Source organism: Duganella sp. GW821-FHT01E12 (assembly GCF_059422325.1).
The window spans coordinates 56,067-112,810 of record NZ_JBWKWR010000006.1 but is presented as its reverse complement, the minus strand read 5'-3'; the positions used below and the strand labels follow the sequence as shown (position 1 = coordinate 112,810).

51 protein-coding genes and 2 riboswitches (2 of these 53 cut by a window edge) are annotated in these 56,744 nt (G+C 65.2%); of the genes, 35 read left to right on the top strand and 16 right to left on the bottom strand.

Features of this window, described 5'->3' with window-relative positions; all coding sequences use genetic code 11:
- The 5 genes from pheT to AC07WS_RS18125 form a co-directional block, all read left to right on the top strand.
- Positions 1-750 carry the 3' portion of a phenylalanine--tRNA ligase subunit beta gene (gene pheT, locus AC07WS_RS18145; RefSeq protein ID WP_494730433.1) on the top strand. The gene continues 1,677 nt to the left of window position 1, outside the view, so 750 of the gene's 2,427 nt are visible here — the last part of the coding sequence; its start codon lies off the left edge, out of view; it ends in the stop codon at positions 748-750.
- Positions 751-925: 175 nt separating this feature from the next.
- On the top strand, positions 926-1,273 hold the full coding sequence (locus AC07WS_RS18140) for an integration host factor subunit alpha (RefSeq protein ID WP_019919772.1): 348 nt from the start codon (positions 926-928) through the stop codon (positions 1,271-1,273).
- Positions 1,274-1,290: 17 nt separating this feature from the next.
- The gene (locus AC07WS_RS18135; RefSeq protein WP_494730432.1) at positions 1,291-1,707 is read left to right on the top strand and encodes a MerR family transcriptional regulator; all 417 of its coding nucleotides are present in this window, start codon (positions 1,291-1,293) and stop codon (positions 1,705-1,707) included.
- A 143-nt stretch (positions 1,708-1,850) separates the two neighbouring features.
- A complete protein-coding gene (locus AC07WS_RS18130) occupies positions 1,851-2,483 on the top strand; it encodes a response regulator (protein ID WP_494730431.1) in 633 nt (210 codons plus the stop codon).
- A 173-nt stretch (positions 2,484-2,656) separates the two neighbouring features.
- Positions 2,657-4,207, top strand: coding sequence for a CHASE3 domain-containing protein (locus tag AC07WS_RS18125; protein WP_494730430.1), 1,551 nt, complete (start codon positions 2,657-2,659; stop codon positions 4,205-4,207).
- Here the strand turns inward: AC07WS_RS18125 and AC07WS_RS18120 are convergent.
- The gene (locus AC07WS_RS18120; RefSeq protein WP_494730429.1) at positions 4,104-4,910 is read right to left on the bottom strand and encodes a Crp/Fnr family transcriptional regulator; all 807 of its coding nucleotides are present in this window, start codon (positions 4,908-4,910) and stop codon (positions 4,104-4,106) included. The two genes, AC07WS_RS18125 and AC07WS_RS18120, sit on opposite strands and share 104 nt — an antisense overlap.
- Before the next feature lie 217 nt (positions 4,911-5,127).
- On the opposite strand from AC07WS_RS18120, the gene AC07WS_RS18115 reads away from it, so the two are divergent.
- From AC07WS_RS18115 to AC07WS_RS18060, 12 genes are all read left to right on the top strand, one after another.
- Positions 5,128-5,811 (top strand): response regulator transcription factor, encoded by a 684-nt coding sequence (locus AC07WS_RS18115; RefSeq protein WP_494730428.1) that lies wholly within the window; start codon positions 5,128-5,130, stop codon positions 5,809-5,811.
- Positions 5,808-7,178: a sensor histidine kinase gene (locus tag AC07WS_RS18110; RefSeq protein ID WP_494730427.1), complete on the top strand. Its 1,371-nt coding sequence runs from the start codon at positions 5,808-5,810 to the stop codon at positions 7,176-7,178. The genes AC07WS_RS18115 and AC07WS_RS18110 overlap by 4 nt, the downstream gene beginning before the upstream one ends.
- A 98-nt stretch (positions 7,179-7,276) precedes the next feature.
- Positions 7,277-7,702 carry a type IV pilin protein gene (locus AC07WS_RS18105; protein WP_494730426.1) on the top strand — a complete coding sequence of 142 codons (426 nt, stop codon included), beginning with the start codon at positions 7,277-7,279 and terminating at the stop codon, positions 7,700-7,702.
- Positions 7,690-8,331, top strand: a complete 642-nt coding sequence (locus AC07WS_RS18100) for a prepilin-type N-terminal cleavage/methylation domain-containing protein (protein ID WP_494730425.1) — start codon at positions 7,690-7,692, stop codon at positions 8,329-8,331. Before AC07WS_RS18105 ends, AC07WS_RS18100 begins: the two co-directional genes overlap by 13 nt.
- A gap of 8 nt (positions 8,332-8,339) precedes the next feature.
- On the top strand, positions 8,340-8,756 hold the full coding sequence (locus AC07WS_RS18095) for a type IV pilus modification PilV family protein (RefSeq protein ID WP_494730424.1): 417 nt from the start codon (positions 8,340-8,342) through the stop codon (positions 8,754-8,756).
- A gap of 3 nt (positions 8,757-8,759) precedes the next feature.
- The gene (locus AC07WS_RS18090; protein ID WP_494730423.1) at positions 8,760-9,947 is read left to right on the top strand and encodes a PilW family protein; all 1,188 of its coding nucleotides are present in this window, start codon (positions 8,760-8,762) and stop codon (positions 9,945-9,947) included.
- Complete coding sequence (locus AC07WS_RS18085; RefSeq protein ID WP_494730422.1) at positions 9,947-10,525, top strand: pilus assembly PilX family protein; 579 nt, start codon at positions 9,947-9,949, stop codon at positions 10,523-10,525. Before AC07WS_RS18090 ends, AC07WS_RS18085 begins: the two co-directional genes overlap by 1 nt.
- A gap of 28 nt (positions 10,526-10,553) precedes the next feature.
- A complete protein-coding gene (locus AC07WS_RS18080) occupies positions 10,554-15,224 on the top strand; it encodes a PilC/PilY family type IV pilus protein (protein ID WP_494730421.1) in 4,671 nt (1,556 codons plus the stop codon).
- A gap of 81 nt (positions 15,225-15,305) precedes the next feature.
- Complete coding sequence (locus AC07WS_RS18075) at positions 15,306-16,973, top strand: peptide chain release factor 3 (protein ID WP_494730420.1); 1,668 nt, start codon at positions 15,306-15,308, stop codon at positions 16,971-16,973.
- A gap of 117 nt (positions 16,974-17,090) precedes the next feature.
- Positions 17,091-17,489: a GntR family transcriptional regulator gene (locus tag AC07WS_RS18070; protein WP_494730419.1), complete on the top strand. Its 399-nt coding sequence runs from the start codon at positions 17,091-17,093 to the stop codon at positions 17,487-17,489.
- Entirely contained in the window at positions 17,486-18,361 is an 876-nt protein-coding gene (locus AC07WS_RS18065) for an ABC transporter ATP-binding protein (protein ID WP_494730418.1), read from the top strand. Before AC07WS_RS18070 ends, AC07WS_RS18065 begins: the two co-directional genes overlap by 4 nt.
- Positions 18,358-19,779, top strand: coding sequence for a hypothetical protein (locus tag AC07WS_RS18060; protein WP_494730417.1), 1,422 nt, complete (start codon positions 18,358-18,360; stop codon positions 19,777-19,779). Before AC07WS_RS18065 ends, AC07WS_RS18060 begins: the two co-directional genes overlap by 4 nt.
- A gap of 15 nt (positions 19,780-19,794) precedes the next feature.
- Here AC07WS_RS18060 and AC07WS_RS18055 read toward each other — a convergent pair whose 3' ends face one another.
- Complete coding sequence (locus AC07WS_RS18055) at positions 19,795-20,205, bottom strand: cupin domain-containing protein (RefSeq protein ID WP_494730416.1); 411 nt, start codon at positions 20,203-20,205, stop codon at positions 19,795-19,797.
- 81 nt (positions 20,206-20,286) lie between these two features.
- Positions 20,287-20,616, bottom strand: a complete 330-nt coding sequence (locus AC07WS_RS18050) for a hypothetical protein (RefSeq protein ID WP_494730415.1) — start codon at positions 20,614-20,616, stop codon at positions 20,287-20,289.
- Between the two features lie 88 nt (positions 20,617-20,704).
- On the opposite strand from AC07WS_RS18050, the gene AC07WS_RS18045 reads away from it, so the two are divergent.
- The gene (locus AC07WS_RS18045) at positions 20,705-21,142 is read left to right on the top strand and encodes a cache domain-containing protein (RefSeq protein ID WP_494730414.1); all 438 of its coding nucleotides are present in this window, start codon (positions 20,705-20,707) and stop codon (positions 21,140-21,142) included.
- 9 nt (positions 21,143-21,151) lie between these two features.
- On the top strand, positions 21,152-22,783 hold the full coding sequence (locus tag AC07WS_RS18040) for a methyl-accepting chemotaxis protein (protein WP_494730413.1): 1,632 nt from the start codon (positions 21,152-21,154) through the stop codon (positions 22,781-22,783).
- 5 nt (positions 22,784-22,788) lie between these two features.
- Here AC07WS_RS18040 and AC07WS_RS18035 read toward each other — a convergent pair whose 3' ends face one another.
- The 6 genes from AC07WS_RS18035 to gcvT all read right to left on the bottom strand — a co-directional run bounded on the left by AC07WS_RS18035 (position 22,789) and on the right by gcvT (position 28,531).
- Positions 22,789-23,178, bottom strand: coding sequence for a hypothetical protein (locus tag AC07WS_RS18035; RefSeq protein ID WP_494730412.1), 390 nt, complete (start codon positions 23,176-23,178; stop codon positions 22,789-22,791).
- 73 nt (positions 23,179-23,251) lie between these two features.
- Positions 23,252-23,509: a hypothetical protein gene (locus AC07WS_RS18030; RefSeq protein ID WP_494730411.1), complete on the bottom strand. Its 258-nt coding sequence runs from the start codon at positions 23,507-23,509 to the stop codon at positions 23,252-23,254.
- A gap of 8 nt (positions 23,510-23,517) precedes the next feature.
- A complete protein-coding gene (locus tag AC07WS_RS18025) occupies positions 23,518-23,805 on the bottom strand; it encodes an ArsR/SmtB family transcription factor (protein WP_494730660.1) in 288 nt (95 codons plus the stop codon).
- Positions 23,806-23,997: 192 nt separating this feature from the next.
- Entirely contained in the window at positions 23,998-26,892 is a 2,895-nt protein-coding gene (gene gcvP, locus AC07WS_RS18020; protein ID WP_494730410.1) for an aminomethyl-transferring glycine dehydrogenase, read from the bottom strand.
- Positions 26,893-26,993: 101 nt separating this feature from the next.
- Complete coding sequence (gcvH, locus tag AC07WS_RS18015; protein WP_494730409.1) at positions 26,994-27,374, bottom strand: glycine cleavage system protein GcvH; 381 nt, start codon at positions 27,372-27,374, stop codon at positions 26,994-26,996.
- A gap of 35 nt (positions 27,375-27,409) precedes the next feature.
- On the bottom strand, positions 27,410-28,531 hold the full coding sequence (gene gcvT, locus AC07WS_RS18010; protein ID WP_494730408.1) for a glycine cleavage system aminomethyltransferase GcvT: 1,122 nt from the start codon (positions 28,529-28,531) through the stop codon (positions 27,410-27,412).
- A gap of 79 nt (positions 28,532-28,610) precedes the next feature.
- Positions 28,611-28,728, bottom strand: a riboswitch (glycine riboswitch).
- A 41-nt stretch (positions 28,729-28,769) separates the two neighbouring features.
- Positions 28,770-28,856, bottom strand: a riboswitch (glycine riboswitch).
- Between the two features lie 131 nt (positions 28,857-28,987).
- Here gcvT and AC07WS_RS18005 point away from each other — a divergent pair.
- Positions 28,988-29,548, top strand: coding sequence for an ATP-dependent Clp protease proteolytic subunit (locus tag AC07WS_RS18005; protein WP_494730407.1), 561 nt, complete (start codon positions 28,988-28,990; stop codon positions 29,546-29,548).
- 49 nt (positions 29,549-29,597) lie between these two features.
- Here AC07WS_RS18005 and AC07WS_RS18000 read toward each other — a convergent pair whose 3' ends face one another.
- Complete coding sequence (locus tag AC07WS_RS18000; protein ID WP_494730406.1) at positions 29,598-29,792, bottom strand: hypothetical protein; 195 nt, start codon at positions 29,790-29,792, stop codon at positions 29,598-29,600.
- Between the two features lie 157 nt (positions 29,793-29,949).
- The gene (locus AC07WS_RS17995; RefSeq protein ID WP_494730405.1) at positions 29,950-31,710 is read right to left on the bottom strand and encodes a methyl-accepting chemotaxis protein; all 1,761 of its coding nucleotides are present in this window, start codon (positions 31,708-31,710) and stop codon (positions 29,950-29,952) included.
- Between the two features lie 217 nt (positions 31,711-31,927).
- Between AC07WS_RS17995 and AC07WS_RS17990 the strand changes: the two genes are divergently transcribed.
- Together AC07WS_RS17990 and AC07WS_RS17985 are read left to right on the top strand one after the other, a co-directional pair.
- The gene (locus AC07WS_RS17990) at positions 31,928-34,585 is read left to right on the top strand and encodes a DUF1631 family protein (protein ID WP_494730404.1); all 2,658 of its coding nucleotides are present in this window, start codon (positions 31,928-31,930) and stop codon (positions 34,583-34,585) included.
- Between the two features lie 550 nt (positions 34,586-35,135).
- Positions 35,136-36,110 carry a hypothetical protein gene (locus AC07WS_RS17985; RefSeq protein WP_494730403.1) on the top strand — a complete coding sequence of 325 codons (975 nt, stop codon included), beginning with the start codon at positions 35,136-35,138 and terminating at the stop codon, positions 36,108-36,110.
- Between the two features lie 12 nt (positions 36,111-36,122).
- On the opposite strand, the gene AC07WS_RS17980 is transcribed toward AC07WS_RS17985, so the two are convergent.
- Positions 36,123-36,770, bottom strand: coding sequence for a LysE family translocator (locus tag AC07WS_RS17980; RefSeq protein ID WP_494730402.1), 648 nt, complete (start codon positions 36,768-36,770; stop codon positions 36,123-36,125).
- 25 nt (positions 36,771-36,795) lie between these two features.
- Positions 36,796-37,419 carry a glutathione S-transferase family protein gene (locus AC07WS_RS17975; RefSeq protein WP_494730401.1) on the bottom strand — a complete coding sequence of 208 codons (624 nt, stop codon included), beginning with the start codon at positions 37,417-37,419 and terminating at the stop codon, positions 36,796-36,798.
- Between the two features lie 172 nt (positions 37,420-37,591).
- On the opposite strand from AC07WS_RS17975, the gene AC07WS_RS17970 reads away from it, so the two are divergent.
- The 7 genes from AC07WS_RS17970 (at position 37,592) to AC07WS_RS17940 (ending at position 47,729) form a co-directional block, all read left to right on the top strand.
- Positions 37,592-38,194 (top strand): phosphatase PAP2 family protein, encoded by a 603-nt coding sequence (locus tag AC07WS_RS17970; protein WP_494730400.1) that lies wholly within the window; start codon positions 37,592-37,594, stop codon positions 38,192-38,194.
- A 93-nt stretch (positions 38,195-38,287) separates the two neighbouring features.
- A complete protein-coding gene (gene smc, locus AC07WS_RS17965; protein WP_494730399.1) occupies positions 38,288-41,815 on the top strand; it encodes a chromosome segregation protein SMC in 3,528 nt (1,175 codons plus the stop codon).
- Positions 41,812-42,954 carry a cell division protein ZipA C-terminal FtsZ-binding domain-containing protein gene (locus AC07WS_RS17960; protein ID WP_494730398.1) on the top strand — a complete coding sequence of 381 codons (1,143 nt, stop codon included), beginning with the start codon at positions 41,812-41,814 and terminating at the stop codon, positions 42,952-42,954. The genes smc and AC07WS_RS17960 overlap by 4 nt, the downstream gene beginning before the upstream one ends.
- Before the next feature lie 12 nt (positions 42,955-42,966).
- Entirely contained in the window at positions 42,967-45,303 is a 2,337-nt protein-coding gene (gene ligA, locus AC07WS_RS17955) for an NAD-dependent DNA ligase LigA (RefSeq protein ID WP_494730397.1), read from the top strand.
- Between the two features lie 15 nt (positions 45,304-45,318).
- A complete protein-coding gene (gene galU, locus AC07WS_RS17950; RefSeq protein ID WP_494730396.1) occupies positions 45,319-46,218 on the top strand; it encodes a UTP--glucose-1-phosphate uridylyltransferase GalU in 900 nt (299 codons plus the stop codon).
- On the top strand, positions 46,215-46,751 hold the full coding sequence (def, locus tag AC07WS_RS17945; protein ID WP_494730395.1) for a peptide deformylase: 537 nt from the start codon (positions 46,215-46,217) through the stop codon (positions 46,749-46,751). The genes galU and def overlap by 4 nt, the downstream gene beginning before the upstream one ends.
- Before the next feature lie 12 nt (positions 46,752-46,763).
- Positions 46,764-47,729 carry an ion channel gene (locus tag AC07WS_RS17940; protein ID WP_494730394.1) on the top strand — a complete coding sequence of 322 codons (966 nt, stop codon included), beginning with the start codon at positions 46,764-46,766 and terminating at the stop codon, positions 47,727-47,729.
- On the opposite strand, the gene AC07WS_RS17935 is transcribed toward AC07WS_RS17940, so the two are convergent.
- Complete coding sequence (locus tag AC07WS_RS17935) at positions 47,726-48,148, bottom strand: hypothetical protein (protein ID WP_161096581.1); 423 nt, start codon at positions 48,146-48,148, stop codon at positions 47,726-47,728. The genes AC07WS_RS17940 and AC07WS_RS17935 overlap by 4 nt on opposite strands.
- Positions 48,149-48,265: 117 nt before the next feature.
- Between AC07WS_RS17935 and AC07WS_RS17930 the strand changes: the two genes are divergently transcribed.
- The gene (locus AC07WS_RS17930) at positions 48,266-49,291 is read left to right on the top strand and encodes a hypothetical protein (RefSeq protein WP_494730393.1); all 1,026 of its coding nucleotides are present in this window, start codon (positions 48,266-48,268) and stop codon (positions 49,289-49,291) included.
- Here AC07WS_RS17930 and AC07WS_RS17925 read toward each other — a convergent pair.
- Positions 49,268-50,374 carry a DNA topoisomerase IB gene (locus AC07WS_RS17925; protein ID WP_494730392.1) on the bottom strand — a complete coding sequence of 369 codons (1,107 nt, stop codon included), beginning with the start codon at positions 50,372-50,374 and terminating at the stop codon, positions 49,268-49,270. The two genes, AC07WS_RS17930 and AC07WS_RS17925, sit on opposite strands and share 24 nt — an antisense overlap.
- A 74-nt stretch (positions 50,375-50,448) precedes the next feature.
- Positions 50,449-50,676 carry a hypothetical protein gene (locus AC07WS_RS17920; RefSeq protein ID WP_494730391.1) on the bottom strand — a complete coding sequence of 76 codons (228 nt, stop codon included), beginning with the start codon at positions 50,674-50,676 and terminating at the stop codon, positions 50,449-50,451.
- 164 nt (positions 50,677-50,840) lie between these two features.
- Between AC07WS_RS17920 and AC07WS_RS17915 the strand changes: the two genes are divergently transcribed.
- From AC07WS_RS17915 to urtD, 5 genes are all read left to right on the top strand, one after another.
- Entirely contained in the window at positions 50,841-51,947 is a 1,107-nt protein-coding gene (locus AC07WS_RS17915; RefSeq protein ID WP_494730390.1) for a porin, read from the top strand.
- Between the two features lie 79 nt (positions 51,948-52,026).
- Positions 52,027-53,226, top strand: a complete 1,200-nt coding sequence (gene urtA, locus AC07WS_RS17910) for an urea ABC transporter substrate-binding protein (protein ID WP_494730659.1) — start codon at positions 52,027-52,029, stop codon at positions 53,224-53,226.
- Positions 53,227-53,311: 85 nt separating this feature from the next.
- Positions 53,312-54,886, top strand: a complete 1,575-nt coding sequence (gene urtB / locus AC07WS_RS17905) for an urea ABC transporter permease subunit UrtB (protein WP_494730389.1) — start codon at positions 53,312-53,314, stop codon at positions 54,884-54,886.
- Complete coding sequence (urtC, locus tag AC07WS_RS17900; RefSeq protein WP_494730388.1) at positions 54,883-55,965, top strand: urea ABC transporter permease subunit UrtC; 1,083 nt, start codon at positions 54,883-54,885, stop codon at positions 55,963-55,965. Before urtB ends, urtC begins: the two co-directional genes overlap by 4 nt.
- Positions 55,962-56,744, top strand: partial view of an urea ABC transporter ATP-binding protein UrtD gene (gene urtD / locus AC07WS_RS17895; RefSeq protein WP_494730387.1) — the 5' portion only. Its footprint extends 27 nt past the window's final position; 783 of the gene's 810 nt are visible here — the first part of the coding sequence; the start codon lies at positions 55,962-55,964; the stop codon falls past the right edge of the window. The genes urtC and urtD overlap by 4 nt, the downstream gene beginning before the upstream one ends.

Genomic DNA, 56,744 nt, shown 5'->3' with positions numbered 1-56,744 from the left:
GCCAACGTGCGCTACAACCTGAACCGCAAGACCAGCCGCGTGCGCCTGTTCGAGATCGGCGCGGTCTACCTGCGCGACGACAGCGTGGCCGACGGCCCGCTGACCGTGGCCGGCTACCACCAGCCCAAGCGCGTGGCCGCCATGGCCTACGGTAACGTGGCCGACGAGCAGTGGGGCCAGGACAACCGCGCGGTCGACTTCTTCGACCTCAAGGCCGACCTGGAGCATTTGTTCGCGCCGCTGCCGCTGCGCTTCGTTAAGGCCGAACATCCGGCGCTGCATCCGGGCCGCTCGGCGCACGTGCTGCTCGACGGCAAAGTGGTCGGCTTCATCGGCGAACTGCATCCGCGCTGGCTGCAAAAGTACGAACTGCCGCACGCGCCGGTGGTGTTCGAGGTCGATGCTGTTGCCTTGCAGCAACGCACTGTGCCAGAATACGCCGAGATTTCCAAGTTCCCGGGCGCCACGCGCGACCTGGCCGTGGTGGTCAAGCAGCATGTTCCAGCGCAAGATCTGCTGGATGCGTTTAATGCAGCAGTGCAATTAAGTCCGCAGGGCAAGATCGTGCAAGCCATTGTTTTGTTTGATGAATATCGTGGCAAAGGACTGGAGGCGGACGAAAAATCGCTTGCTTTCCGCTTTAGCTTGCAAGATACTCAAAATACGCTGCAGGACGATGTGGTGGAAGCGGTGATGAGCGCGGCCGGCGTGGCCGCCACGCAAAAACACGGCGCCCGTCTGCGCACGTAAAGAGCTTGGGCGTCGTTTCCGCGCCAGCGGGAACGGCGTGGTTGATCGATCATCTGGGAGTCCGGCCTGTGCCGGACTCATTCGTTCTTAGATAAGGCAGGGCAGGAAAATTAATAACAACGACGTAGATTCCGCCGTACTCCAATCCGCATTGGCTGCCGATTTGCATCGGGCCATGCAGGTGGCCAAGGTACGCCAGGATGCGGAAAAAGATTTGCCTACGCTGACCAAGGCGGAGCTGGCCGAGCTGTTGTTCGAACAGGTCGGCCTGAACAAGCGCGAGGCCAAGGACATGGTGGAAACCTTCTTCGACGAGATCCGCAACGCGCTCGAGCGCGGCGAGGCCGTCAAGCTGTCCGGTTTCGGCAACTTCCAGCTGCGCGACAAGCCGCAGCGTCCGGGCCGCAACCCGAAGACCGGCGAAGAAATTCCGATCACGGCGCGGCGCGTGGTGACCTTCCATGCCAGCCAAAAACTCAAGGGCATGGTCGAAGAGAGCAATCCGATGGCGCGCGCCGCCTGAGTTGGGACTGAGCCGTGATGAATGACCGCCTCGCCAAATCCGAACTGGTTGTGCTGCCGCCCATCCCGGCCAAGCGCTATTTCACGATCGGTGAAGTGAGCGAGCTGTGCGGCGTGAAGCCGCATGTGCTGCGCTACTGGGAGCAGGAGTTCACGCAGCTCAAGCCGGTCAAACGGCGCGGCAACCGCCGCTACTACCAGCACCACGAGGTGCTGTTGATACGCCGCATCCGTGAACTGCTGTACGAGCAGGGCTTCACCATCAGCGGCGCCCGCAATAAGCTCGACAGCCGCGCGTACGACGCCGCGGCGGCGGAGTATGATGGCAGCTTGGCTGTCAACGGCTTGCCGGCGGCGGACGTTCCTGCTCCGCTGGACCGCGAAATGATACGCGGCGAACTGCTGGCGATACTGACTTTGCTCAAGCAGTCCTAGGGCGCACTACTGCCGTGAAATGCGGCTAGCGGAGTGATTGCTGCTATAATTTCAACATTATTCACATCAGCTACGCTGATAGACGGTGGCGTGAAGTCCGTTGGGGCCCATGGCGCAACAGCCGGACAAAACGAGGGGAAACAATGATACGCGTTGCCATTTGTGACGACCATCAGATAGTAAGAGCGGGATTCAAACAGATTTTTTCGTCGGCGGACGATTTCGACGTGGTGGCGGAAGCCGGTACCGGGCGTGAGGCGCTGGAAATCGCGCGGCGCGAGATTTGCGACGTGCTGTTGCTCGACATCGCCATGCCCGACCAGAGCGGCATCGACACCCTGCGCACCATCCGCCAGGGCCAGCCGGATCTGCCTGTGCTGATCCTGTCCGGTTATCCGGCCCAGCAGTACGCGCTGAACCTGTTCAAGATGGGCGCCAACGGCTACCTGAACAAGGAGTGCGAGGCGGACGAGCTGATCTCCGCCGTGCGCACCGTGTTCCAGGGCCGGCGCTACGTCAGCTCCACCGTCGGCGAACTGCTGGCGCAAAGCTTCGACCGCGATCCGAACACGGCGCTGCATACCGAGTTGTCGGATCGCGAGTTCCAGGTCTTCCTGCGGCTGGCGCGCGGCGCCACCGTGTCCGACATCGGCGTGGCGCTGTCGCTGAGCATCAAGACCGTCAGCACCTACCGCACCCGCATCATGGAAAAAATGGGCATGCAGTCGAATTCCGACCTGACCTACTACGCGATGAAGAACAATCTCCTCGATTAGCAAGTTGCGCCAAAGCGCCCGCAGCTTCGTTGCGGGCGCTTTGGAGCAGCTTGCCAGGGGGCGCGCACTGTTGCCGCAGCCCCAATCGGCATTCCTTTCCCCATCGGTCTATAATCCGGCTAGTGTGGCGTATGTCCGCCCCGGATTAACCCTTGTGAAGGAAACTCATCAGGATGTATTTCACTGTCGAAACAGCGCCGCATCACCGCCTGCCGCTGTACAAGACCGTCTTGTGCGTGACCTGTGCGCTACTGCTGATCGTCAACGGATTCAGCCTGTTCCACAATTTGCAAGCGTTGCGCGGCGCGCAGGTCCAGCTGGGCCAGACCGCGCGGGTGGCGGATCGCCTGCAATACCTCAACGTGCTGGTGCTCGACGCCGAGAGCAGCATGCGCGGCTATTTCCTGTCCGGGCGCGACGCCTACCTGGGGCCGACCAAGACCGCGCTGGCCGAGACCGAAATCGAATTCAAGGAACTGGAAAAGCTGCTGGCGGACAGCCCGTCGCAGCTGAAGAACCTGGCGCAGCTGCACACGCTGGTGCGCCGCCGCCTCTCCATCATGAGCCAGGCCATCGACGTCTACCGCGAGGGCGGGCTGGACGAGATCGTCAAGATCGCCAAGCTCAGCGACGGCCGCGCCAGCATGGACGAGATCCGTCTGCAGGTGGTCATCATGGAGCAGGAGCAGAACGAGACCTTGGTCACGCGCAGCGCCACGTTCTACCAGGAATACCAGAAAGCCGTGTTGCTGGGCATGGGCATCAACGCGCTGGCCATCTTCGTGCTGGTCATGTTCTACCAGCTGGTGCGGCGCAGTTTCGCCAACCGCGCCCAGGTCGAGCATGCGCTGCAGAGCGCCAATGAAAACCTGGAGTCGCAGGTCGAGCAGCGTACCGAGCAGTTGTCGGTGCTGTCGCGCCACCTGATCAGCATCAGCGAGGAAGAGAAGGTACGGCTGTCGCGCGAGCTGCACGACGAGATGGGCGCCAACCTGACCTCGATCAGCATGGATATCGCCGCCGTCACCCAGCAATTGCAGAAGACCGATCCCGAACTGGCGGCGCAACTCAAGCGCGCCCGCGCCACGCTGGTGGAAACGGTGGAGATGAAGCGCCGCATCGTCGAGAACCTGCGCCCCAGCCTGCTCGACAACCTGGGCTTGTGCGCCGCCATCGAAAGCTATTGCAGCGAATTCAGCCGTCTGGCCCAGGTGCGCTGCGATTGCGACGTCGCCGCTGAAATCGAAAGCGCGGCCCGCCAGTCGGGCGACCTGTCGATCGCCTTGTTCCGCATCGTGCAGGAATCGTTGACCAATATCCGCAAGTACGCCAAGGCCAGCCGTGTGACCGTGACCCTGGGCCGCAACCAGGGCGGGCTGGTGCTGCGCATCATCGACGACGGGATAGGCATCGCCTCCAACACCATCGTCAAGCCCATGTCGCACGGACTGCTGGGCATGCGCGAACGGGCCTTGCTGTTGGGCGGCACGCTGACCATCCGCCGCGGCCGCAACGACGCCGGCACCTGTATCGAAGTTTCCATTCCCTTGCGCAATCGCGCACCGGTTGAAGAGCGCCGGGCCGACGCGACAACGCTGCCGCCGGCCATCAGCGACGTGCTTAGCAGCGTGCTACATCCACCAGCAGACGCTCGTACTCAGACTTCGCCACCTTGTAGCACTCACCCGCATACGCCTCCAAGCCTGACCGATCAAGCACAGTGATGTTGCCGCGGCGGTAGGCGATCAAGCCTTCGTCCTGCAGCTTGCCGGCGGCGGCGGTGATGCTTTCGCGGCGCACGCCCAGCATGATGGAAATCATTTCCTGCGTGACCTTCAGCTCGTTCGACGGCGAGCGGTCCAGGCGGTCCAGCAGCCAGCGGCACAGCTTTTGTTCGATCGAGCTGTGGCGGCCGCCGACGGCGTTCTGCGCCATCTGCGCGAACAGCGCGGTGTTGTAGCGCATCAGCAGCGCGGGCAGGGCGCCGCCCTGGTTGAAGGCGTCGCGCAGATGCTGGGCCTTCATGCGGTAGCCGTAGCCGGCCGCCTGCACCACGGCACTGCACATGGCGCGCTCGCCTTCGAACAGCGACACGCCGACCACGCCCTCGTGGCCGACCACGGCGATCTCGGTGGTGGCGCCGTCTTCCATCACGTACAGCAGCGAGACGATGGCGGTGGTCGGGAAGTGCACGTAATCCATCGCGCCGCCGAACTCAAACAATTCTTTGCCGAACGGCAGGGTGACCAATTCCAGATGATCAAACAGCGATTCCAGCACTTCGCGCGGGAGCGCGGCCAGCAACTCGTTCTGCTGGGCGCCGCTGTAGCTGACAACAGGCCGTGACGCAACGTTGAATTCTTTCGAGTTCACCGTCATGCGTGGCGCTGCGGTTTTGTCGGTTGCGTTAAGTTGGGTGTTGTTCATTTTGTTCCTCACAATCTGGCTGTACAAGAGCACCAAAGGCATGCTTCAGTGTTGCCATAATTTTGAAGTCTTTGTTAGATTGCGAACATAAGAGGAGGGGACGCACCCGTGTAGGCTTGCAACATGGCACTTTGTAGTCCTAGTCCTACACGAGCTCTGTTTTTCTCGGCAGGGCGCGTGCATAATGCACAAATTCAAATCACGTGGCGCACAAATCATGCATGTACTTGTGGTGGAGGACGACGCGGTGCTGGCCGATGGCCTGAGCCGCGTGCTGAGCGGCCACGGCATGGCGGTCGAGGTGGTCGGCAACGGCACCCAGGCCGACGCGCTGCTGCAGCGCGCCGAGCACACCGAGGTGGTGGTGCTCGACATCGGCCTGCCCGGCATCGACGGCTTCGAGGTGGTGCGGCGCCTGCGCGCGCGCGGCAGCCAGGTGCCGGTGCTGCTGTTGACGGCGCGCGACGCCATCGAGGACCGGGTGCGCGGCCTGGAGCTGGGCGCCGACGACTACCTGGTCAAGCCCTTCGCCACCGCCGAGCTGGTGGCGCGGCTGCGGGCGCTGGCGCGGCGCAACACGCCCAAGCCGGCCGTGCTGGCGCTGGGCGACCTGACGCTGGACCTGTCGGCCAAGCGCGCCCGCGTGCGCGACAAGACCATCGAGCTGTCGGTGCGCGAGTGGGCGGTGCTGGAATACCTGTTGCAGCATGGCGCGCGCGTGGTGTCCAAGCAGCAGATCATCGACGCCATCTTGCCCTGGGGCGACGACCTGACGCTGAACGCGGTGGAGGTCTACATCTCGCGCCTGCGCCTGAAGATCGCCGACGCCGGCGTCTCGATCCGCACCATCCGCGGCTTCGGCTACATGCTGGAGCAGGCCCCGGCCTCGCACGCAGAATGAACAGCATCCGGCTGCGGCTGCTGAAATGGCTGATCGGCCCCATCCTGCTGATCAACCTGGCCGGCGGCGCGCTGACCTATATGCTGGCCTGGCTGCCGGCCCAGCAGGCGTTCGACCAGGCCCTGTCCGACGCCGCCGCCGCGCTGGGCGCGCGCCTGGGCGCCGACGGCGGCCGGCTGCGCATCGACCTGCCGCGCCAGGCCGAGCAGGTGCTGCGCACCGACGACGCCGACGCCGTTTATTTCGTGGTGCGCGACGCGGCCGGCCACGCCATCGCCGGCGACGCCGATTTTCCGCCGCTGCCGGGCGCCGCGCCGCAGCACGCCGCCGGGCGGGCCGTGCCCTTCGACGCCAGCCTGCGCGGGGAGGCGGTGCGCGGCGTGGCACTGCGCCTGAGCTTGCCCTCCGCCGCCGGCGCGCCGCTGCAGGCCGACATCGGCGTGGCCAAGACGCTGCGCAAGCGCACCCAGATCCGCCAGGCCGTGGCGCGCGCGCTGGTGCTGCTGGAATCGCTGTTCGCGCTGGCCTGCGTCGGCCTGATCTGGTTTTCGGTCAGCAACGGCCTGCTGCCGCTGAACCGCCTGCGCGCCGGCCTCAACGCCCGCGACGGCGACGACTTCGAACCGATCGCGGCCACCCAGGTGCCGTACGAGCTGGAGCCGGTGGTGTCGGCCTTCAACGGCTTGCTGGACAAGGTCAGCGAGGGCGCGCGGGCGCGGCAGGAATTCCTGGCCAACGTGGCGCACCAGCTGCGCACGCCGCTGGCCGGCCTCAAGACCCAGCTCGAATGGCTGGGCGCGCGCCACGCCGAGCCGGAGACCGCGCAATCGGTGCGACTGATGCTGTCGGCCACCGAGCGCATGATACGGCAGACCAACCAGCTGCTGGCGCTGGCCCGCGCCGAACCCGGCCAATTTGAAAAGACCCGGCTCGAACCGGTGGCGCTGAACGCGCTGGTGGAGGAGGCGATCCAGTCCTTCGTCGACCGCGCCACGCGCAAGTCCATCGACCTCGGCTTCGACCTGCGGCCGCTGACCGTCATGGGCGACCGCTTCCTGCTGCGCGACCTGATCGACAACCTGATCGACAACGCCATCCGCTACACGCCGGCCCACGGCACGGTGACGGTGGCCTGCCGGCCGGACGGCGAGGGCGGCTGGCTGACCGTCGAGGACAACGGCCCCGGCATCCCGCCGGCCAAGCGCGAGCAGGTGTTCAGCCGCTACGTGCGGCTGGACGACCAGACCACCGGCAGCGGCCTGGGCCTGGCCATCGTGCGCGACATCGCCACCGTGCACGGCGCCACGCTGGCCATCGGCGAGGGCGCCGGCGGCCGCGGCGCGCTGTTTTCCGTCCATTTTCCCTGAATATTTGCCGCTGTCAGGAATTTGTCAGCATTTCCTCAGGGTAATGCAAGCTAGGCCCGCTACACTCCAGCCATGTGAACAGTCAGCGGGAGCGGGCCATGAAGCGTGTCCAACAGGGCTTTACCTTGATCGAGATTATGGTCTCGGTGGCCATCGTCGGCATTTTGATGGCGGTGGCGATCCCGGCCTACAGCGACTACGTGACCCGCGGCCGCCTCAGCGAAGCGTTCACCGCGCTGGGCGGCGCCCAGCCGGCGGCCGAGCAGTTCTGGTCCAACAACCGCACCTACGTCGGCTTTGACGCCGTCAGCACCTTTCCGGCCGCCACCGCCAATTTCCGCTACGCGCTCAGCGTGGCCACCGCCTCCAGCTACACGCTGACGGCCACCGGCATCGGCAAGATGAACGGCTTCGTCTACACCATCGACCAGAACGGCACCCACGCCACCACCGGCAGCCCGGCCGGCTGGGGCGTGAACGCTTCGTGCTGGGTGGACCACAAGGGTGGCGCATGTTCCAACTGACGCCGCCGGCCCGGCGCCGCCAGCGTGGCCTCACGCTGCTGGAGCTGCTGCTGACGCTGACCATCTTCGCCTTCATGCTGGCGATTGGCATCCCGAACGCCAGCAACTGGCTGCTGAGCAACCGCGCGCGCAGCGCCAGCGAGTTCTACGCCGACGGCTTCAGCCTGGCGCGCCGCCAGGCCGTCATGCACAACAGCTTCAGCCGGATCTCGCTCACGCCCAACGTCAACAGCGGGCAGATGGACTGGCAGGTCGACATCTGCTTCGTCTCGCCGGCCACCCAGTGCGGCGCGGCCGAAGCCGGCTGGTCGACCGTCAACGCGCCGGCCGCCAACGACCCCGAGGGCGCGGCCGGCTACAAGTCGGTGCAGCGCCTGGCCGACTCGCTGCCGAACTCGGAGGTGCTGCTGCCCACCACCCAGCCGGAAGGCAGCTCGCAGGTCTACTACACGCCGGTCGGCTGGGTCGACACCCGCTTCGCCCAGCGCCTGACCAGCTTGCGCCTGGACCCGGCCGCCAGATACGCCGGCGAGGTGCCGGCGGTGGCGCTGGTGGTCACGCTGGCCGGCATGGCCAGCAAATGCGATCCGCGCGTCGCCGCCAACGATACCAGGGCCTGTCCACCATGAAACCGTCCATGCACCCCCGTCCATTGCGCCGCCAGGGCGGCATCGCGCTGCTGGAGGCGATGCTGGCCATCGTCATCCTCGGCATCGGCCTGATCGGCACCATCGGCCTGCAGGCGCGCGCCTACTCGGCGCTGTCGGACGCCAGCCTGCGCGCCGAGGCCACGCTGGCCGGCGAGAAACTGCTGGGTGTGATGAACGCCGACAGCAACAACCTGCTGAACTACGGCGTCGTCGAGGGCGGGGCGGCCACCGCCGCCGCCCAGCCCTGGGTGGACGAAACCGCGGCCGCGATTCCGGGCGCCATCATCGGCGTGACGGTCACGCCGCAGCAGCTGCGGGTCCAGGTGGACATTTCCATCAAGTGGAAGCGCAAGGCCGGCGACGCCCTCAACCAGCATCTGGTCACCTCCTATATTGCGATCTGAGCCATGAACGCTTTCTTGCCACGCCGCCGCGGCGGCTTCTCGCTGGTGGAACTGATGGTCAGCGTGGTGATCGGCCTGCTGGCGCTGCTGTTCGCCACCCGCCTGATCATCAGCGGCGAGCAAAACAAGGATGCCGCCGTCGGCGGCTCCGACAGCATGCAGAACGGCATGCTGGCGCTGTTCTCGCTCAGCAGCGACGCCACCGAGGCGGGCTGGGGCCTGAACGATCCGATGCTGGCCGGCTGCGACACCGCGTTCTCGGACGCCAACGGCTATGTGCTGCCGGTGATGCAGCGCGGCGGCGCCAACTTCACGCCGCTGGCGGCTGCGGTGATCCAGTCCAACGGCGCCGACCCGGACGTGATCTCCTTCAACAGCGGCACCTCGCAGGCGGGCGCCGGCTCGGTCAAGCTGTTCGCCGACTACACGACCGGCAACACGATTACCATCGACAACCGCAACCCCTACGCCTTCAACGACGGCGACGTGCTGGTGGTGGCGCCGTTGACGCCGGGCAGCGGCCGCTGCACCTTGTTCCAGCTGTCCGGCTTTGGCGCCGCGCCCAACAGCACCATCCTGGTCAGCAGCGGCGGCCGCTACCGCTTCAATCCGATCGACGGCCTGGCCACGCCGTACAAGCAAAACCTGGCCTACATCTACAACCTGGGCGCGCCGACGCTGCTGCACTTCCACACCTGGACGGTGGCCAACGGCGTGCTGCTGTTGCGCGCCGCCGAGCTGGCCGGCGCCGAGCAGGCCGGCGTGTCGGTGACCGACAACGTGGTCAGCATCAAGGCCCAGTACGGCTTTGACGCGCGCCCGCCCGGCCCCAATCCCTACGACCCCAGCCCCGGCGCGGACGGCATGCAGGTCACCCGGTGGAGCGCCACCATGGTGGACGCCGACAGCGACGGCGTGGTCGGCAGCCCCGGCGACTACCAGCGGATCGCGGCGGTGCGCATCGCCGTGGTGGCGCGCAGCAAGAACACCGAGAAGCCGAACTCGGCGGGGCAGTGCAGCGCCACCACCGTGCGCCCGACCGTGTTCGCCAGCGGCGTGCCGGCCGGCGTGGCGGCGGTGCCGGTGCAGGTCAACGTGGCGGTGGCCGGCGACCCGGTCGCGTGGCAATGCTATCGCTACCGCGTGTTCGAGACCATCGTGCAGATCCGTAATTCCCAATGGAGGCCGTGATGCGCCTGCCTTCCCGACAACGCGGCATCGCGCTGCCCATCATGCTGATCATGCTGACGGTGATGCTGGTGAGCAGCATCTACCTGCTCAAGTCCAGCACCTCGACCACCCTGACCACCGCCAACCTGGCGTATGACGCCTCGCTGAGCAAGTCGGCCGACCTCGGCATCCACACGGCGTTCGCCTATCTGCGCTCGATGCCGTCCGCCTCGCTGCTGGAGAACAGCCAGCCGGCCGCCGGCTACGTCGCCACGCTCACGCCCACCTGGACCGCCAGCACGCCGGCCTTCTGGCAGGGCTCGGTCACCCTGCCGGCCGACGCGGCCGGCAACCGGGTCGAGTACGTGATCCACCGGCTGTGCGACTTCGCCGGCGCCTTCAACGCGCCCGGCAACCGCTGCCTGCTGACCTCGGCGCGGCCGAATTCCAAGTCGCCCACGCCGTTCGGCAAGAGCGGCCGCTCCGACAGCCCCAACTACCTGGACCAGCCGCAGCTGCACTACGTGGTCACGGCGCGCATCGTCGGCGCGCGCGGCGGCAATGTGATCACGCAGGCGGTCGTCATGAAAGGGCCGTGAGGCCGCAGTCTTTTCGAATGGAACCATCATGAACAAGCCTACTTCCACGCTGGCCGGCCTGATCCTCGGCGCGGCCCTGTGCACGCCGCTGCTGGCCGCGGCCGGGACCACCCAGATCGCCCAGGTGCCGCTGCTCAACATCACCGGCACCGGCACCGTCAAGCCCAATCTGATGCTGCTGTTCGATAACTCCGGCTCGATGGACCAGACCTACACGCCGGACTACGTCAACGACAACCTGTGCCGCAGCGCCGCCACCCTGCAGGCCGGCATCACCGCCTGCGCGGTCGGCCATCCGCCGTTCATGAGCCCGGATTTCAACAAGCAGTACTACAACCCCAAGATCCGCTACCTGGTGCCGATCAAGTCCGACGGCAGCTACTATCCCGAGCAAAACGCCGCCAACACCAGCAACTGGACCTCGGTCAGCGGCGACGGCTTCGGCGCCCACAAGGCCGACCTGTTCGGCAACACGGTGTCGTCCAACATCAACCTGGTGACCGGCTTCCCCGACCTGAAGTGGTGCAACGGCAGCGGCACCTGCCAGTTCAACACCGCCAGCTACACCTACCCGGACGCCACCTACCAGACCGCCACCGCCATCACCACCGGGCCGTACTACTACACCATCGGCGTCGGCCAGTACTGCACCGACGAGACCATGAAGACCTGCGTCTCGACCGCCGTCGGCGCGTCGGCCCCGGCCGGCTATCCGGTGCCGGTCAAGGTGCGCTGGTGCAGCGACAGGCTGCTCACCCAATGCCAGGGCAAACGGGTGGGGGTCTACATCTATCCGGCCTATTCGATGCCGGCCGGCGCCACCGCGTCCTACGGCACCATCGCCATCGGCGCCTCGGCCACCGCCAATGCGCTCAGCATCAGCAGCGTGGTGGTCAACGGCAGCACCACCATCACCAACGCGGCCGTCACCGCCGCCACCGGCACCAACAGCCTGATCAAGCAGCAGACGCTGGCCAGCGCGCTGGCCGCCAACATCATCGCCACCTCGGTGGGCAAGGGCGCCGCCTCCACCAGCCTGTACTACGCCTGCGTCAAGACCCCGACCGGCCAGGCCACGGTGCCGGCCTGCAGCGTGTTCGGCATCACGCTCAGTTCCGACAACGTGGTGGCGGTGCTGCCGGTCAGCTGCACCGGCAGCGTCAGCGTCAACAATTGCGTGACCTTCTCGGACAGTTCGCGCGCCGGCTGGGGCATCGCGGTGACCGCGCCGTCGACCGTGGTGACGGCCTACGCGCCGGCCAGGGCGGTGGTCACCTTCGCCGGCACGGCCACCTCGTCGTCGCTGACCGCCATCCTCAAAAACCTGAGCTACGCCGGCAGCACGCTGGTGGGCGGCACCTCCAGCAGCACGCCGACCTACCTGAGCCTGGGCAAGGGCCAGTCGCCGTCGCAGATCGCCTCCGCGCTGGTCGGCAAGATCGGCACCGGCGGCACCATCAAGGCTTACCTGGGCAACAGTAGCAACTGCCCGGCCGGCTACACGGCCACCAGCGTCTGCCTGCTGAACTGGGCCTCCACCGACAACAGCGCCACCATCAGCGCCTTCACGATGGACAACCAGGGCTCGGTCACCTGGGCCAGCACCGGTTCCAGCGGCTACGTGGCGGCCGTCAACGACGCCATCCCGACCAGCACCACGGCGCTGTCGGCCGGCTCCGGCGCGCCCAATCCCTTCGTGCGGGTCAACATCGTCAGCGGCCAGACCTATCCGAAGGCCAGCGACCGCAGCGACTGCGCCGGCACCACCTGCACCTACGCCGAGGAGATGAACAACTTCGCCAACTGGTATGTGTACTACAAGAGCCGGCTGCAAATGATGAAGACCTCGATCGGCATCGCGTTCTCGGCCATCACCGCCAACTACAAGGTCGGCTACGTCAGGCTGTCGGTCGCCGGCATAGGCGGCGCCATCGACCTCAAGCCGGCCGACTTCACCGGCAGCGCCCGCGCCAGCTGGTACACCACGCTGTACAACACCACCACCTCGGGTTCGACGCCGATCCGCACCGCGATGGACAACGTCGGCCGCATGTTCGCCAACCTCACGCCGTACAACTACGCGGCCGGGCAGGAAGTGGTGCAGTACCCGTGCCAGCAGAACTTCATGATACTGACCACCGACGGCTACTGGAACGGCACCTCCACCGCCAACGTGGTCAACAACGACAACGTCGAGAACCCGGCGCGCTTCTGCACCCAGGCGCGCGGCTGCGTCGACACGCGGGCGCAGTCGCAGCCGTCGATCTCGGACGTGGCGCTGCACTGGTACAACGGCGGCTCCAGCACCACCACGGTGTCGCTGCGGCCGACGCTGGAGCCGGACATGAGCAAGCCCGGCTCGGTGCCGGCGGCCGGCGGCGAGAACACCCACCTGCACATGAACACCTACACGCTGGGCCTGGGCGTGGACGGCGTGATGACCTATGAGCCGAACTACGACACCGCGCCCAAGACCGGCGGCGATTTCTACAACCTGATCACGGCCGCCAGCAGCGGCTGCCCGTGGAACGGCGGCGGCGGCTACGTCTGGCCCGACCCCGACGTCACCAACAGCGCCAGCACGGTGCAGGAGCGGGTGGACGACCTGTGGCACGCGGCCATCAACGGCCACGGCAAATACTTCAGCGCCCAGGACCCGAAGGACGTGGTGGGCGGCCTGAGCGAGGCGCTGTCGAACATGCAGGTGCACGTGGGCGCGGCTGCGGCGGCCGCCACCTCGACCCCCAACATCACACTGACCGACAACGACATCTTCTCCGACACCTTCACCACCGTGAAGTGGTACGGCGAACTGTCCGACAAGAAGATCGACAGCACCACCGGCAGCGTCGGCAGCACCGCCACCTGGACCACCAGCGACACGCTGGGCAAGAAGGTCGGCAACAGCAGCGACACCCGCACCATCTACATGTACAACACGGCCGGCGCCAACGCCAGCACGCCCAGCGAATTCCGCTTCGCCAACATGACCGGGCCGGCCGCCGGCTGGTTCGCCAACAAGTGCGCCTCGCTGTCGCAATGCGTGCTGCTGTCGGCGTCGGACAAGGCCATCGTCAACGACGGCAACAACATGGTCAACTACCTGCGCGGCCAGCAGCAGTACGCCGACGACAGCCTGTTCCGCGCCTACACGCTCACGCTCAACACCCCGTCCGGCGCCACCGGCCCCATCCCCATCGTGCTGGGCGACATCGCCTCGTCCAAGCCGGCCTTCGTGCGCGACCCGCGCAACGATTATCCGGACCCGGACTACGCCGTCTTCAAGGACACCTACGGCAACCCCAGCAGCGCCAAGTACCGCAGCGGCACCGTGTTCACCGCCGCCAACGACGGCATGCTGCACGCCTTCGACTCGGCCAGCGGCGGCGAGCTGTGGGCCTACGTGCCGCGCATCACGATGAAAAAACTGTACGCGCTGGCCGGCACCACCTACGGCACCAACCACCAGTTCACCACCGACGGCTCGCCCGAGGTGGCCGACGTCAAGGCCGGCGCGGCGGGCTGGCGCACCGTGCTGGTGGCCGGCCTGAACGGCGGCGGCCGCGGCTACTACGCGCTCGACATCACCGACACCGCCAATCCCAAGCAGCTGTGGGAGTTCTGCGCCGACGCCGCCGTCTGCGCGCTCAACGACGGCGACCTCGGCCTGACCTTCGGCAATCCGCAGTTCGGCACGCTGGCCAACGGCCGCTGGGTGGTGTTCCTGACCTCCGGCTACAACAACGTGCCCGGCACCGACGGCGTCGGCACCGGCACCGGCAAGGGCTATCTGTACGTGCTGGACGCCTACACCGGCGAGCTGCTCAACAAGATCAGCAACAACTCGGGCGACACCACCACGCCGTCCGGCCTGGCCAAGATCTCGGCCATCAGCAACGATCCGGGCGCCGACCCGCGCATCCAGTACGTCTACGGCGGCGACAACCAGGGCCAGATGTGGCGCTTCGACCTGAGCGCGGCCTCGGGCGCGGTCACCGTCAACCTGATGGGCAACGCCGGCACCTCCAAGCCGATCACCACGCGCCCGGACGTGACCATGTGCGCGGTGCAGGTCAGTTCCGTGGTCAACGGCGTGCCGGTGACGACCACGGCCGGCGTGCGGGTGGTGCTGTTCGGCACCGGCCGCCTGCTGGACGTGCCGGACACCTCCGACACCTCGGTGCAGAGCCTGTACCTGCTCAAGGACAGCGGCACCCTGATCAGCGACATCCGCGGCTCGACCATGGTGAAGCAGACGCTGAGCCTGCTGGGCTCCAGCAGCAACGTCAACACCTATCAGATCACCGCCAACCCGGTCGACCTGACGCAGAAGGACGGCTGGTACTTCGACTGGTCGGTCAACGCCGGCGAGCGCATGAACCTGGACCCGCAGATCGTCAGCGGCGTGGCCAACGTGGTGACCAACCTGCCGACCTCGTCGTCGTCGTGCTCGGTGGGCGGCTCCAGCAATCTGTACCAGGTCAACGTCTGCAACGGCCAGGCGATCGGCACCCATCCGGTCGGCGCGACCTTGTCGAACACCTCGGCGGCGGTCGGTTTCATCATCATCCGCCTGCCGAACGGCCAGCTGAAGATGATCACCACGCTGGCTGACGGCACCAACAAGACCTCGCCGCTGTCCGAGCAAACCTCGGTCGACGCCCACCGCACGGGCTGGCGCCGGGTGAAAGGGGAGTAGGCGGGGGCAAACAGTTCACACGGCGGGGCCAACTATCGGTAAAATCGAGGGTTTTGCAGCCCCGCCTCAGATCGCGAACAAATGGTCAACGATATCGAAAACGCAACACCCGAGAATAACGACGACGCCCCGGCCACGGCCAGCGCCCGCACGCCAGCGCTGATTGCGCGCGAAGTCCAGCGCCGCCGCACCTTCGGCATCATTTCCCACCCCGACGCCGGCAAGACCACGCTGACGGAAAAACTGCTGCTGTTCTCGGGCGCGATCCAGATGGCCGGCACGGTCAAGGCGCGCAAGAGCGGCCGCCACGCGACCTCCGACTGGATGGAAATCGAGAAGCAGCGCGGCATTTCGGTCGCCTCCTCGGTGATGCAGTTCGAGTTCCGCGACCACGTGGTCAACCTGCTCGACACCCCGGGCCACCAGGACTTCTCGGAAGACACCTACCGCGTGCTGACGGCGGTCGACTCGGCGCTGATGGTGATCGACGCCGCCAAGGGCGTGGAGGCGCAGACCATCAAGCTGCTCGACGTCTGCCGCATGCGCAACACGCCGATCGTCACCTTCATGAACAAGATGGACCGCGAGACCCGCGATCCGCTCGAGCTGCTGGACGAACTGGAATCGGTGCTGAAGATCCAGTGCGCGCCGGTGACCTGGCCTATCGGCATGGGCAAGAACTTCCGCGGCGTGTACCACCTGCTCAACGACACCATCATGCTGTTCAAGGCCGGCGAGGAAAAGGCCGACGGCGCCTTCGAGATCATCAAGGGCATCGACAATCCGCGCCTGATGGAGATGTTCCCGCTGGAGATGGACCAGCTGAAGATGGAAGTGGAGCTGGTGCACGGCGCCTCGCATCCGTTCGACCTGGAGCAGTTCCTGGCCGGCGTGCAGACGCCGGTGTTCTTCGGCTCCGCGATCAACAACTTCGGCGTGCGTGAGATCCTGTCGGCGCTGGTGGACTGGGCTCCGGCCCCGCGCGAGCGCGACGCCACCGTGCGTTCGGTCGATCCGACCGAAGAGCCGTTCACCGGCTTCGTGTTCAAGATCCAGGCCAATATGGACCCGGCCCACCGTGACCGCATCGCCTTCCTGCGCGTGTGCTCCGGCCGTTTTGAGCGCGGCATGAAGGTCAAGCATTTGCGCCTGGGGCGCGAGATCAAGGTGTCGTCGGTGGTGACGTTCATGGCGTCCTCGCGCGAGCAGGTGGAGGAGGCCTACGCCGGCGACATCATCGGCCTGCCCAACCACGGCAACATGCAGATCGGCGATTCCTTCTCCGAGGGCGAGATGCTGACCTTCACCGGCATACCGTACTTCGCGCCGGACTTCTTCCGCTCGGTGCGCATCCGCAATCCGCTGAAGATCAAGCAGCTGCACAAGGGCTTGCAGCAGCTGGGCGAGGAGGGCGCGGTGCAGGTCTTCAAACCGGTACAGGGCGGCGAGCTGGTACTGGGCGCGGTCGGCGTGCTGCAGTTCGAAGTGGTCGCCAGCCGTTTGATGAACGAGTACGGCGTCGACGCCGTGTTCGAGGGCACCAGCATCAGCAGCGCGCGCTGGGTCTCCAGCGACGACAAGAAAGCGCTGTCGGACTTCGAGGATGCGCTGGGCCACAACGTCGCCTACGACGCCGCCGGCAACCTGGCCTACCTGGCCACGTCCAGCGTCAACCTGCGCCTGACGCAGGAGCGCTGGCCCAAGCTGCAGTTCCACGCCACCCGCGAGCACTCGGCCAAGCTGGTGTAAGCAGTCCCCATGCCGCCGGTGCGTCCTGCACCGGCGTTTTTTTTCCTTTCGATTTTGTTTGACAGCGGGCGCTTTTCGGCATAATGTATTAGTCAACTAATACACCAATACGAAGCGATGACCTCCCATACCGCCACCCTGTACTCGATCGCGACCGGTTCGCCCGAACCGATCTACCGCCAGCTGATCGAGCAGACCCGCCGCCTGCTGGCCGCCCGCGTGCTGGCGCCGGGCGACGTGCTGCCGTCCGTGCGCGAGGTCGCGCTGGCGCTGGCCGTCAATCCCATGACCGTCTCCAAGGCCTACAACATGATGGAGACCGAGGGCCTGCTCACGCGCAGCCGCGGCATCGGCATGCTGGTGGCCGAGCGCAGGGCGCATGCCCACAACATCCGCGAACGCGAGGCGCTGCTGCGGCCCACGCTGGAGCGGGCCGCCGAGGAGGCGCGCCAGCTGGAACTCGATCCCGATGCCGTACTTGCCCTGTTCAATAAAATCCTGAAGGAAGCGCTATGAAATCATCCGTCGTCAATGTCGCCAACCTGCATAAATCGTTCGGCGGCCAGCAGGTGCTGCAGGGCGTGAACTGGGACATCGCGCCCGGCCAGGTGGTCGGCCTGCTGGGCCGCAATGGCGCTGGCAAATCGACGCTGCTCGAATGCCTGCTCGGCCTGCGCGAAGCCGACGACGGCGCCAGCACCCTGTTCGGCCAGCCGTCCACCCAGCTGGGCGACGCGGTGCGCGCCAGGATCGGCTACGTGCCGCAGAAGTCGGACCTGTTCGAGTGGCTCACGCCCATGCAGATGCTGGACTACTTCAAGGCCCTGTACCCGCGCTGGAACGCCGCCAAGGTGGACGGCCTGCTGGAGCGCTGGGGCTTCGCCGGCGAGGCGCGCCACAAGCAGATCGGCCGCCTGTCCGGCGGCGAGAAGCAGCGCCTGTCGATCATCCGCGCGCTGGCGCACGACCCGCAACTGCTGGTGCTGGACGAGCCGGTGGCCAGTCTCGATCCGGTCGGCCGCCGCGACTTCCTGCACGAGCTGGTGGACGGTGTGATCGAGCGCGACACCACGGTGATCTTCTCCACCCACATCCTGTCGGACCTGGAGCGGGTGGCGCTGGACGTGGCCTTCCTCCAGGGCGGCAAGATCACGCTGCAGGCGCCGTTGGACGAGCTGCTGGAAAGCGCGCACCGCATCACCGGCACGGCGGCGGCGCTGGCGCGCCTGCAGCTGCGCGACGAGATCCGCCGCCAGCAGGACCGCAGCGGCGGCGTCAGCATCGTGGCGCGGCTGAGCGGACAGGAGGCGGCCGACCTGCGCGCCGGCCCGGACCTGCGGGTGGAGACACTGAGCCTGGAAGACCTGTTCGTCGAGGTGACCAAATGAACGCGGCCTACTCGCAATTGCTGCTGCAGGTGGTGCGCGACCGTTGCGCGAGCCGCACGCTGGTGCGCGTCAGCGGGCTGTTTCTGCTGGTGGCGGTGGCGGCGCTGGTGTTTGCGCGCTACGTCGAACGTCCGGATATGGGCTGGTCGGTGTCGGCCGGCGCGGCGGCATTCCTGATCCTGGCTTGGGGCGGTGCGCTGCTGAAGAGCGCCGTCCAGCAAAACCAGCCGGCCTACGCCTGCCTGGTGCCACAGCTACGCCGCCGCCTGATCGTGTTGACGCTGGCGCTGCAAACGGCCGTGGGGCTGCTGGTCGCCACGCTGGCCGCGGCGGTGTTCGGACATTTCGGCTATGCGCTGGCGGGCGCCGGCTTCTTCTTCTGCTTCATGCTGTACGCGCAGCGCTACGCCTTGGTGGCGTTGCTGCCGTCGATACTGATCCTTGCATCGGTCTCGGTACTCAAGGCGCCTTTGCACGCGCTGTGGGAATCGATACGCTGGCTGGGCGAACCGGCGCTGACCGGTATCGGCTTGATCGCCGCGGCGCTGTCGTGCGGGTTCGCGCTGCGCGCTGCATTCCCGCGCGGCGGCGACAAGCACTGGAGCTGGCATGCGCGCCATGCGGTCTGGCTGCGCGGCGGCACGCTCAAGCAGGGCGGGGCATCCCGCTGGAACCGCTGGAGCATGTGCCTGCGGCCTGGCTACCGCGCGGCGCTGCGGCGCGACACCCGTGGCGGCGCGGCGCAAGGCGACATGCTGCTGCATAGTCTTGGGCCGTCCGCCCACGCGGGCAGCTCCTATGCCTATGTGCTGCTGATCGCGCTGGCGGTGGCGGTGGTGTGGAGCACAAGCGGCGACGTGGAGTCGCTGCGGCTGATGATGCGCAACTTGCTGATGCAGGCGTGCGTGTTGTACGCGGTGGTGCTGTACGCGACGGAACTGCAGAAGGGCGCAGCCCGGCACGGCGCCGAACAGGCCTTGTATTTGCTGACACCAGGCGCTCCGGCTGCCGCGCAGCTCAATCGCGTGCTGGGGGCCGCGTTGCTGAAGCGATTCATGCGGGTGTGGCTGGCGGCAGCCGTGTGCGCGGCCCTCTTCGATATGCTGATGCTGGGCGGGCTGCGGCTGTACGCGTCGACCTGTCTGCTGTCCGCGCTGCTGCTGCCGCTTTCCTGCACGCTGCTGCGCAATTACGCGACGATGCAGGCGTCGTCGAACCAGACCGCCTTGCTGGTGACGACCTTCCTGGCGACGATGACTTATCTGATCGTGCTGGGCATCGAGCGCACGGTGCCGGCGTTCCCCTTGTTCTCGGCCGCCGCGGCCATCGCGCTGGCATCCTTGCTGGCGCTGGGCTGGCGTTGGCGGCGATTGATGGCGTTGCCCGCAGTGCTGCCGGCCGGGCGCCTGCTGGGCTGAGCCTGAGCCGCGCCGCTACTTGGCCGGCGTGGCCAACGGCTTGCCCTTGTCGACCACATACACGCCGACCAGCTTGAGCGGCACCGTGCCGACGTTGAGCGCGTCGTGGACGACGCCGGCCGGGATCACGAACGCTTCGCCGGCCTTGACCCGGCGCGGATCCTCGCCATCGATGCGCAATTCGCCTTCGCCCTGCAGCACGTAGCTGATCTCGTCGCCCGGATGCGAATGGCGGCCGGCGACGCCGCCCACGTCCACCTCGACCCTGGCGACCACCGCCTCGCGGCCCGGCACCGAGACGTCGGCCTTGGTGACCATGGTGCGGTGAAGGGCGGAGGCCTGGGCGTGCGCGGAGCCGGCCGTGGCGGCAAGCAGCAGGGCGGCGATGGCGGTCAGGACATGGCGGGCGGGCAGGCGGAGTGGCATGGCTCTTCCTTTCAGTTGAGGTGCGAGGCGGGCGAGGGCCGCCAGCCGATTGTACGCCGCTGCGCGCCGCGCTGTATGCCGTTATTGGTGGCGCCCCAGCCACAGCGCGTCGGCCACCGAACCGATCCAGCAGACCATGCAGACCAGCACCGCGCCATTGGTGACCGGATTGTCGATGCCGGAGCTGTGTACGCGCTCCAGCACCAGCACCGGATCGAGCGGCAGCTTGCCGCTGCTGGCTTCATCGATCAGCGTGGCTGCCACGGCCAGCGTGGCGCGCAGCAGGTAGCCGCCGGCCAGCAGCGTCGGCACGATGAACAGCAGGCCGCGCGCGCCGCGCCGCAGCACCAGGTGGCCCAGGCCGGGAAACAGCAACGCCGAGATCAGGGCGGCCTTGATCGATGCTTTCATGATGCTCCAGTGGTGGAATTTGACTAAACGCAAGATTGCGCAGCCGCAAGCGGCTTAGAGTACAACATCTTACATGCAGGAGAGAATCATGCGCGCTATATTCGGTATCGCCCTGTTGCTGTGCTCTGTGTGCGTGCACGCCGCCCCCAACGAAAAAGACGCGGTCGCCTTGGCCGAGAAGGGCGCGCAATTCGTGCGCGCGCACGGCAAGGCCGAGATGATCGCCCGTATCAACCGCAAGGACCCGGAATTCAACCAGGGCACGCTGTACCTGGCGATGCGCGACCTGAACGGCATCACCATCGCCCACCCGACCAACGCGCTGATCGGCAAGAACCTGCTGGAAGTGCCGGACGCCGATGGCAAGCCCTTCCGCCAGGAGATGCTGGCGCTGGCCAAAGGCAAGGGTTCCGGCTGGGTCGACTACAAGTTCCGCAATCCGCAGACCGGCAAGGTCGAATCCAAGAGCACCTACGTGCTGCGGGTGGAGGATGTGACGCTGGAAGCCGGCATCTACAAACGCTGAGCCGCCGACATGCTCAGCAAACTGCGAATAGGGCCCAAGCTGCTGCTGGCGCCAGGCGTGGTGCTGATCCTGCTGATCGTGCTGTCGGCCGGCGCCTTCGCCGGACTGGTGCGGCAGAACCACCTGCTGGAGGACATGGTGCAGCAGCGCGCCGTGCGGCTCAAGGCAGCGGCCGACCTGGTGGCCAGCGCCAACCGCGCGCACTCCGAAATCTACCAGCTGCTCACCTGGATCAACGCCAGCTTCTCGCCGGCCCGCATCGACGCGCTGGTGCGCGACATCCATGCCCGCCACGCCGCGCTGGACCGCCAGTACGCCCAGCTGGAGATCGCCACCCAGGGCGATCCCGCCGAACGCCGCTTCGTCGCCCAGTCGCAGGCGGCGCACGCGCTGTACGTGAAGGCGATCGGCGACGTGATCGAATTGAGCATGGTCGACCAGTCGATGGCGACCAACGCCATGTCGAAGGCGGAGCGGGCGTTCGATGTGGTGGCACGCCGGCTCGATGAGCTGTCGCGGCTGGAGGCGGCGCTCAGCGCGCGCGCCTACAACGACGCCGAGGCCGAGTTCAAGACGCTGGCGACCGCGATGCCGGTCGTGGTGTTGCTGTCGATCGCGCTGTCGCTGCTGGTGACGATGCTGGTGCGGCGGGCGATGCTGAAGGAGGTGAGCGAGATCGGCGCCGCCGCGATCGATCTGGCCGAGGGCAACCTGACGGTGAAGAGCCGGGTCTACGGCAAGGACGAAATCGCCGAGACCTCGCGCGCGCTTGACACCAGCATCCGCAACCTGAACACCACGTTGAAGACCATCCTGGCGTCGGCGCAGTCGATCGACACGGCCTCGCGCGAGATCGCGCAGGGCAATGTCGACCTGACGCAGCGCACCGAGGCCCAGGCGTCCACACTGGAAGAGGCCAGCAGCTCGATGAAAGAGCTCAGCGACACCGTCACGCAGACCGCCAACAACGCGCAGCTGGCCAACCAGCTGGCGCGCTGCGCCACCAACTTCGCGGTGCGCGGCGGCAGCGTGGTGCAGCGGCTGGTGGTGACGATGGCGGCGATCCGCGGCAGCTCGCGCAAGGTGGTGGAGATCGTCGGCGTCATCGACGGCATCGCCTTCCAGACCAATCTGCTGGCCTTGAACGCGGCGGTGGAGGCGGCGCGCGCGGGCGCGCATGGCGAGGGCTTCGCGGTGGTGGCGGGCGAAGTGCGCACGCTGGCGCAGCGCTCGGCCACGGCGGCGCAGGAGATCAAGCAGCTGATCGCCGAGTCGGTGGCAGAGATCGAGGGCGGCAGCCGCTCGGTCGAGGAAGCCGGCAGCAGCATGGCGGAGATTGTGGCGTCGGTGCAGCAGGTGGGTGATATCATCGACCAGGTCAGCGCCGCCAGCGTGGTGCAGGCGCAGGGGCTGCAGGGCATGCACCAGGCGATCGTCGAGATGGATCAGGTGACGCAGCAGAAGCTGGCGCTGGTCGAGCAGGCCGCCAGCGCGGCATCGAGCTTGCAGCGCCAGGCGATCAATTTATCGGAGGCGGTGGCGATGTTCAAACTGGACGAGGGGATGGAGCCGCCGCCATCCAAACTCCCCGCCGGCACGCCCCGCGTAGTCCGCCTGCGCCTGGCGTCGGTGCGCAATTGATGCGTTCAGGCGCCCTGGCGGCTGGCCGGATTTGCGCGGGACCAGCGGTCGCTGGATTGTTGCAGGTATTTTTTGAAGACGTAACCCCAGGGCATGGCGATCGGGATGATGATCACCACCGTGCACTGCACCAGGATTTCCATCGTCCCCTCGTCCAGCGTGCCGGTACGCCACGCCGGCAAGACGACCACCAGCATCCAGATGATTTTCCACGTCAGCTCCCACAGCAGCACCGGCAGCATCTGCAGGGGATAGCGCACGCCCAGTGCGCATAACAGGCCGAACGCCGCCAGCATGCAATTGACCACGCCTCCCATCAGGCTCCACGGCTTGTCGTGATGGAGCACGCCAGGCCATACCACCAGGCCCAGTCCCACAGCGATAATCAGATACACAGCTCTCAGCATATACAGACGTACTAGTGAAACTTCGTTCATTTTGTGGCTCCTGGTGGTGGTGCTGGTGGGTTTACTCGACTTCCTTCAAAATCTTCTCGATTGCCGATACGCGCGCCTTCAGGTCCGCCAGCGAGGTGTCGATGGAGGTGAGCGCTGCGGCGGCCTCTGCATGCGCCGCGACGGCCTTCTCGGCGATCACGCGGTACGCTTCCTCATGGGAGAACCGCAGCTTGGCCTGCTGGATCGCGGAAAAATGCCGCATCGCCGCGATGACCACGATGGCCAGCAGCGGCAGGCCTATCGTCAAAAGATATACATGCTCAGCCATAATTGCCTCTATTGTTCAGGGTTGGTGGACAACGACTTGACCGCCTCGGCAATCAAGGCCGGTGTCAGCTCGAAGTCGAAATTGCTAACGTCAAAATAGTTCAGCGCCTTGCCGTCCTGCGACAGCTCCATCTGGCTGACGACCAGGCCCGCATCCTCCAGCTTTTGCAAATGCAGATGCAGCAAGGGCCGGCTGATGCCCAGCTCGCGCGCCAGCTGGCTCACATAATTGCGGCCGCCCGACTGCAGCGTCGCAACGATGCGCAAGCGGTGCGGATTGGACAGCGCCGCAAGCATGCTCAGCAATTGGTCCCCGCTAGGAGTTGGCGTTTTCGATTTCATGTGTAAAGAATATCTGACATGTGAAAAGGAGTCAACCACATATGATAAAAATTTGGCGGGCATAAAAAAACGCAGGCCGGGCACTAAGGCCCGCCTGCGTCGTGCGGATGGCGCGGCGAACCGCGCATCCCCTCATTTACCCGTTCATTACTCGTAGTCGCTCATCGGCGCGCAGCCGCAGAACAGGTTGCGGTCGCCGTAGACGTTGTCGGCGCGGCCGACCGGCGGCCAGTACTTCTGCTTGCGCAGCGACGGCACAGGATAGGCCGCCACTTCGCGGCTGTACTTGCGCTCCCACTTGTCGGCGGTCAGCACCTCGGCGGTGTGCGGCGCGAACTTGAGCGGGTTGTCCAGCTTGTCGAACTCGCCGCTTTCGACCTTGGCGATCTCGCCGCGGATGGCGATCATCGCGTCGATGAAGCGGTCCATCTCGGCCTTCGATTCGCTCTCGGTCGGCTCGATCATCAGCGTGCCCGGAACCGGGAAGCTCATGGTCGGCGCGTGGAAGCCGAAGTCCATCAGGCGCTTGGCCACGTCCTCGTTGCTGATGCCGGTGGCATCCTGCAGCGGACGCAGGTCGATGATGCACTCGTGCGCCACCAGGCCGTCGTGGCCCGAGTACAGCACAGGGAAGTGCGGCGACAGACGGCGCGCGATGTAGTTGGCGTTCAGGATCGCGGTCTCGGTGGCGGCGGTCAGGCCTTCCGCGCCCATCATCGCGATGTACATCCACGAAATCGGCAGGATGCTGGCCGAACCGAACGGCGCGGCGCTGACCGAACCGATGCCGGCGTTGTCGCGGATGTAGCCGTTCGAACGCTGGTTGGGCAGGAACTTGGCCAGGTGCGCGCCTACGCCGATCGGGCCGACGCCTGGGCCGCCACCGCCGTGGGGAATGCAGAAGGTCTTGTGCAGGTTCAGGTGCGAGACGTCGCCGCCGAACGAGCCAGGAGCCGCCACGCCGACCAGCGCGTTCATGTTGGCGCCGTCGATGTAGACCTGGCCGCCGTGGCCATGGACGATCTCGCACAGTTCCTGGATGCCTTCCTCGAACACGCCGTGGGTCGATGGGTAGGTCACCATCACGCAGGCCAGGTTCTTCGAGTGCAGTTCGGCCTTGGCCTTCAGGTCGGCCAGGTCGACGTTGCCGCTGGCGTCGCAGGCGGTGACCACCACCTGCATGCCGACCATATTGGCCGACGCCGGGTTGGTGCCGTGCGCCGACGACGGGATCAGGCAGATGTTGCGGTGGCCTTCGCCGCGCGACTCGTGGTAGGCCTTGATCACCAGCAGACCGGCGTACTCGCCCTGCGAACCGGCGTTAGGCTGCAGCGACACGGCGGCGTAGCCGGTCAGCGCGCACAGCATCTCTTCCAGCTGCGAGATCATCTCGCGGTAGCCGACCGTCTGCGCGTCCGGCGCGAACGGGTGGATGTTCGAGAACTCGGGCCAGGTGACCGGGATCATCTCGGACGTCGCGTTCAGCTTCATGGTGCACGAACCCAGCGGGATCATGGTGCGGTCCAGCGCCAGATCCTTGTCCGCCAGGCTGCGCAGGTAGCGCAGCATTTCGGTTTCGGAGTGGTAGCGGTTGAAGACCGGGTGGGTCAGGTAGTCGCTGGTACGCGACAGCGATGCCGGGAACGACAGCGCGACCGCCGCTTCCACGGTGTCGAAGTCCGGGCCGTGGGCCGGGCCGCCGACAGGGTGGGCGAACACGGTCCACAGCAGCGCGATGTCTTCGCGGCTGGTGGTCTCGTCCAGCGACACGCCGACGTGGGTGGCGTCGATCACGCGCAGGTTCACGCCGTGCGAGTGGGCCGACGCGTGCAGCTGCTCGGCGCTCTTGACGGCCACGGTCAGCGTGTCGAAGAAGGTGTCGTTGGTGACGGTGTAGCCCAGCGTCTTCAGGTTGGCGGCCAGCACGCCGGTGTAGCGGTGCACGCGCTGGGCGATTTGCAGCAGGCCTTTCGGGCCGTGGTAGACGGCGTACATCGACGCCATCACCGCCAGCAGCACCTGCGCGGTGCAGATGTTGGAGGTGGCTTTTTCGCGGCGGATGTGCTGCTCGCGGGTTTGCAGCGCCAGGCGGTAGGCCTTGTTGCCCTGGGCGTCGATGGTGACGCCGACCAGGCGGCCCGACATGCTGCGCTTGAATTCGTCGCGGGTCGACAGGTAGCCCGCGTGCGGGCCGCCGAAGCCCAGCGGCACGCCGAAGCGCTGGCTGTTACCGACCACCACGTCCGCGCCCCATTCGCCCGGAGGCGTGAGCATGGTCAGCGCCAGCAGGTCGGCGGCGACCACCACCATCGCGCCCTTGGCCTTGATGGCTTCAACGCCGGCCTTGTAGTCGCGCACCACGCCGTTCACGCCTGGGTACTGCAGCAGCACGCCGAAGCAGTCGCCCACGGCGGCCAGTTCGGCCGGGTGGAAGGTCTTCACCTCGATGCCCAGCGGCTTGGCGCGGGTCTCGACCACTTCGCGGGTCTGCGGCAGCACGTCGTCGGCCACGTAGAACACGTTCGACTTCGACTTGCCCACGCGCTGGATCAGCGTCATCGCTTCGGCGGCGGCAGTGCCTTCGTCCAGCATCGACGCGTTGGCGATGCCCATGCCGGTCAGGTCGGTGATGGTCTGCTGGAAGTTCAGGATCGCTTCCAGGCGGCCTTGCGAGATCTCCGGCTGGTACGGGGTGTAGGCGGTGTACCAGGCCGGGTTTTCGAAGATGTTACGCAGCACCACGCCAGGCGTGACGGCGTTGTAGTAGCCCTGGCCGATCAGCGACTTGAGCACCTTGTTCTTGGAGGCGATTTTCTTCAGCTTGGACAGCGCTTCCTGTTCCGGCATCGGCTGCGCGTACGCGCCCAGCGGCAGGGCGCCTTTGTTGCGGATGTTGGCGGGGACCAGGGCGTCGATCAGGGCTGCGCGCGAGGCGTAGCCGAGTACCGACAGCATGGCTTCCTGTTCTGCGGCGTCAGGGCCGATGTGGCGGGCGATGAAGGCGTCGCGGGCTTCGAGTTGGGTCAGGCTGGTGCGGGTCATGATTTGTCAGGGCCAATAAGGATGCGGATTGCCGGCGCGGCGCGCGGGCAAAGATGGGCGAAAACGCAAAGGGCCAGCGTGCTGCTGGCCCTCTGGCGGAATTACGCTTCGGTGGTCTTGCCGTAAGCGGCGGCGTCCAGCAGGCCGTTGATCGCTGCGGCGTCGGCCGGCTTGATCTTGAACAGCCAGGCGGCGTAGGCGTCGGCGTTGATCGACTCCGGCGCGTTGACCACGTCGTCGTTGACGGCGATGACTTCGCCGGCGACCGGCGCGTAGATGTCGCTGGCGGCTTTGACCGACTCCACCACGGCGGCGTCGTCGCCGGCGCCGTAGGTTGCGCCGACTTTAGGCAGTTCGACGAAGACGATATCGCCCAGCGCATCCTGCGCGAATTCGGTGATGCCGACGGTGACGGTGCCGTCAGCTTCAGCGCGTACCCATTCGTGGGATTCGGTGTACTTCAGGTCGGCAGGAATATTCATGTAAGGCTCCAGAAGGGTGATAGGGTGATTCGATATTAAACAGCCAGGATTTTACCGTTGCGCACGAACGGCAGCTTGACCACCGACGCGGCCAGTTTCTTGTCGCGGATCTCGACATGCACGGTGTCGCCGACGGCAACGCCGTTGGGCACGCGCGCCAGCGCGATCGCCTGTTGCATGGTCGGGCTGAAGGTGCCGCTGGTGATCTCGCCGACGGCGTCGGTGCCGGCCACGACCACCTTCTGGTGGGCGCGCAGCACGCCGCCTTTTTCGCGCAGGATCAGGCCGACGAACTGGGCGTTCTGGCCCATCGCCTGCAGCGCGGCCTTGCCGATGAAGTCGCGTTCGGAGACCAGGTCGATGGTCCAGGCCAGGCCGGCGTCCAGCGGGTTGACGGTTTCGTCCATGTCCTGGCCGTACAGGTTCATGCCGGCTTCCAGGCGCAGCGTGTCGCGCGCGCCCAGGCCGGCCGGCTTGACGCCCGCCGCGGCCAGCGCGTTCCACAGCTTCTCGGCCTGCTCGGCGGCGACGCCGATTTCAAAGCCGTCCTCGCCGGTGTAGCCGGTGCGGGCGATCATCGCCTCGCCGAAGGCCGCGCTCTGGGCGAAGGCCACGTTGAACGGCTTCATCTCGGCCGTGCCTTCCTTCGCTTCGGGGATGACCTGCCACACCTTGGCGCGCGCGTTCGGGCCTTGCACGGCGATCAGCGCCATCGCGTTGGCGCCATCGCGGCGCTGGGTGATGGTCAGGCCGCTGTTGGTGGCGGCGTTCTGCTGCTGCATCCAGGCCACGTCTTTTTCGGCGGTGCCGGCGTTGACCACCAGGCGGAACCAGCTCTCGTTGATGAAGTAGACGATCAGGTCGTCGATGACGAAGCCCTGCGGGTTCAGCATGCACGAGTACAGCGCCTTGCCCGACACCTGCAGCTTGTCGACGTTGTTGGCCAGCAGGCCGCGCAGGAAGGCGCGCACCTTGTCGCCCTTGATGTCGACCACGCACATGTGGGCCACGTCGAACATGCCGACGTCGGTGCGCACGGCGTTGTGTTCCTCGATCTGGGAGCCGTAGTTGACCGGCATGTCCCAGCCGCCGAAATCGACCATCTTGGCGCCGGCTGCGCGGTGGGCATTATTGAGTGGGGTGGCTTTGAGCGTCATAATTCCTCGGTCCAAATCGAATAGGGGTTAACAGAACATACAAGGAAACGCCAAAAAAGAAGCTGATTCCACAATGATCGCAGACCCCTCTGTCCTTGGTACCTGAGAGATTACGGGAGGAGGCTGGCTCCTGGTTCCCGTGCGCCCCTTCGGTGGGCCGCCGGCTTGCGCCGCGGCCGCTCTCCAGAGTTGGTCCAGTTGGCATCCCGTCGCATGTCTGCACACGGCGGTCGCGCTGGTCCCTTGATCGGTCCTTTTGCCTGAGAGTTTTTGGGTAGTGCCCCTTCGGCGGCAACGCTGGTTTGCCCTCTCCCGATCAAGACTCGGGAATATATGTCAGAAGTATCGTGTTGTCAATCTGAAGCCGGTTTTCCGCGCGCACGAATGAAATGCAATAATGAAGCTCGAAAAACAACTATTTGCTAGAATAAATCACACTTATTCGAGAGCCCAGCCATGAGCCAAGATTCCACTACTTACGAGGGCCATGCGTGGTTCACCCTGTCAGGCGACGTCAACAGCGACATGGTGCGCCGCGTCTTCGACGCCGTTGCCGACATGACGGAAGACCGCATCACCACGGCCCACATCCTGATCCAGTCCAACGGCGGCTACGTCAGCGACGGCATCTGCCTGTACAACTACCTGAGCAAGCTGCCGATCAAGATCGTCACCTACAACGCCGGCGCGGTCGCGTCGATCGCGGTGATCCTGTTCCTGGCCGGGGCCGAGCGCTACGCCAGCGACACGGCGCGCTTCATGGTGCACAAATCGCACGCCAGCGCGCCGCACGGCGCCCGGCCGGACGCGCTGCGCATCATCGTCGAAGGCTTGCAGGCGGACGACGCGCGCACCGAGCAGATCCTGCGCGACCACGTCCAGCTGACCGACGAGCACTGGCGCACGCACGAGTATTCGGACCTGCACCTGACGGCGGCCGAAGGCTTGAAAGTGGGGATGATCAATGCGGTGAAGGATTTCGTGCCGCCGCGCGGACAGCGGGTGGCGAACATCTGACGAGGCTTGCGGCGCCCGTGGCGGCGCCGCATGGACCGCGCTGGCCTGCCTAGCGGTCTTTTTTGCCGGACTGCTTGTTGGCGTCGTTCTTGTGGCTTTGACGGCCAGCTTCCACGTGCTGCTCATGAGTGCCGCCCTGGGTGCCGCTGCGCGACCCGCTGGACGAGCCCTGGTCGCCCGACTGCTTGCTGCCGCCGGAGGCCGGGCCCTGCTTGCTGCTGCCGCCTTTTTGATTCGAGTTCATGTCGATTCCTTTGCAAAAGTGAAAGAGCGTACTCGCCAGAACCGCGCCGGCGCTTGCATTCCTGCGCGTTTTTGGTATCGCAATGATGCGGGCTCGATCCGGCGATCGCTATCGGAATACCTCTTGGTGGCGTGTAGGAGCATGCCTTGCCGCCCTCCTAAAATTCCTCCCACTCGACTTCTTTGTTGCTGTGTCCGCCTGGAGCCGGACGCGGCGCGGGGGAGGGCTTGCGGTGTGCCGGCGCCGGCTGCAGCGTCCGCGCCGGCCGGGGTGGACGCGCGGTCGGTGCGGCGGGCTTGTTGGCCGCCGCGGCCGCCTTCGGCGCGGCGGCGACGGCCTGCGCGGCAAGCGCGCGGGCAGGGGGCGTCTCGGCCTCGCCCGGCGCGGAAAACACGCCGATCGCGTCGTTCAGCTTGCCCGTTTCGCCCTGCATCGCGGCGGTCGCGGCGGCGGCCTGCTCGACCAGGGCCGCGTTCTGCTGCGTGGCCTGGTCCATTTCCGCCACCGCCTGGTTGACCTGCTCCAGGCCGGCGGTCTGCTCGGCGCTGGCGTCGGCAATCTCGCCGATCAGCCCGGTCACGCGCTGGACGCTGCCGACCACCTCGTCCATCGTGTTGCGCGCCTGGTCGGCCAGCTGCGTGCCGCGCGCCACCTTGTCGACCGAATCGGCGATCAGTTCCTTGATCTCCCTGGCCGCTGCCGCGCTGCGCTGGGCCAGGCTGCGCACCTCCGACGCCACCACCGCAAAGCCGCGCCCCTGTTCGCCGGCGCGCGCCGCCTCCACGGCCGCGTTCAGCGCCAGGATGTTGGTCTGGAACGCGATGCCGTCGATAACGCCGATGATCTCGGCAATCTTCTTGGAGCTGTCGTCGATCGACGCCATCGTGCCCACCACTTGTTCGACATCGGCGCCGCCGCGCTGCGCCACGGCAGACGCCGACAACGCCAGCTTGTTGGCCTGCATCGCGTGGTCGGCGTTTTGCTTGACGGTGGCGGTCAGCTGCTCCATCGAGGACGCCGTCTCTTCCAGCGACGCGGCCTGCTGCTCGGTGCGCGCCGACAGATTCAGGTTGCCTTCGGCGATCTCGCGCGCGGCCACGTCGATGGCGCGGGCGCCATGCTGCACCTGGCCGATGATGGACAGCAGGCTGTCGTTCATGTGCTGCATCGCCTGCAGCAGCTTGCCGGTCTCGTTGTTGGCGGTGTCGCCGATGCGTGTGCTCAGGTCGCCGTTGGCGATGCGCTGCGCCACCAGCATCGCCCGCTGCAACGGCGCCGAAATCGAACGGGCCAGCCACAGCGCCAGCAGCGCGCCGCCGAAGATCGCCATGCCCAGCGTGCTCATGGCGACGATGCGGGCGCCGTCGTACAGCGCGTCCGCCGCGTGCGCCGCCTGCTGGCTGCCGGCTTTTTGCGCCGCCAGCAGCTTGTCGAGCTGGCCGTTCAGCGCGTCCATCGTCTGCTGCGAGCGGCCCTTCAGCGCGGCGGCGGCTTCGTCTTTTTTGCCCTCGGCGGCCAGGGCCATCATGCGTTCGTGCTCGGCGCCGTAGTCGGCGGCCAGGCGCTGCATCTCCGCGCCCAGCAGCTTCACCGGCGTGTCGGCCAGCAGGCGCGCCAGCTGGCCCGCGTGGCCGCGCAGCGCGGTGTAGGCGGCGCCGAGCTTGCGGTCGGCGTCGATGATGCTATCCTTGTCGCCCACTACCACGTGTTCCAGCTTGCGCACTTCCAGCAAATCGTTGCGCAGGGACAGCACGGCTATAGTCTGCGGCAACCATTTGTCGGACAATTCGGAGGAGGCGTCGTCGATGCGGGCCATGCGCGACAGATCGCTCAGGCCCATCAGCGCGGTCAGACCGAGCAGGATGGCAAAGGCGGCCAGCAGCTTGCTGGACGTTTCCAGGTTATGCAAAAATTTCATGGCGGGTCCTCGGTGGCGACGGCAGGAATTTGTTATGTTAGGGAAACTTCAACCTTGTCCTTTGCGCCCCGTCAATGCTGGGTTTCACGTCCTTAAAGTTGTGGGAAAACACAAAAATACGCGAAATATTGCACAGTCTTTCCTTTGGGGTATTGCCATGCGGAAAGAATGTGTAAGAATGTGGTAAACCGATATTCCACGTTACGCAGGTCACACCATGGTTGCATCTTCCACAACGCCCCCAGCGCCGAAAAAGACGGTCTCGCCGCGGCATGCCTTGTTGGAGGAGTTGATCGGGATCGCCACCAAGCATGCCGGCGACCAGTACCTGGATCTGGCGACCCGTCTGGCCGGCGCGCTGATCGATGCCACCGGCGGCGATCCGCGCACCATGCAGCAGCGCATCCGGGCCGGCAACCAACTGCGCAACCGCAACTTCGCCTTCCTGCACCTGGCTTCCAGCACGCTGGAAAAGGCGCTGCGGCGCGAGATCGCCGAGCTGTCGCCGGCGGTCAAGGGCAAGCCGCGCGAGAGCGAACAGCCGCTGTCGCTGGTGCCGTTCGAGGAGATGGACAACAAGGTCGCGCTGAGCGGCGTCAGCAAGCCGTTCGAGAGCCTGTATGCCGACCAGTTGCAAACCTTGAACGTGCGGCTGGCCTTCCTGCTGGACCGCGACATTTTGCGCGTGAGCCAGAACCCGTTCCGGCCCGAAGTGTTCCTGGTCGCCTTGCAGCAGGCCTGGGTCGAATTCGATACCGACGCCGACGCCGCGCCGCTGCTGCAGCCGCTGATCAAGCCGGGCATGTTCATCGAACTGGGCCCGATGCTCGATGCGCTGAACCTGGCCCTGCAAAGCAAGGGCGTGCTGCCCGGTTCGGTGGACGGCTTCAAGGGCCGCAAGGCGGACAAGCTCAAGGCGGCCGCGCCGTCGCGCGTGCGCGGCAACCAGGCGGCGCTGGCGCAGCAGCTGCGGCAGTTCTTTGCGTCCAGCGACGTGGCGGGGTCGGCGGCCGGCGAGATCGTCGACAACATCGCAGACGGCCTGATGCAGGGCGTGGATCTCAGCATTCCCGATTTGCCGATGTCGGCCTTGAATTCGGGCGCCGTGTGGGTGCCCAATGCGGCCGCCGCCCAGTCATCCGCGCAACCCATCGGACAAGCCGGCGTTGGCGTTGGCGTGGTCGCGGGCACGGGCGCTGTCGCGCACGGCTTGGCGCAGGCGCCAGCGGGATCGCATGGCGTGGCACATGGGGCTGTGGCCGTGGCGCCCGGCGGCGTGTTGATGGCTCCCGGTTTTGCTGCCGGTGCGGCGGGCGCGCCTGCGGTCGCCGCCGGCGGATTCATGCCAGCCGGCGCGGTGCAAGGCGCCTGGGTGCAAGGACCGGCGCAAGGCCTGGTGCCCGGCGCCATGAGCAACGAGGACGCGCAGCGCCTGTCGCAGATCGGGGCCAAGCAGCCGCTGCTGGCCTACCTGGCGCAGCTGCAAAAAGCGGTGCCATACGAATCCATCGGAACGCTGGGCACAGTGGCCGGCATCGCCGCCATGCCCGCTGCGACCGGGCCTGCCGACGCAGGCGCGGCGCCGGTCGCAGCAGGCGGCAACGTCTTCTATCTGCCCAACATCAAGGCCAGCATGCCGCAGGGCAGCCTGTCGCGCACGGACGAGAGCACCATCGACCTGCTGTCGGCGATCTTCGACACCGTCTTCCGCGATCAGAACATCTCGCAGGAAATCCGCGATCTGATCCGCTTCCTGCAGATCCCGGTGCTGAAGGCTGCGCTGGTCGACAAGAACTTCTTCTTCCAGGAAGCCCATCCGGCGCGGCGCCTGATCGACCTGCTGTCGCGCATGGGCTGGGAGCAGCGCAAGGGGCCGGAAGACCCGCTGTTCCAGGCGATGCAGCGCAGCGTGGACCGCGTCGGCCGCGATTACGATCATGAACTGTCGGTCTTCACCGAGGCCGTCAACGAACTGGAGGCGTCGATCCAGGCCGAGGAGCGCGCCGCCGCGGCCGCAATCGCCGAGCCCATCGCCGCCGCGCTGAAGCAGGAAAAGATGGCCGAGTCGAGCAAGCTGGCCAGGAACGCCGTGGCGCTGCGCATCGGCACCGGCGAAGTGATCGCCGTGGTGGAGGCCTTCCTCGAGCAGCGCTGGGTGTCGGTGCTGACCATCGCCTACAGCATCGAGGACGACAAGCCGGGTGCCGTCAACAACGCCACCAAGACCATGGACGACCTGATCTGGAGCGTGCGTCCCAAGCTCAACGCGGAGGACCGCAAGCAGCTGATCGCCAAGCTGCCGGTGCTGTTGTCCACGCTGAACAAATGGCTGGACATCATCAAATGGCAGGACGCCGACCGCCTGCAATTCTTTGCCGAGCTGGCCGAATGCCACGCCTCCATCGTGCGCGCTCCGCTGGAGATTTCGCCGGAGCGTCAGCTGGAGATTTCCATGCAGGTGGCGCAGCAGGCCGCCGAACGGCGGCTGGAGCTGCAGGCCAAGGCCGAAGAGGCCGCCAAGGCGGAAGCCGAAGCGCGCGCCCAGCAGCAGCCGGCTCCCGAAGAGGAGGACGCCGCCATCGAAGTCGACAGCCTGACGCGCGGCATGTGGCTGGAGTTCGAGCAGGAGGACGGCGGCAGCCGCAAGGTCAAGCTGGCGTGGATCAGTCCTTTGCGCACGCTGTACATCTTCTCGACGGCGGCGCGGCAGGAAGCGTTCTCGATGTCCGGCGAGCAGCTGGCCAAGCGCTTCCTCGAACAGACGGTGCAAGTGGTGCGCAGCGAAGGCGTGGTTGCCGTCGCCCTGTCGCAAGCGCTGGCCCGCAATGCCGACAACGACGCCGCGATCGATCTTCCCACCAGTGCGTTCGGTTGAACTCGGGTTGAAAGTTATAAAAATGATTTCATTGAAAGTAAATGGTGATAGGATGGTAATAAGGCGCTAGCGGCTGTTCGAGCCGAACGGAGTCAACCTCTGGAGGTGCGGCATGTTTCCTGACACAACGAAGACAGATGCGGAGCCGACGCCGCCTGATTATCCGCAGTCTCTTCCTGGCTTAGCGCCACATGATGGCTCGTCGAGCAGTACAGCGGCGTCCCTGCTGCAACCGCGCGCCCGTCCGCGTTTTCCTTCGGGCTTAGGATTCGGGCCTTCTGGCGGCATGTCGATTAGTGCGCCGGTATCCCAGCTGCTGGCGGACGGCTCTCTGAGCAGTGCGGCAGCCGCTATGTCGTCTGTGGCGCCGACGCAGTCTATCGCGATGTCCGGCGGGCCACCGAGCCGGGCAAATCAGATCGGAGCTGCCAAGCGGGAGGATGCAAGTTTCCACTATGAACCTGAGACTGAGCGCAAACCCAAGAGTGCTCAAACGCCGGGTACAGATTTCTTTTCTCTAAACAACACTTGGCTCCGCGATGATGCATGCATGATCATCGGCAGTGACAATGTCGGCATTTCCATATTGCGGGCGGTCTTGGACTCAAGGAAGGAGAGCATGCAAGGGAATGCTTGGGCGCCGGTATGCTACGCCCGCGATCTTGTTGAGAAGATGCTGCATACAAAGCCCTATGACAAAAATGCAAATAAAGCTTGGGTCAACCAAGAGCTTAAATCGACGACTTTGACGCAAGTTGAAGTTTACCATTCGGCAAGCGGCCTGTTGCTTGCAAGCCTCTCTCAGGATCTCGGATGTGCTCTGATGACCAAGGAGGCGTTGGCTAATCGATTTGAGCAAGAGTATCGAAGCAGCGACAAAAAAAACGAACTTGGCGCGACGGCGAAAGAGGTGTCCGCAGCACTGGCGGCAGGGTTCACTGATGTGGCACAATTTGACCTCGAAGACATTCAACGCAGACCTATCCATGGCGTACGCCTGACCAGACCTGCTGGCAGCGTTGCGGACCCATCAAGTTCAAGTACGGCGGCTTCTCATGGCATACCGGCGTCGTCCTCAGGTGGAAATACATCGGCGTTCGGGCCAAGCCGAACATTGGCCAGCGCCAGCTCCCATGTTCAACGACAAATTAGCCGTGGCTATGATTCTGGTGGCAAGGAAGCCAAAGACAGCGGATATAGCGGAGGTAGCCGGGACAGGTCTGGTTACAGCGGTGGCGGGTACAGCCGCAGCGGAGCACACCAATTCCGGAACGGATATGGATATGAGAATAGGTCCTCCACTTCTGCCGCAGCGGCCAGCAATTCCACTGACAGATCTAAGAATTCATGGCGGCGGGAGGTTAATCCGCCAACTTCCACGTCCAGCGCAGCAAGCGTCCCGTCCACCTCGCCGTCAGGCCTTGGTGGCGTCACCCCACAATCTGTTAGTGTGACCCAACCAGCTACCCCGCTCGTTATGCCTGGCACCGTTCTGCGCGCTCCAACGCTGCCGCCGAAACAATAGTCAAGCAGTGTCCTAGCTACGGTTCGTCAAAGTCAGCAGCGCGCCGCCCATGCCGACGAAGATCACGCCGGTAGTGCGCTTGGCCAGGCGGGTGCGGGCGATGCTCTGCTTGACGCTGCGCTTGAGCCACGAGGCGCACGCCACATAGAAAAAGTGCGACAGCAGCGTGCAGCTGGTGAAGGTCGACGTCAACAGCACGAAGCGCACCGGGTCCACATGATCGGGCGGCATGAATTGCGGGAACACGGCGGTGAAGAACAGGATCGCCTTGGGATTGCTGACCGCGACCAGCAGGCCGCTGCGGAAGGTGCTCAGGCGGCTTGCTTCGGCCGCATTCGCCGCCGGGGCCGGCGTGGCGGCGGCCTCCGTCACCAGGCCGGCGTGGCGCCATGCCTTGATGCCCAGGTAGATCAGGTAGGCCGCGCCGGCCACCTTCAGCGCGCCGAACGCCAGCGCCGACGTCTTCAACAACAGACCCAGGCCGGCCACCGCCGTGGTCGCCACGATGAACACGCCCAGCGCATTGCCCGCCGAGCTGTACAGCGCCCGCCGCGCGCCCAGTGTGGTCGCGGTCGAGATGGCCATCAGCACGCCCGGTCCCGGGCTGAACGCCGCCGCCAGCGAAACCGATAAGAACAACAGCCAGGTCGATAAAGTCATTGCTAAACTCCAAAAAAAGTAAGTGTCAGGGCAGGCCGTTACAGCCGTGGATGCGAAAACCTTCGCGTTCGTTCAGCCGGGCAAACCAGGCGTCGACGGCGGCCAGCGCAGGGCGCGCCATCGGCATCGAGCGCCAGCGGTTGGCCGACAGCCCGAGCACGATATCGGCCAGGGCCAGCGAGCCGCCGCAGATGTAGGGGCCGCCGGCGGCCAGATGCGCGTCCAGCAAGCCCATCAGCCGGTTCCATTCGGACACGCTGGCGGCCAGCGCCGCCGCATCGCCATGCGCCGGGCTCTGCCGAATCATGGCCATGAAGGCATAGCGCCAGGCGTTGTTCAACTCGGTGGCTTGCCAGTCCATCCATTTTTCCACCTGGGCGCGCGCCATCGGTTCCGCCGGCAGCAGGTCGGTGCGGCCATGCTTGGCGGCCAGGTAGCGGCAGATGGTGTTTGATTCCCACAGGCTGTGCCCGTCGTCGATGATGACCGGCACCATGCCGTTAGGATTCATGCGCAGGAATTCCGGCGTGCCGGTCGGCAGGAAGCCGCTGCCATACTGCTCCAGGCGGTAATCGAGGCCGATTTCCGCGCACGTCCACAGCACTTTGCGGACGTTGATGGACGAGGATTTTCCGAGGATGGTAAGCATGGCTGGCAGTATGCCACGCCCCGACGGAGCGCGTCGGCCGGCACCGGTTTTCACGTCACACTGTTGTCGCGCAGCAATTTTCGATAGAATGCGCCCGCATGTGTTTTAATGATGCGGTGCAAAAACAACGACAAGGCGTTTCTAGATGATGATGTGGTGGCATGGTTTGAGTGTGACGGGCAGTTTGGCGGTGACCGGGCCGATCGGCGTGGCGATCGCGGTCTGGCTGCTGGCCGGTAAATCCTGGCGGCTGACGGCGGCCTGGTGCGTCCTGTTCGGCATCGGCATGGCGCTGGTGGTCGCCACCAAGATGGCGTTTGTCGGCTGGGGCATCGGCGTTGAATCGGTCGAGTTCGCCGGCTTCAGCGGCCATGCGATGCGCGCCGCAGCCGTCTTCCCGGTCGCGTTCTTCCTCGCCTTCCGCGCTTCGCCGCAGCAATTGCGCCTGTTGGGCACCTTGCTGGGCGTGCTGCTGGCCGTGCTGATCGCCATCTCCCGCGTCTACGTGCAGGCGCATTCGGTGTCGGAATCGGTGACCGGCTGCCTGCTCGGCCTGGTGGTGGCGGCGATTTTCATCTGGTACGCCAGCACCGAGCACCACATGGCGCTGGGCCGGCTGCTGGTGGTGTTGTGTATTCCCGTGGTGCTGATCGCGCCGCGGGTGGAGCCGATTCCGGCCGAAACCTGGATCACCCAGGCGGCGCTCTGGTTGTCCGGCCACGACAAACCGTACACGCGAGCCATTTGGCGCGAACCCAAATCCCCGTTACGATAGGCGCACGCTCCGTCCATGACGCGTTTTCGGCCTGATTTGAAGCGCAAAATGGTATTATTGTGAACTTTTCCAGCCCACACCCCAGATAACAACGTGCGTCTATCTTCCATCAAATTGTCGGGATTTAAGTCTTTCGTTGATCCCACCAATTTCCAGGTGCCGGGTCAGTTGGTTGGCGTGGTGGGTCCCAACGGTTGCGGCAAGTCGAATATCATCGATGCCGTGCGCTGGGTGCTGGGCGAATCCAAGGCTTCCGAACTGCGCGGCGAGTCCATGCAGGACGTGATTTTCAACGGCTCGACGCACCGCAAGCCGGCCGGGCGCGCGTCGGTCGAGCTGGTGTTCGACAACAACGAGGGCAAGGCTTCCGGCCAGTGGGGCCAGTATGCCGAAATCGCCGTCAAGCGCACGCTCACGCGCGACGGCACCTCGACCTATTACATCAACGGCCAGCCGGTGCGCCGGCGCGACATCCAGGACATCTTCCTCGGCACCGGCCTCGGCCCGCGCGCCTACGCCATCATCGGCCAGGGCATGATCAGCCGCATCATCGAATCGCGCCCGGAAGAACTGCGCGTGTTCCTGGAGGAGGCGGCCGGCGTCTCCAAGTACAAGGAGCGCCGCCGCGAAACCGAGAACCGCCTGCACGACACGCGCGAGAACCTGCTGCGCGTGGAGGACATCCTGCGCGAACTGAATTCGAACCTGGAAAAGCTCGAAGGCCAGGCCGCCGTCGCCACCAAGTTCCATCAGCTGCAATCGGACCAGGAAGAGAAGCAAAAGCTGCTTTGGCTGCTGCGCAAGATCGAAGCCGAGAACGAGCAGAAAAAATACTTCCGCGAGATGGAGCAGGCGCAGAACGACCTGGAAGAGCAGACCGCCAAGCTGCGCAACGTCGAGCTGTCGCTGGAGCAGATGCGCCAGGCGCACTTCGCCGCCGGCGACCGCCTGCACACGGCGCAGGGCAGCCTGTATCAGACCAACGCCGAAATCGGCAGCCTGGAAGCGCAGATCAAGTTCGTCATCGAATCGCGCAGCCGCCTGCAGGCGCAGCTGGCCGCGCTGACCGCGCAGCGCGACCAGTGGCAGCAGCAGGCCAGCGAATACGGCGGCCAGATCGAGGAAGCCGAGTTCACGCTGGAAGAGCTGTCGGCCAAGGTCGAACAATCGCAGATGATGGCCGAGCAAAAGGCCGAGTCGCTGCCGATGCTGGAGCAGGTGTGGCGCGAGGCGCAGACCAAGAGCACCGAATCGCGCGCCCGCATCATGCAGGCGCAGCAGCAGCTGGAGCTGGAATCGGCGCACCAGCGCAACGCCAACAACATCCTCAACGGTCTGGCGGTGCGGCGCGAACGCCTGCAGCAGGAAAAGAGCGGCCTCAATCTGCCGGACAGCGCGCACCTGAGCAACCTGCGCATGCAGCTGGAGGAAAAGCAGCTGGCGCTTGAAGAACAAGGCTTCCTGCTCGAAGAGGCGCTGGAACAGCAGCCCAAGCTGGACGAGGAACGTCAGGCCGCGCAGCAGCAGGTCAACACCGAGACCGCCGCCAATGCGCAACTGGAAGCGCGCCTGAACGCGCTGCGCCAGTTGCAGGAGCGCGTGCAGACGCAGGGCAAGGTCACGCCGTGGCTGCAGAAGCACGAGCTGGATACGCTGCCGCGCCTGTGGCAAAAGTTGAACATCGAATCCGGCTGGGAGACCGCGCTGGAATCCGTGCTGCGCGAGCGCACCTCGGCGCTGCAGATGTCGAACATCGAATGGGCCAAGGCCTTCTTCAGCGACGCGCCGCCGGCCAAGCTGGCGCTGTTCGCGCCGTCGACCGCCGTGCCGCCCGCGCCGGTGGAAGTGGCCGGCCTGAAGCCGTTCCTCAACCTGCTCAAGCTGAACGACCCCGGTCTGCGCGGCCTGCTGCAGGACTGGCTGCACAACGTCTACATCGCCGAGGACACGGCCGAAGCCTTCGCCGAACGCGCCAGGCTGCCGGCCGGCGGCTGCTTCGTCACGCGCCAGGGCCACGCCGTTACGCAGGGCAGCGTGCGTTTCTACGCCGCCGACTCGGAGCAGGACGGCATGTTGGGCCGCCAGCAGGAAATCGACAACATCACCAAGCAGCTGCGCGCGCAGCAGATGCTGGCCGACGAAGCGCGCGCCCGTTCGGTGCGCGCAGATGCCGCCGTCTCCGAGCTCACGCGCCGCCTGACCGAGTACCGCGCCAAGCTGCAAAGCCTGCAGCAGTCGGTGCACACCCTGCAGCTGGACGTGGTCAAACTGTCGGAGATCGAGGCGCGCTTCAACCAGCGCAGCAACCAGATCGAAGCCGACCTGGCCGAAATCGCCGCGCAGGAAGAAGAACAAACCCAGGTTAAGATGGAGTCCGAGGAGAAGTTCGAGCAGCTCGATATGGAGCTTGGCAACCTGCAGGGCGACCACGAGGAAGGCCAGACCCTGTTCCTCGAAAAAGAGCAGCGCCTGGCCGACGCCCGCGAAGCCCTGCGCGACCTGGAACGCGCCGCGCAGGAAGCGCAGTTCGCGGAGAAGTCCCAGCGCAGCAAGATCGAGGAGTTCCGCCGTTCCATCGCCACCGCCAGCGCGCAGGTGGTGCAGGTCACGCAAAGCCTGGAGGCGGGCCAGAACGAACTGGCCAACCTGGAATCCGGCCAGGCCAACGACGGCCTGCAGGAACTGCTGGACCGCCGCACCAGCCAGGAAAAGGCGCTGTCCGACGCCCGCCATGAACTCGACCAGATCACGCAGCAGCTGCGCATGTTCGAGGAAGGCCGCATGTCGACCGAACGCGCGTTGCAGCCGCAGCGCGACAAGATCATGGAGATGCAGCTGAAGGAACAGGCCGCGCGCCTGAACCAGGAGCAGTTCGCCGCGCAGCTGGCCGAGGTGCAGGCCGACGAAGCCGCGCTGGCCGAGAAGCTCCATCCCGATATGAAGGCCTCCTACCTGCAGGGCGAGGTCACGCGCCTGACCAATGCGATCTCGATGCTGGGCGCGGTCAACCTGGCGGCGCTGGACGAACTGGCGACGGCCTCCGAACGCAAGAACTTCCTCGACGCGCAAAACGCCGACTTGAACGAGGCGATCAACACGCTGGAAGACGCCATCGCGCGCATCGACAAAGAGACGCGCGATCTGCTGCAAGACACCTTCGACCGCGTCAACGGCCACTTCTCCGAACTGTTCCCGATCCTGTTCGGCGGCGGCCAGGCAAAGCTGATCATGACCGGCGACGAAATCCTCGACTCCGGCGTGCAGGTCATGGCCCAGCCGCCGGGCAAAAAGAACGCCACCATTCACCTGTTGTCCGGCGGTGAAAAAGCGCTGACCGCAACGGCGCTGGTGTTCTCGATGTTCCGGCTCAACCCGGCGCCGTTCTGCCTGCTCGACGAGGTCGACGCGCCGCTGGACGACGCCAATACCGAACGATTCTGCCGGATGGTCAAACGCATGTCTGACCACACCCAATTCCTCTTCATCTCGCACAACAAGATTGCGATGGAGATGGCCAATCAACTGATCGGTGTGACGATGCAAGAGCAGGGCGTATCGCGCATCGTGGCGGTGGATATGGAATCCGCCGCAAACTTCGCTTCCGAGGCACAAGCAGCATGACAGACCTACAAATGAGTTTGATCGGAATCGCCGGCGTATTCGTCGCCGGCGTTTTCGGCTACAACAAGATCCAGGAATACAAAGCCAAGAAGAGCGTGGAACGCGCCTTCTCGACCGACCATGACGATGTGCTGATGCGCACCGGCGATGCGCCGCCGTCTGGCGTGCGCCACGAGCCTAGCTTCTCGCTCGACAGCGCGGCGCCTGGCGTGGCCGGCGGCGAAGCCTCCGCGGCAGCGGCGGCGCTGGCCGCCGTCGCCGCCGAATTCGAAAGCGATCCCGCCGATCCGACCGCGCCGCCGGACGCACCGCACGCCAACAGCGTGACCCCGGCCGCCGAACAGGCCACCGCGCTGGTCGATCCGCTGATCGATTGCCTGCTGCCGCTGGCGCTGGAAGGCCCGGCGCGCGGCGACAAGCTGCTGCCGGTGCTGCAAACGCTGCGCATGGTCGGCAACAAGCCGGTGCACTACATCGGCCTGGCCGTCAGCGGCGAATGGGAGCCCATCGTGCACGGCGGCGTCTACACCAAGCTGCAGGGCGGCGTGCAACTGGCCAGCCGCAGCACCGCGCTGAACGAACTGGAATACTCGGAACTGGTCACCCGCCTGCGCGCGATGGCCGACGAAATCGGCGCCGAGCCGGAAATCCCGGACATGATCGAAGTGATGGCCGAGGCGCGCAACCTGCACCGCTTCGTCGCCGGCCACGACGCGCAGCTGGGCGTCAACCTGCAGACCAACGGCGCGCCGTGGGCCATCACCACGCTGCTGGGCGCATTGGAGAAGCAGGGCTTCGACGTGCGTCCCGACGGCCGCTACGTGATGCCGGACGGCGAGGGCGGCCACCTGTTCTCGCTGTCGACCAACGTCACGCTGGCCGAGGAAACCACGCCGCGTCTGACGTTGCTGCTGGACGTGCCATGCGTGGCGCCGTCCCGCGACGGCTTCGGCGCCATGGTCGCATGCGCCAAGTCGCTGGTGGGCCGCCTGGACGCGACCATCGTCGACGACTACAACCAGCCGCTGTCGGACGCCTCACTGGCGGAGATCGCCGGCCAGGTACAGGATTTTTACGCCGAGATGAACGACGCCGACATACCGGCCGGTTCGATCCGCGCGTTGCGTTTGTTTAGCTAGCAGGAAGCGGTAATGACTGAAGTGGATTACAAGGCGCGCATCGAATCGTTGAGCGCAGAACTCAACAAGCACCTGCACGCCTATCACGTTGAAGACGCGCCCACCATCCCGGACGCGGAGTACGATAAGCTGTTCATCGAACTGCAAAAGCTGGAAGAAGCCCACCCGCAGTTCGCGCTGCCCGATTCGCCCACCAAGCGCGTGGGCGCGGCGCCGCTGCCTCAGTTCGATCAGGTCACCCACACGGTGCCGATGCTGTCGCTGAATAACGGCTTCACCGACGAGGATATCGAGAACTTCGACCGCCGCGTGCGCGAAGGCCTTGATGCGGCGGCCGCCGTCGAATACGCGGCCGAGGTCAAATACGACGGCCTGGCCATCAACCTGCGCTATGTCGACGGCCTGCTGGTGCAGGCGGCCACGCGTGGCGACGGCTACACCGGCGAGGATGTCACCACGAATATCCGCACCATCCGCTCGATTCCGCTGCGCTTGAACACTCCAACGCCGCCGGCCGTCCTCGACGTGCGTGGCGAAGTCTTGATGTTCAAGAGCGACTTCGAAGCGATGAACGCCCGCCAGCGCGAGGCCGGCCTGAAGGAGTTCGTCAATCCGCGCAACGCGGCGGCGGGCAGCCTGCGCCAGCTCGATTCGCGCATCACCGCGTCGCGCAAGCTGAGTTTCTTCGCCTACGGCGTCGGCGCGCTGGAAGGCGCGGAGATGCCGCTGTCGCACTCCGCGCTGCTGGACTGGTATCGCGGCATGGGCCTGCCGGTGGCGAAAGAGGCGGACGTGGTGCGCGGCTACGACGGCCTGATGGCCTACTACAAACAGATCGGCGAAGCCCGCCCGACCATGCCATACGAAATCGACGGCGTGGTCTACAAGGCCAACCTGCTGCAGGACCAGCGAACGCTGGGCTTTGTTTCGCGCGCGCCGCGTTTCGCGCTGGCGCACAAGTTCCCAGCCGAGGAAGCGCTGACCACCGTGCAGGCGATCGAAGTGCAGGTCGGCCGCACCGGCGCCATCACGCCGGTGGCGCGGCTGGCGTCCGTGTTCGTCGGCGGCGTTAACGTCACCAACGCCACGCTGCACAACGAGGACGAAGTGCGCCGCAAGGACGTGCGCGTCGGCGACACGGTGATCGTGCGCCGCGCCGGCGACGTTATTCCCGAGGTATTGTCCGTGGTGCTGGAGCGCCGGCCGTCGCCGGAGCCGGAAGCCTATGTGCTGCCCAAGACCTGTCCCGTGTGCGGCTCGCACGTGGTGCGCGAAGAGGGCGAGGCGATCGCGCGCTGCTCCGGCGGCTTGTTCTGCTCCGCCCAGCGCAAAGAGGCGATCCGCCACTTCGCCGGCCGCCGCATGATGGACATCGAAGGCCTGGGCGATCGCTACATCGATAACCTGGTCGAACATGGCCTGGTGCAGCGGGTCGCCGACCTGTACGCGCTCAAGCTGGAAGACCTGCTTGAAATGAAGCGCCTCGCCGACGAGCGTGAAGGCACCACGCCGGAGACTGTCGCACAGGGTAAGATCGCCACCAAATGGGCGGACAACCTGCTGGAAGCCATCGCCGCCAGCAAGAACCCGCCGCTGGAGCGCATGCTGTTCGCGCTTGGCATCCGCCATGTGGGCGAATCGACCGCCAAGACACTGGCCGAATGGCTGGGCCGCTTCGACCTGGTGCGCCGCGTCCCTGCCGCGCTGCTGCGTGTGCTGCCCGATATCGGCGGCATCGTCGCCGAGTCGATCGCCGACTTCTTCGCCGAACCGAAAAACCAGGAAGCCATTGACGCCTTGCTGGCCGCCGGCGTGGCGCCGACCGGCGAGCATGCGCCCAGCGCCAAGCTGCGCGAAAAGCTCGACACCGTCAAACTGATGGCCGCACTGGGCATTCCGAAATTGACGGAGCCGCGCAGCAAGCAGCTGGTCGAACAGGAGGTGACGCTGGAAGTGCTGGCGCACCTGCCGGTGTTCACGGTGTTCGGCCTGCCGGCTGGCGTGGCCGAAGCGTTGGAAGCCTGGATGGCCGAACCTGGCCACCGCGAACAGCTGCTGGCGCTGGACCAGCTGCGCAACGATCTGCTGGCGCAACTGCCGGAGCAGGCGGCCGAAGGTCCGCTGACCGGCAAGACCTTTGTATTGACGGGCACTCTGCCGAATCTGAGCCGCGACCAGGCTGGCGCCATGATCGAAGCTCAGGGCGGCAAGGTATCCGGTTCGGTATCCAAGAAAACGCACTACCTGGTAGCAGGGGCCGATGCGGGCAGCAAACTGGCCAAGGCTCAGGAGCTTGAAGTCACCATACTGGACGAGGCAGGCCTGCTGGCACTGCTGGAAGCCAAATAAAACAAGATCGATATCATGTCCAAAATCAGAAAAGCAGTATTCCCGGTCGCCGGTCTTGGCAGCCGCTTTCTTCCCGCGACCAAGGCGCAGCCGAAGGAGATGCTGCCCATCGTCGACAAGCCGTTGATCCAGTACGCGGTGGAGGAGGCGGTCGCCGCCGGCATCACGGAAATGGTGTTCATCACCGGCCGTAACAAGCGCGCCATCGAGGACCATTTCGACAAGGCCTACGAACTGGAAGCGGAACTGGAGGCGGCCGGCAAGAAAGCCTTGCTGGAGCTGGTGCAGAACGTCATTCCGAAGAATGTCAACTGTATCTACATCCGCCAATCCGAGCCGCTGGGCCTTGGCCACGCGGTGCTGTGCGCCCGCCCCGTCATCGGCGACGAACCGTTCGCCGTGCTGCTGGCGGACGATTTCATGGATACCGCCGACGGCGTCAAGCCGGTGCTGGCGCAGATGACCGACCTGTATGGCTACGAGCGTTGCAGCATCCTGGCGGTGCAGGAAGTGCCGCGCGCGGCCACGCGCCAGTACGGCATCGTCAGCGCCTCGGCCTATCAGCCCAAGCTGGAGCTGGTGCAGGGCATCGTCGAGAAACCGTCGCCGGAGGTGGCGCCGTCCACGCTGGCCGTGGTGGGCCGCTACGTGCTGTCGGGCCGTATCTTCCAATACCTGGAAAACCTCGGCACCGGCACCGGCGGCGAGATCCAGCTGACCGACGGCATCGCCGCGCTGATGAAGGACGAACGCGTGCTGGCCTACCGCTACGACGGCCAGCGCTACGATTGCGGTTCCAAGCTGGGCTACCTGAAGGCGATGACGGCCATGGGTCTCAAGCACCCGGAAACCGGCGCCGAATACTGCCAGTTCCTGCGCGATATGCAGTGCGAGATCGAAGGAGCCGGCAAATGACGGTGCGCGAAATCCTGAAGATGGGAGATCCTCGCCTGCTGCGCGTGGCCGAACCTGTGACGGAATTCGATACGCCGGCCATGCGCGAGCTGATCGCCGACATGTTCGACACCATGTACGCGGCCAATGGCGCCGGCCTGGCGGCGCCGCAGATCGGCGTCAACCTGCAGCTGGTGATCTTCGGCTTCAAGCAGAACGCGCGCTATCCCGACGCGCCGCAAGTGCCGGAAACGGTATTGATCAATCCTGTCCTCACGCCGCTGTCGGACGAAAAGGAAGAGGGCTTCGAAGGCTGCCTGTCGGTGCCTGGCCTGCGCGGCAGCGTGCCGCGCTTCACCCAGCTGCGGTATGAGGGCGTGGACCAGTTCCAGCAGCCGATCAGCCGCGATGTCGATGGCTTCCATGCGCGCGTGGTGCAGCATGAAGTCGACCATCTGCTCGGCGTGCTGTACCCGATGCGCATCGCCGACTTCTCCAAATTCGGCTACACCGAGGTGATGTTCCCCGGCCTCGATCCCAACGACGACGATTAAGGCGGGAAGATCATGAGTGAAGGTCCGGTGCGCCAGCCGGCGCAAAAGGTCATCCGTCCACGGGTGGGCAACGACCGCGGCGTGTTCCAGATGGGGACTTCGCAGATCAAGCGCGTGGGCCTCGGGCCCAGGTACTGGGGCGACATCTACCATTGGATGCTGACCCTGAGCTGGCCGCGCTTCTTCCTGCTGGTCGGGGTGCTGTACATGGTCACCAACGTGGGCTTCGCGCTGGCGTTCTACCTGGTGCCAGGCTCGGTCGCCAATGCGCGACCCGGCTCCTTCCTCGACACCTTCTTCTTCTCGATCGAAACCCTGGCCACCGTCGGCTATGGCTACATGAACCCCGGCTCCACCTATGGACACATCGTCGCCTCGACCGAGATCCTGCTTGGCATGGTGGAGGTGGCGACGGTAACCGGTCTGCTGTTCGCGCGTTTCTCGCGGCCCACTTCGCGCATCATGTTCTCCGACGTCGCCGTGATCACGCCATTCAACGGCGTGCCGACGTTGATGCTCAGGTCGGGGAATGAACGCGGCAACCTGATACTGGAAGCTTCCGTGCGCGCCACGTTGATCCGCCGCGAGATGACGCTGGAAGGACAGATATTCACCCGTTTCTACGACCTGCAGCTGGAGCGCGAGCGTTCCGGCGTGTTCGCGCTGACCTGGACCATCCTGCACAAGATCGACGAATCGAGCCCGTTCTGGGGTAAGACGAAGGAAGACCTGCAAAAGGAGGGCGCCACGCTGTCGGTGGCCGTCTCCGGCACCGACGATACGCTCAACGATTTTGTCCACGCGCGCCAGACCTACTCGGCGGAGCATATCTTCTTCAACCACCACTTCGCCGACATCATGTCGGACAAGCAGGATGGCAACGTGCGGATCCTGGACTACAGCAAATTCCACGACATCTACCCGGACGGATCGACCGGCGGCAGCATGCCCGGCGCGGCGCTGGCGCACCCCGGCTAACCGGCGCCCAGCAGGTCGCGCGCGTTCAGCAGCGCGTAGACGATATCGGGATGTTTGTTCAGGCAGCGGCGCACAGCCGCCGGCACCTGCTCGCGCGTGCGGCGGCACAGGCCTGGCTGCTCCGCCAGGCGGATCTGCAGGCCCATCACGGTGCGCACGCCATTCGCGCTGGGTGTGATCGTCAGGCGGATGCCCAGCTGCTCCTGCATGCGCTGTTCGATGCGGCCCAGTTCTTCGTAGCTGGCGATGTTCTCGATGCGGGCGATCAGCACCTTCTCCTGTTCGCGGGTGAGGCGCAGGATGCGGATGTCGGTATCGTCGGGCGCCTTGTCCCATTGTTCCAGCAGCTCGTCGCGCCGGCATTCGCAGGCGCCCGGCGGGCATTCTTTTCGAATCTGGAAGGGCAATGCTTCAGGCATGGCGAAACGGCTCGGCGACAACACGCGGGAGCTAAATTCTACTCCGAACCCCCGCGTCGTGCGGCACCAAATTATTATTGTATATATAATATTTTTTTAAATTCAAACTGACGCCTCATGAAAAATACGTATTCGATGCTGCCGCTGTTCGCCGCGCTGTGGGTGACGCTGCCCGCCGTCGCCGGCCCGGAAACGCTGGAGCGCTGCCCGCCGACGGTCAAGCCATGGTTGCCCTCTGGCGCCAGCCAGAACGCCTGTTCGCAATATGCGTCCAATGCCGGCGTCGGCGCCATCAATTACGGTGGCTCGTACAAGATGGCGGCGTTCAGCAAGGATGGTAAGCTGGCCGGTCTTCGCAATCCCGATCTGGGCCGCGAAGATCCGACGCCCAAAGATGCCTACGATCCCGCCGCATGGGAGCAGTCCGGCAGCAGTGGCCCGGTTGGCGAGTTGTGGTGGGGCCGGCGCGACAATATGCATTTGTTTGTCGGCCAGGAGTCGAAGGTGCGCCTGACTGTGGAGGCCAGCCGCGGGCCTGTGCCTGGCCCGGCGGAACGGCAGGCGCGCATGCTGGCGATAGTGGCTCAGGCCCAGGCGATGGCGGCCAACAAGCCGGTTCCGCAATCGGCCTATGACAATCTGCTATTCATACACCGCAGCATGGAGTACCGCCAGATCGGCGGCACCGACGCGACGTTCCGTGGCGGGTTGGGTGGCGACGGCTTTATCCCGCCCGGAAAAATATCGGACGCAAAACTCAAACTGGACAACCTGCCTGCCTACAAAGGCGTGCTCAGTTTCGAGATGAAGGTGGACGGGGTTGCGCGCCGCTTCAGTTTTCCTGTGATGCTGGATCAGCCCACCGACCATCTGATCGCCGCCGCCGTCAACGGCGACAGCTACACCCGGTGCGAAAAGCGCCCGAACCGCGGGAAGATTGAATCGACGGCCTGTCCGCTGAATAACGAGAACTTCCCGGAGCGCTACGATGCAGAGGGTGCGTTTTTCGGCGACCACGCTTCGCTGGCGGCGGTGAAGGTTTACATGACGGTCAATTCGCCGGCGCGCAATCGCCATGAGGATATCGCCACCGCCGTGATTATCCTGCGCGCCGAGGCGTCACCGCCGGTCGCTGGCCGCTGACGCCTGCAGGCGGTGCTGCAACAACGCCAGCACCGCCGCCTCTTCCGGTCGCAGCGCGTGCAGGCCATCCTGTAGCTGCTGCTTCGCGCGGCTGCGCGCCGCCTTCAACATCGTGCCGTCCAGGTAGCACTCGATCACGCTCGGATGCACATAGCATTTGCGGCAGATGGTGGGCGTATTGCCCAGTTTTTTCGCCACCGCTTCGATGGCCTGCACCACGTTCCGTTTGGCCTGGGCTTCGGAGTCGAACTGTTCGTATTCGCCCAGCGCCACCGCCGCCAGCACCGTGCCGGACCAGGTGCGGAAGTCCTTGGCGGTATAGTCCTCGCCGGCGATGGCCTGCAGATACTCGTTCACGTCCGACGATCCGATGGCGTGAGGAAGGCCGTCGTCGCCGATGTACTGGAACAGCTCCTGGCCGGGCAGGTCGCGGATGCGGCGGATGATGCTGGCCAGCCGCCGGTCCTCCACCGCGACGGCATGATGCACGCCGCTCTTGCCACGGAAGCGGAATTCGACCTTGCCGCCGTCCAGCCGCACATGGCGGTCGTGCAGCGTGGTGAGGCCGAAGGATTTGTTCGCGCGCGCGTACTCCTCGTTCCCGATCCGCATCATGGTCGCCTCCAGCAGGTAGACGATGGTGGCCAGGACCTTCTCGCGCGGCAGGCCTGGCAGCTGGAGCGCGGCGCCGACCGCGCGGCGTATCGCGGGGAGGGCCTTGCCGAAGCCGAGGAGGCGGTCGTACTTGGATTCGTCGCGGTGGCTGCGCCAGCGCGGGTGATAGCGGTACTGCTTGCGGCCGCGCGCATCGCGCCCCGTCGCTTGCAGGTGGCCGCGTGGATGAACGCAGATCCAGACGTCGGTCCAGGCGGGAGGAATCGCCAGCGATTTGATGCGGGCCAGCGTGTCGGCGTCCTTGATGGTGTGGCCGTCGGCGGCGACGTAATGAAAGTGCTTGCCGCGCTTGCGGCGGGCGATGCCGGGCAGGTAGTCGTGCACGTAGCACAGGCCCGCCGACCTGGCGGCGGCGCTGGGGGCGAACAGGGCGGCTTCGCCGGGCGCCGCAGGCGTATCGCGTTTCATCGCTATCCTTGGTGGGCAGATTATCGGAAATCGTACCCGGCAAGGACTAGCGATGTTGTGCGCTAACGCACGCTTTAGTCCATGCGCTTGAGACGCTGGCCGACGATGCTCCACTTGCAGGCTTCACCGTCGACGGTGCCGGTCAGTACCCAGCCGGTGCCGATCTTCTCGACGCCGATCTCGCATTCCAGTTCCTTCGTCAGCTTTTCGGCCCAGCCGCGCGCCGCGCCCTGGCCCTTGAAGAGTTCATTGCCTTCGTAGATCACGGTGGCGTCGAAAACGGAGGCGGCAAAAATAGTCATGGTGGTCTTCCAAAAAAATCAAGCCGTTATTGTGCCACCAAATGCGCCCAGCCGGCGCTTCCTCCTGTCCCTCCGATACCACTACGTCATTCGACGTATTCCTCGCACCTTGTCTGCTGGCTAACCTTGCAGCATCCAAAACCGAAAAGGGGAACAAGATGGGTGTGAAACGGGGAATGCTGCTGGCGGCGGCAGTGGCGGTGGCAGGTAATGCGTGCGCCGGCGCCACGATCAATTTTGGCGACGACAAGTCGGTCAGCGTGGGCTTCGGCATGCGCGAGAGTTACACCAGCGCTGAAAACGCGGCGCCGAACGGCACCAGCCGTTCCAGCGATTTCAACCTGGATTCGGCACGGTTGTTCCTCGGCGCTTCGCTCAACAAGAACATCAAGGGCATGCTGAACACCGAATGGGACGGCGACAAGATCCGCATCCTGGACGCCGCCGGCCAGTTCGCCATTTCGCCGGAGCTCAACATCTGGGCCGGCCGCCTGCTGTCGCCGAGCGACCGCGCCAACATGGCCGGGCCGTACTACTCGCTGGGCGGCGGCTACTGGGCCGGCGTGGCCTCGCGCTATGGCTATAACGGCGGCATCTTTCGTGGCCGCGACGACGGCGTGGTCGTATGGGGCAATGCCGCCGAGGGCAAGCTGGGTTATTCATTCGGCGCCTTCGAAGGCCACACCTTCGGCATCGGTTCGATGACGCAGTCGCAGGCCAAGGCGGCCGGCGTGAAGACCGACGACTCGCTGATGTACGCGGGCCGCCTGCAGTACGACTTCTGGGATGCGGAGCCAGGCTACTACGGCACCGGCAACTACCTCGGCGGCGCGGACATCCTCTCCATCGGCGTGGCGGGACGCTACCAGAAGGACGGCATTCTCACCGTCGCCAAGAGCGGCAAGTACAGTTCCTACAACGTCGACTTCCTGATGGAGAAGCGGGTCAAGGGCTCCGGCGCCTTCGCGCTGGAAGCCGCCTGGTACGACTATAACACCGACGACATCATCAAGTCCGAACAGGGCAAGGCTTATTCCGCCGGCGCTTCCTGGATCTTTGAGGAGAAAGCCGGCTGGGGCAAGTTCCAGCCATTCGTGCGCTGGCAGAAGTTCGCCGCCGACACCGACATCGACACCAAACAGTACGACGCGGGCGTGAACTACATCATCGACGGCTACAACGCGCAGGTCAGCGCGGTGTACTCGAAGACCAAGATCACCAAGGCCGCCGATACGGACAAGTTCTCTGTCACCTTGCAGCTGCAATTCTAATTCCACCACACGGAGCTATCTCATGCAAAATCGACGCAATTTCATCGCCTCCCTGAGCCGCATCGCCGCAGCCACCGCCATGCTGGCCGCCGGGGCGCAAGCATCCGCCGCCGACACCATCAAGGTCGGCATCCTGCACTCGCTGTCCGGCACGATGGCTATTTCCGAGACGTCGCTGAAGGACGTGGCCTTGATGACCATCGACGAAATCAACGCCAAGGGCGGCGTGATGGGCAAGAAGCTGGAGGCGGTGGTGGTCGATCCGGCCTCCAACTGGCCGCTGTTCGCAGAAAAGGCGCGCGGCCTGATCGCACAGGACAAGGTGTCCGTGGTATTCGGCTGCTGGACGTCGGTGTCGCGCAAGTCGGTGCTGCCGGTGTTCAAGGAGCTCAATAGCCTGCTGTTCTACCCGGTGCAGTACGAGGGCGAGGAGCTGGAGAAGAACGTGTTCTACACCGGCGCGGCGCCCAACCAGCAGGCCATACCCGCCGTGGAATACCTGATGAGCAAGGAGGGCGGCGGCGCCAAGCGCTTCGTGCTGCTGGGGACCGACTACGTTTATCCGCGCACCACCAACAAGATCCTGCGCGCCTACCTGAAGAGCAAGGGCGTGAAAGACAGCGACATCGACGAGGTGTACACGCCGTTCGGCCACTCGGATTACCAGACCATCGTCGCCAACATCAAGAAGTTTTCGGCCGGCGGCAAGACGGCGGTAATCTCCACCATCAACGGCGATTCCAACGTGCCGTTCTACAAAGAGCTGGGCAACGCGGGACTGAAGGCGACCGATGTGCCGGTGGTGGCGTTCTCTGTGGGTGAGGAGGAGCTGCGCGGCGTAGACACCAAGCCGCTGCTGGGCCATCTGGCGGCGTGGAACTACTTCGAGTCGGTGAAGAATCCGGTGAATACGGAATTCATCAAGAAGTGGAAGGCTTATGCCGCCGCCAAGAAGCTGCCGAACGCGAACACGGTGGTGACCAACGATCCGATGGAAGCGACCTACGTCGGCATCCATATGTGGGCGCAGGCGGTGGAGAAGGCCAAATCGACCGACACCGACAAGGTGATCGCGGCGATGGCCGGCCAGACCTTCAAGGCGCCATCTGGCTTTACGTTGACGATGGACCCGACCAACCACCACTTGCACAAGCCGGTGTTCATCGGCGAGATCCGTCCCGACGGCCAGTTCAGCGTCGTGTGGAAGACGCCTGGTCCGGTGCGCGCGAATCCCTGGAGTCCGTACATTCCGGGTAATGAGGGTAAGCAGAAGCTGTAACCCGGTAAGGCGGGGTCTGACCCGGTCGGGTCAGACCCCTGTTCGCCGCTGTGCGGGGTAAACGGTATCACCTGAGGAATGCATCTTGAAAAAACTCCTGCTCCTGGCCTGCCTGCTGCTGTCCTTCGCGGCGCACGCCGCCATCGACAGCGCGCTGCTGGTCCCCTTGGCCGGCGGCGACCCCGACGCCCGCGTCGACGCCATCGTCAAGATTGGCGCGCTGGCCAACGACGACGCCACCCGCCTGCTGACGGCCCTCAAGAACGACGCGCTGTACGCCACACCGGACGGCCGCATCTTCATCGTCAGCGACGACAAAGCCTACAACCCGGCCACCGGCGAAACCGGCCCTCTACCCGAGGGCCTGGACGGCGTGATGGTCAACAACCGCCTGCGCGGCGCCGTTGACGACGCGCTGTCCGCACTCAAACTGTTCTCGTCAGACCGCGCGCTGCGTCTGGCCGCCGCCACCGAGCTGCAAAGGAGCGTCACGCTGGCACAGGCCCCGCTGATCGAAAAAGCGCTGGCGAAGGAACAGGACCCGGACATCCGCACCATGCTGCAGCTGGTCGCCGGCACCGCCAACCTGCAATCGCCGGATGCCGCCAAGCGCAAGGCCTCCGTCGAAGCGCTGGCCGACAGCAGCAACGCCAATCTGCGTCCGCTGCTGCTCGCTATGCAGAGCGATAAGGAGCCAGATCAAGCTGTACGCGTGGCCGCCGCCCACACCCTGCAGGCGCTGGACAGCCGCCTCGCGCGCACCGAATTTGTCGGCAACGTCTTCTACGGCATCTCGCTGGCCAGCGTGCTGCTGCTGACGGCACTGGGCCTGGCCATCACCTTCGGCCTGATGGGCATCATCAACATGGCCCACGGCGAGCTGCTGATGATAGGCGCTTACACGACCTACCTGTGTCAGCTCGGCTTCCGCAACTACTTCCCCTCGGCGGTGGATTGCTATCTGATCGCCGCGCTGCCGGCCGCCTTTCTGGTCACGGCCGCAGTCGGCATCGCGCTGGAGCGCACTGTGATCCGCTGGCTTTATGGCCGCCCGCTGGAAACGCTGCTCGCCACCTGGGGCATCAGCCTGATACTGATGCAGGCGGTGCGCACCATCTTCGGCGCGCAGAACGTCGAAGTGGCCAATCCATCGTGGATGTCGGGCGGCGTGACGGTGCTTGGCTCGCTGGTGCTGGCCTACAACCGCATCGTCATCATCGTCTTCGCGCTGCTGGTGGTGGCCGGCGTCTGGCTGATATTGAACAAAACCCGGCTTGGCCTGTTCGTCCGCGCCGTGATGCAGAACCGCCGCATGGCTGGTTGCGTCGGCGTGTCCACCGCGAAGATCGACATGATGACCTTCGGCCTGGGCTCCGGCATCGCGGGGCTGGGCGGCGTGGCCTTGTCGCAGCTGGGTAACGTGGGGCCGGACCTGGGCCAGAGCTACATCGTCGATTCCTTCATGGTGGTGGTGCTGGGCGGCGTCGGCCAACTGGCGGGCACCATCATCGCCGCGCTGGGACTGGGCGAAGCGAACAAATTCCTGGAACCGGTGGCGGGCGCGGTGCTGGCCAAGATCGCCATCCTGGTCTTCATCATCATGTTTATCCAGAAGCGGCCGCAGGGCCTGTTCGCCATGAAAGGCAGGAGCGCCGAATGAATCAACCATCTCTCTTTTCGCACCGGGCGTGGAGCGGAATCGCCGCCTGCTGCGTGGTGCTGGCCGCGCTGCCTGTGCTGAACCTGGCCTTCGCGGACGGACATCCGCTGCACGTGCCAAGCTACATGGTCAGCCTGGTCGGAAAATTCATGTGCTACGCGCTGGCGGCGCTGGCGCTCGACATGGTGTGGGGCTATGCCGGCATCCTGTCGCTGGGCCACGGCGTGTTCTTCGCGCTGGGCGCCTACGCGCACGGCATGTACCTGATGCGCGCCATCGGCAGGGAAGGCGTGTACCAGAGCGACCTGCCGGACTTCATGGTCTTCCTCGACTGGAAAACCTATCCCTGGTACTGGACCGCCACCGACAGCTTCTGGTACTGCCTTGCGCTGGTGGTGCTGGTGCCGGGCGTGCTGGCGTTCGTGTTCGGCTTCTTTGCCTTCCGCTCTCGCATCAAGGGCGTGTACTTCTCGATCATCACGCAGGCCATGACGTATGCCTTCATGCTGCTGTTCTTCCGGAATAACACCGGCTTTGGCGGTAACAACGGCTTCACGGACTTCAAGCGGATACTGGGCTACTCCATCAGCGCACCCGCCACCAAGGCCACGCTGTACCTGGTCACGCTGGCGATGCTGGCCGGCTCGCTGCTACTGTGCCGCTGGATCGTCAAGTCCAAGCTGGGGCGCGTGCTGCAGGCGGTGCGCGATTCGGAATCGCGGCTGATGTTCATCGGCTACAACCCGCTGTGGTTCAAGCTGTTCGTGTGGACGTTGTCGGCGGTGCTGTGCGGGATCGCCGGCGCGCTGTACGTGCCGCAGGTCGGCATCATCAACCCGTCCGAGATGTCGCCGGCGAATTCGATCGAGATGGTGATCTGGGCGGCGGTGGGCGGACGCGGAACGCTGCTGGGGCCCATCATCGGCGCGTTCTCGGTCAACGGTTTGAAAAGCTGGTTCACCGGCGCCTTTCCGAATCTGTGGCTGTTCGCGCTTGGCCTGATCTTCATCCTCGTCACGCGCTACCTGCCGCAAGGGCTGGCGGGACTGGCCGCGCGCTGGCGCAAGGAGCAGGCATGAGCGCCAACGAACATTTGAACATCTCGTCGGGGCGCGTGGCGGAGCCTGGGCTGGACACCACGCACGGCGCCATCCTGTATCTGGAAGAAATCACGGTGTCGTTCGACGGTTTCCGCGCCCTGAATAAACTGAGCCTGGACATTTCGGTGGGCGAGCTGCGATGCATCATCGGTCCTAACGGCGCGGGCAAGACCACCATGATGGACGTCATCACCGGCAAGACGCGGCCGACCTCCGGCACGGCGTTCTTCGGTCAGACCATGGACCTGAGCCGCATGACGGAATACCAGATCGCGCACGCTGGAATAGGCCGCAAGTTCCAGCGCCCGACCATCTTCGAGCAGCACACGGTGTTTGAAAATCTCGAACTGGCGATGAAGACCGACAAGCGCGTGCGGCCCACCTTGTTCGCGCGCCTGTCGTCCGAACAGCGCGGCAAGATCGACGAGATCCTTAAGCTGATACGCCTGAACGGCAGCGAGCGGCGGCCTGCGGGCCTGCTGTCGCATGGGCAGAAGCAGTGGCTGGAGATCGGCATGCTGCTGATGCAGGAACCGCAACTGATCCTGCTCGATGAACCGGTGGCCGGCATGTCCGACGCCGAAACGGCGCGCACGGCGGAGCTGCTCAACGAATTGCGCGGCAAGCATTCGATCATGGTGGTGGAGCACGACATGGCGTTCGTGACGGAGATCGCGCAGCAGGGCGTGGTGACGGTGCTGCACGAAGGCTCGGTGCTGGCGCAGGGCACGATGGCGCAAGTGCAGTCCGACGAGCGG

What these genes read in the sequence shown, in the direction of transcription:
- AC07WS_RS17980 (WP_494730402.1), bottom strand. Translation starts at nt 36,770, where the DNA reads ATGACTTTATCGACCTGGCTGTTGTTCTTATCGGTTTCGCTGGCGGCG.
- AC07WS_RS18000 (WP_494730406.1), bottom strand. Translation starts at nt 29,792, where the DNA reads ATGAACTCGAATCAAAAAGGCGGCAGCAGCAAGCAGGGCCCGGCCTCC.
- AC07WS_RS17995 (WP_494730405.1), bottom strand. Translation starts at nt 31,710, where the DNA reads ATGAAATTTTTGCATAACCTGGAAACGTCCAGCAAGCTGCTGGCCGCC.
- AC07WS_RS18105 (WP_494730426.1), top strand. Translation starts at nt 7,277, where the DNA reads ATGAAGCGTGTCCAACAGGGCTTTACCTTGATCGAGATTATGGTCTCG.
- def (WP_494730395.1), top strand. Translation starts at nt 46,215, where the DNA reads ATGACGGTGCGCGAAATCCTGAAGATGGGAGATCCTCGCCTGCTGCGC.
- AC07WS_RS18095 (WP_494730424.1), top strand. Translation starts at nt 8,340, where the DNA reads ATGCACCCCCGTCCATTGCGCCGCCAGGGCGGCATCGCGCTGCTGGAG.
- AC07WS_RS18005 (WP_494730407.1), top strand. Translation starts at nt 28,988, where the DNA reads ATGAGCCAAGATTCCACTACTTACGAGGGCCATGCGTGGTTCACCCTG.
- AC07WS_RS17975 (WP_494730401.1), bottom strand. Translation starts at nt 37,419, where the DNA reads ATGCTTACCATCCTCGGAAAATCCTCGTCCATCAACGTCCGCAAAGTG.
- AC07WS_RS18085 (WP_494730422.1), top strand. Translation starts at nt 9,947, where the DNA reads ATGCGCCTGCCTTCCCGACAACGCGGCATCGCGCTGCCCATCATGCTG.
- AC07WS_RS17985 (WP_494730403.1), top strand. Translation starts at nt 35,136, where the DNA reads ATGATCATCGGCAGTGACAATGTCGGCATTTCCATATTGCGGGCGGTC.
- AC07WS_RS18140 (WP_019919772.1), top strand. Translation starts at nt 926, where the DNA reads ATGCAGGTGGCCAAGGTACGCCAGGATGCGGAAAAAGATTTGCCTACG.
- AC07WS_RS18130 (WP_494730431.1), top strand. Translation starts at nt 1,851, where the DNA reads ATGATACGCGTTGCCATTTGTGACGACCATCAGATAGTAAGAGCGGGA.
- gcvT (WP_494730408.1), bottom strand. Translation starts at nt 28,531, where the DNA reads ATGACGCTCAAAGCCACCCCACTCAATAATGCCCACCGCGCAGCCGGC.
- AC07WS_RS17920 (WP_494730391.1), bottom strand. Translation starts at nt 50,676, where the DNA reads ATGACTATTTTTGCCGCCTCCGTTTTCGACGCCACCGTGATCTACGAA.
- gcvH (WP_494730409.1), bottom strand. Translation starts at nt 27,374, where the DNA reads ATGAATATTCCTGCCGACCTGAAGTACACCGAATCCCACGAATGGGTA.
- AC07WS_RS18075 (WP_494730420.1), top strand. Translation starts at nt 15,306, where the DNA reads ATGGTCAACGATATCGAAAACGCAACACCCGAGAATAACGACGACGCC.
- AC07WS_RS17925 (WP_494730392.1), bottom strand. Translation starts at nt 50,374, where the DNA reads ATGAAACGCGATACGCCTGCGGCGCCCGGCGAAGCCGCCCTGTTCGCC.
- AC07WS_RS18065 (WP_494730418.1), top strand. Translation starts at nt 17,486, where the DNA reads ATGAAATCATCCGTCGTCAATGTCGCCAACCTGCATAAATCGTTCGGC.
- gcvP (WP_494730410.1), bottom strand. Translation starts at nt 26,892, where the DNA reads ATGACCCGCACCAGCCTGACCCAACTCGAAGCCCGCGACGCCTTCATC.
- AC07WS_RS18080 (WP_494730421.1), top strand. Translation starts at nt 10,554, where the DNA reads ATGAACAAGCCTACTTCCACGCTGGCCGGCCTGATCCTCGGCGCGGCC.
- AC07WS_RS18055 (WP_494730416.1), bottom strand. Translation starts at nt 20,205, where the DNA reads ATGCCACTCCGCCTGCCCGCCCGCCATGTCCTGACCGCCATCGCCGCC.
- galU (WP_494730396.1), top strand. Translation starts at nt 45,319, where the DNA reads ATGTCCAAAATCAGAAAAGCAGTATTCCCGGTCGCCGGTCTTGGCAGC.
- AC07WS_RS17930 (WP_494730393.1), top strand. Translation starts at nt 48,266, where the DNA reads ATGAAAAATACGTATTCGATGCTGCCGCTGTTCGCCGCGCTGTGGGTG.
- ligA (WP_494730397.1), top strand. Translation starts at nt 42,967, where the DNA reads ATGACTGAAGTGGATTACAAGGCGCGCATCGAATCGTTGAGCGCAGAA.
- AC07WS_RS18070 (WP_494730419.1), top strand. Translation starts at nt 17,091, where the DNA reads ATGACCTCCCATACCGCCACCCTGTACTCGATCGCGACCGGTTCGCCC.
- AC07WS_RS18110 (WP_494730427.1), top strand. Translation starts at nt 5,808, where the DNA reads ATGAACAGCATCCGGCTGCGGCTGCTGAAATGGCTGATCGGCCCCATC.
- AC07WS_RS17990 (WP_494730404.1), top strand. Translation starts at nt 31,928, where the DNA reads ATGGTTGCATCTTCCACAACGCCCCCAGCGCCGAAAAAGACGGTCTCG.
- AC07WS_RS18090 (WP_494730423.1), top strand. Translation starts at nt 8,760, where the DNA reads ATGAACGCTTTCTTGCCACGCCGCCGCGGCGGCTTCTCGCTGGTGGAA.
- AC07WS_RS18115 (WP_494730428.1), top strand. Translation starts at nt 5,128, where the DNA reads ATGCATGTACTTGTGGTGGAGGACGACGCGGTGCTGGCCGATGGCCTG.
- AC07WS_RS18060 (WP_494730417.1), top strand. Translation starts at nt 18,358, where the DNA reads ATGAACGCGGCCTACTCGCAATTGCTGCTGCAGGTGGTGCGCGACCGT.
- urtC (WP_494730388.1), top strand. Translation starts at nt 54,883, where the DNA reads ATGAATCAACCATCTCTCTTTTCGCACCGGGCGTGGAGCGGAATCGCC.
- urtA (WP_494730659.1), top strand. Translation starts at nt 52,027, where the DNA reads ATGCTGGCCGCCGGGGCGCAAGCATCCGCCGCCGACACCATCAAGGTC.
- AC07WS_RS17935 (WP_161096581.1), bottom strand. Translation starts at nt 48,148, where the DNA reads ATGCCTGAAGCATTGCCCTTCCAGATTCGAAAAGAATGCCCGCCGGGC.
- AC07WS_RS18100 (WP_494730425.1), top strand. Translation starts at nt 7,690, where the DNA reads ATGTTCCAACTGACGCCGCCGGCCCGGCGCCGCCAGCGTGGCCTCACG.
- AC07WS_RS18045 (WP_494730414.1), top strand. Translation starts at nt 20,705, where the DNA reads ATGCGCGCTATATTCGGTATCGCCCTGTTGCTGTGCTCTGTGTGCGTG.
- AC07WS_RS18120 (WP_494730429.1), bottom strand. Translation starts at nt 4,910, where the DNA reads ATGAACAACACCCAACTTAACGCAACCGACAAAACCGCAGCGCCACGC.
- AC07WS_RS18030 (WP_494730411.1), bottom strand. Translation starts at nt 23,509, where the DNA reads ATGGCTGAGCATGTATATCTTTTGACGATAGGCCTGCCGCTGCTGGCC.
- AC07WS_RS18135 (WP_494730432.1), top strand. Translation starts at nt 1,291, where the DNA reads ATGAATGACCGCCTCGCCAAATCCGAACTGGTTGTGCTGCCGCCCATC.
- AC07WS_RS17960 (WP_494730398.1), top strand. Translation starts at nt 41,812, where the DNA reads ATGACAGACCTACAAATGAGTTTGATCGGAATCGCCGGCGTATTCGTC.
- AC07WS_RS17940 (WP_494730394.1), top strand. Translation starts at nt 46,764, where the DNA reads ATGAGTGAAGGTCCGGTGCGCCAGCCGGCGCAAAAGGTCATCCGTCCA.
- AC07WS_RS18025 (WP_494730660.1), bottom strand. Translation starts at nt 23,805, where the DNA reads ATGCTTGCGGCGCTGTCCAATCCGCACCGCTTGCGCATCGTTGCGACG.
- AC07WS_RS18125 (WP_494730430.1), top strand. Translation starts at nt 2,657, where the DNA reads ATGTATTTCACTGTCGAAACAGCGCCGCATCACCGCCTGCCGCTGTAC.
- AC07WS_RS18040 (WP_494730413.1), top strand. Translation starts at nt 21,152, where the DNA reads ATGCTCAGCAAACTGCGAATAGGGCCCAAGCTGCTGCTGGCGCCAGGC.
- AC07WS_RS18050 (WP_494730415.1), bottom strand. Translation starts at nt 20,616, where the DNA reads ATGAAAGCATCGATCAAGGCCGCCCTGATCTCGGCGTTGCTGTTTCCC.